This window comes from Rossellomorea sp. ABR4_004, from assembly GCF_056159585.1.
Genome location: NZ_JBSWVM010000004.1, coordinates 1 through 57,671, shown reverse-complemented (window position 1 = coordinate 57,671; position 57,671 = coordinate 1). Strand labels below are relative to the sequence as shown.

The following is a 57,671-nucleotide window of genomic DNA, read 5'->3' as shown; positions in this document are numbered from 1 at the left end:
TCAAAAAGCACCTTGCAGAAGTATTAATCAGATTAGAACAAGCGGGATATGAAACCTCCGTTCACGCAACTATTTGCGAAGGAGATGCCACAGAAGCGGCACGGATTGCTGTAGAACGTAAATACGATATCGTTGTCGCTGCTGGTGGAGATGGTACGTTAAATGAGGTAGTCAACGGATTAGCCGAACAGGATTACCGACCTAAGCTTGGAATCGTTCCAATGGGGACAACGAATGACTTCGCACGGGCGCTTCACATTCCAAAGGATATTGGATCAGCCATTGATGTCATCACAAAAGGTGAATCCATTCCTGTCGATATCGGACGCATGAATGAACGCTACTTCATTAACATCGCCGGTGGAGGAAGAATAACCGAATTAACTTATGAAGTGCCAAGCAAGCTAAAGACGATGATGGGGCAGCTTGCCTACTATTTAAAGGGAATTGAAATGCTTCCATCCATCAAGCCGACGGACGTTTCCATCGAGTATGATGGGAAGCTGTTTGAAGGGGAAGCAATGCTATTCCTGATCGGTTTAACCAACTCAGTTGGAGGATTTGAAAGGCTGGCTCCGGATGCCTCAATCAATGATGGCTTATTCTCGCTTTTAATTTTAAAGAAAACAAATTTAGCCGAGTTTATCCGCATTGCGACATTGGCCGTTCGTGGTGAGCATGTAAATGATCCCAACGTCATATACACACAGGCCAATCGAATCAAAATCAAAGCAAAAGAAAAGGTACAGCTGAATGTAGATGGTGAGCTGGGAGGAGTCCTTCCTGCAGAATTCGAAAACCTTTACCGCCATTTACAGGTATTTGTTCCTCTTGATAAGATCCGCCCGGAAGATAAAGCTGAATAATGATAAAAAGGAATGCCGTGGTGGCATTCCTTTTTTGTATAGTTGATTCTCTAGTTAACTAACAAAAACACACTAAAAGTCACTGGGAACCCAACGAGAAACCCCCATCCGATCTGTTGTTTATGACGGAAAGGAACTTTTCTCACAATCCAAGACAGAATGTGGGCCACAATCACAAATGTAAAGACCCAGATGAGTTGTCCCACCACAAACACAAATAAATAAGCAAGGATGGATTCTTTATTTAGTAAGAGAGAAATCCCAAAACCAAAGGTCAAGGTTAAAAAAGTGACTGCAATAAAGATGTAGGGTAGCCACCATCTTCTAGACTTGAGAGCGAATAGCACTCCAAGAAAAACATTTCCTACGAGGATAAGGTTTACTAAGAAGTCCGGGTTCATATTTATCTACCTTCTCTTTCTAGATTTGTTGCACATACCATTGTACCCTTTGTTCATCGTCTGAAACGAGGTAAGTTTTAACAACCCATCTATAATATGTACAATATTCATATAAATGGGTTGGGGAAAGGGTCGTTTAGAAAATAATGCAGGGAAGTAGCCCCCTGTTAAATTTTGTATTCCCCACCACTCCATGACTATGTTACAGTGGATAAAAAGCATGTCGGACAAACAGTGCCACTGGAAGGATGAATTCAATGTATATCGTACATTCAACATTTGTAGTTCCTGATGAGAAGGCTGATGAAGTGATTTCAATCTACCATTCCCGCTCAGGAATAGTCGACAAGGCGGAAGGGTTTCAACGATTCCTAATCTTACAAAATGAGAAAAAGCCGGGAGAAATCACGGTTCATATGGAATGGGATACGAAGGAACATTTTATGATGTGGGTGCAAAGTGAAGACTATAAACGGATTCACGAATTGGAGAAGAAGTACCCTGATCAGGAGCTTGCTTCGATCATTCCTTCCATTCATCGATTTAAGGTGGTGGCGTACTAATGGAAAATAAGTATAAGAGTGTCATAGCAGAAGCGGTGGCAAAGCTATACGAACGCTATCCTGAATTAGATGAAAAGTACGGTGAAGTCGGACGAAAGAAATGCTATGAAGATAATATTCACCATTTCAACTATCTGGAATCGGCATCTGATGTTGGTGACTCAAAGATTTTTTCTGACTATGCCCTTTGGCTCAACAGCGTGCTGGTGAGTAGAGGCATGAAATCTGATCATCTCATTGATAACTTCAATTGTATCAACGAATCTCTTAAAAAGTTCGATGTTGAAAAAGGAGAAGAATTCAAGCGTTATCTGAACGAAGCAGTAGAGTCCATTCAAGCGGCAGATCGCGAAAACATGTCATCAAATCAACCTAAACGATAAAAGCATCGAACCTCCGCGTTCGTTGCTTTTTTACATAGAGAGGGACGGACCTTCATCCATTTCATTCTCCACCTCCATTTATGGTACAATCAGTAGAGTCTTAAAAAGGAATTCGTAAAGGAAGATATACGTGAGTAAAAAAGCGCCAGTTCAAAAAAATGATTATATAGATGAAGCAGTATTTGAAAATCTGACCCATGACGGAAATGGAGTGACGAAGGTGGACGGATACCCACTTTTCGTTCCTAATGCCCTACCAGGTGAGGAAGGCAAGGTTAAAGTCGTGAAAACGAGTAAAGGCTATGGATTTGGGCGGCTGACAGAGCGCACCAAGGAAAGCCCGTTTCGCCAGGAGCCTCCATGTCCAATCTACAAAGAATGTGGCGGCTGCCAGATTCAGCACATGACCTATGAAGGACAGCTTCAAGCGAAAGAAAAAAATATCCGTGATGTGATGCAGCGCATCGGAAAGCTTGGAGACATTCACGTACATCCGGTACTGGGGATGGAAGAGCCGTGGCGTTATCGAAACAAAGCCCAAGTGCCTGTAGGGGAAAAGGACGGACGCTTTGTAGCCGGCTTCTATCAAAAACGAAGCCATGAAATCATCGATATGGACAAATGTATCATCCAGTATGAAAAAAATGATGAAGTGATTCAGCATGTGAAGGATATATGCGAGAAACTGGAGGTCCGTCCCTATGATGAGAAGAATCATAAGGGGACCCTCCGTCATATTATGACCCGGACGGCGTATACGACGGGAGAAGTGATGGTCGTATTGGTCACTCGTACGCCGGAGCTTCCTCATAAGAATGCAATCATCGAAGCGCTTGTCGAGAATATTGAAGGATTAAAATCGATTGTTCATAACGTAAATCCTAAAAAAACGAATGTGATCATGGGCGATTCTACACGCGTCCTGTGGGGGGAAGAAGTGATCCATGACTATATCGGGGACGTGAAGTTTGCGATCTCGGCAAGATCCTTCTATCAGGTTAATCCTGAGCAGACGAAGGTGCTTTATGAAAAAGCTTTGGAGTATGCCGATATTCAAGGAGAAGAAACGGTCATTGATGCGTATTGCGGGATTGGTACGATATCCTTATTCCTTGCCCAAAAGGCAAAGAAGGTGTATGGAGTTGAAATCGTCCCACAGGCGATTGAAGATGCGAAGAAGAATGCAGCGTTGAATGACATGACCAATGTAGAGTTTGAAGCAGGACCTGCAGAAGTCGTCATTCCCACATGGTATAAAGATGGAATCAGGGCCGACGTCCTGGTAGTGGATCCTCCACGAAAGGGCTGCGATGAAGCGCTCCTGAATACGATCCTCGCCATGAAGCCAAAGCGCGTGGTTTATGTATCCTGTAACCCTGCGACACTTGCCCGTGATCTTAGAATTTTAGAGGATGGCGGGTACAAGACAACCGAGGTCCAGCCTGTTGATATGTTTCCGCAAACGATGCACTGTGAAGCCGTTGCGAAGATTGAGTTAGTAGAATAAGCGAGGAAGAAAGCCGATGTATCTCACAATTAAAGAAACAGCCGAATATCTGTCTCTGCCGGAATCGTATATTGAAAGCCTCATTCAGCAAAATAAAATACGGGCGGTCCACGACGGAGATCAATATTTAATATACCGGGACCAATTCAATCAGCACCTGGAGCAAATGGAAAAAATGAAGCGTCAGCTTGCTGAATACTTAAGTGAACCGATTCCGGAAGATATCGATGTGAAGGATGAAGACTAGCCTTCCGGAAAACACCTAATGAAACGGGGAAATACAATGAGCGGACAACAACGATCCAATATCAAACAGGGTCTTGAAGTGGACATCGTCCTGAAAAAAGACCAAAGAACTAACAAGCTTACACGTGGGATTGTTAAAGATATTCTAACCAATTCACCGAATCATCCCCACGGCATCAAAGTCCGGTTAGAAGATGGACAAGTTGGGCGAGTGAAGAATATTATTCAGTAGTGTTGGGAGAGAGGCCATAAGTGGTCTCTTTTTTTATTTAGTTTGGTGTGGAGGTACTAATGGCGCATCCGCAATTTGAGTTAACAAAAAGACCTCGACCCAAAACGGATCGAGGCCCTTCTTTTACACTTAACTAAACAATTGTGGAATGCCTTTAATTAATGAGTATACACCCATGTAAGACATGGCCACGACAATCAACGCACCGAAAATGGTCATCCAAATCGGGTGCTTGTAATCACCGACGATTTTGGTTTGATGAGCGGCGATAAGCATAACTCCTAGTGCTATTGGCAAAATCAATCCATTAAGTGCCCCCACAAGGATTAAAATTGCAACAGGCTTACCTACAATGACGAATACTAGTGTTGAAACGGTAATGAACCCCACAATTAGCCACTTATGATATTTCTCCAATAGTAGGCTGAATGTTCGAATAAAGGAAACCGATGTATAGGCAGCACCAACGACGGATGATACAGCAGCTGACCACATGACGATCCCGAACATCTTGTACCCTATATCACCGGCAGCCAGTTGGAATACAGAGGCTGGCGGGTTGGAAGGGTCCAATTGCAGACCTTGTGACACAATTCCTAAAGCGGCAAGGAAAAGGAAGATACGCATGATGGATGCGATACCGATGGCGGATACTGAGCTTTTCGTGATCTCAGGAAGTGCCTGTTTCCCTGTTATTCCGGCTTCTAGTAACCGGTGACCACCGGCGAATGTGATATATCCACCAACGGTTCCACCTACGAGCGTAATGATGGCTAGAAAATCAATGGTGTCTGGTGCAAATGTTTTCGTAACAGCTTCTCCTACAGGAGGGTTTGCTGTAAACATCACGTACACTGTAAGGATAATCATGAGTAACCCGAGGATCTGGGCGAACTTGTCCATTAATCTACCGGCTTCTTTCACCAGGAAGATACCTACTGCGACAATTCCACTGAATAATGCGCCCATTTCCGGTGAAATACCAAACAGGACATTCGTACCTAAACCAGCCCCGGCAATATTTCCAATGTTAAAGGCCAAACCGCCCAGCACAATTAGGATGGCAAGGAAGTAGCCTAATCCCGGTAAGACATCGTTGGCAATATCCTGAGCCCTTTTTTCAGAAATGGCGATGATGCGCCATATATTAAGCTGGGCACCAATATCAATGAGGATTGAAACAAGGATGACGAAACCAAAGCTTGCCGCCAGGGTTTGAGTAAATACGGTTGTTTGAGTAAGGAAGCCTGGTCCAATGGCAGATGTAGCCATTAAGAACGCAGCCCCTAACAATACGCTGAAATTTGATTTTTTCTTCAAGAAATTCGCTCCTTTGCTGTCGTGTGAATGGCTGCTTAGTTGAATTTCAAGGCGATCCCCTGATTTAAATGCCTTAATTGCCTTTCGCGATCTATGTAGAGTTCCTGGGCTTTTTCATGAGAAATCATCGTAAAGGTCAACTCTTCTCCAGGCTTTGCCTGAGCAATCAAAGGAAGATCCACTGACGCAATCTGACCGATTCTTGGATAGCCTCCCGTCGTTTGCCGATCCGCTAACAGAACAATAGGCTTCCCATTTGAAGGAACCTGAATCGTCCCAAAGGCAACCGCTTCTGAAATCATATCAAAATCCTTCTCGAGATGGAGGGACGGACCTTCCAAACGGTAGCCCATTCGATCTGATTGAGCAGACACTTTAAAGGGTTCATTGAAAAAGTGTTCCCGGCTTTCTGCTGAAAATAAATCGTACTCGGTTCCGGTCATCACTCGAATCGTTTTCTTCTGTTGATAAGCCGAGATGAATTCAGAAGAAATCGACCAATCAATTTCCGTGAAATCATTGTTCTCTAAATAGGGAAGTAAATAGTCGATCATATTTTCAGATTCCTTCGAAAGCGTCCCAGCTTTCAAGTTGTCACCTTCTTTTAAAGAACGACCATTCAATCCTCCGATCCCCGCTCTTACGTAAGTTGACTTGCTGTTCATCACCGTTGCTACATTAAATCCACCTGCAATCGCAAGGTAACTGCGGCAGCCGCTCTTGCATGCCCCGAATTTAAGAATGCTTCCAGCTTTGATCAATAGTGATCTCCTTAAAGGAACCGGCTTCCCGTCTATGGTTGGAGATAAGTCTCCTCCGCAGATCGATATAAGGCTGGTTTCCTGGAACTCAAGCATTGGACCCATAAGTGTCATTTCAAGAGTGGCATCGTTTTCATCATTCCCTACCAGCAGGTTAGAGATTTTATGGGCAAGAGGATCCATACTTCCACTCACGATGACGCCATATTTTTGATAGCCATACCTTCCAAGGTCCTGAATCGTTGAAAGGAGGCCCTGTTTCATTACATTTATCATTGTTCCTCCTCCAATGCTTTATATTCTTCAAATGAAATCGGAGTGAAACGAATTCGATCTCCTGCTTTAAGTAAGCTTGGTGAGTCGTCGTTATTTGGTTTGAATAATTTTAAGGGGGTACGTCCAATCAGCTGCCACCCTCCAGGTGTTTCAATCGGATAAACGCCTGTTTGTTCTCCGGCAATTCCAACTGAGCCAGCCGGGATCTTGAGGCGGGGTGATTCTCTTCTTGGTGTCGCGATATCCGGGGACATGCCTCCGATATAAGGGAATCCCGGGGCGAATCCAATCATGTATACGAGGTAGTCACCATTGGAATGTTTCGCGATGACTTCATCAGTAGACATCTGATTGTGGTTCGCGACTTCTTCAAGGTCTGGTCCGAATTCTCCACCGTAGCAGACGGGAATGTCGACGATTCTGGAATCTGATTGTTCACCTAATGTAAGTTTGGAAAGCATGTGTTCAATTTCTGAACAGACAATTGTGTAGGGTAATGTATTCTGAAAAGGTTTGTGAGATTCTATGATTTTGATTGGATCGTAATAAAGTGTGACGGTTGTAAATGCCGGTATGTATTCAACAAGCCAGTCGATTGTCCGGGTTTCAAAAAAGGTGGTGACGGCTTTAACCTTTTCGTGTGTTTCTTGCTGAATTGAATTTCCTAATTGTATAACGACGGCATGATCGCCCAATGGTCGTAACGTATAATTCAAAGAACTACCTCCATTCGCAATTGTATGATTATAAAAAATATAAAATAATTATGTATGAGTAGGCGTGCAAATAAGATTATTCAGAAATTTGAGCCATGTTGTTATTATAGTATAATTCTTTGTCTTTTCAATAAAAGGTTGGGAATTAGATGGTTCTTCCAAGAATTATGATGTGTGTGGGTCTTATTATGTTGCATTCGTTTTTTTGGCTCATTCGAGTGAAACGTTCGTTTCACTCGCCTTTCAGCTTCCGCTGAAAGGCCGGGTAGAGAAGGAATGAGCCAAAAAAACAGGTAGTATTACTTTCCCTCTATTTATTGGAATCAATCATAATAATTACTCGAATGTCATTTTGCAATATTTGTAAAAAACTAGCATGTTTTCACGGGTTCTAAATCGTATCGCAATTTTGTTTTATGTGCTATTATTTAGTAATCCGAAATATTATCCTCCTGAATGTATTGGGAGGATTATTGATAGATGGTGAAAGGGGGTTTTCTTATGGAGAAGGTAAAGGATCCTTTATGGACGAGGTCTTTTATTATGTTGATGGTAGGAAACTTGTTTGTGTTTATGTCGTTTCAAATGCTTATACCGACGCTTCCGCCTTATATAAAGTCGATCGGGGCTTCAGGTTTGGAAATTGGATTAGTGACGACGTTATTTTCGATAGGTGCAGTGTTAAGCAGGCCGTTCATTGGGTTTATGCTTGAATACAGGGACAGGAAACCTCTTGTTTTAATAGGTGGGATCTCGTTATTATTGATCACGGTGATTTATCCATTGTCCAGTGTGGTATTCATCTTTCTTTTATTCAGGTTTGTACACGGATTGGCGTGGGGATGGTCTACAACGGTGAATGGGACGGCAGCCGTGGATGTGGTGCCGAAATCACGTTTAGGTGAAGGAATGGGATATTACGGATTGTCGATTACGATTGGAATGATTATAGCTCCAAGTCTCGGGATATATTTATTCCAGGTAACGACCTTCACAAACCTGATTATTACTTCCAGTGCACTTGGTGTTATCGCGGTTATCTTGTTAGGAGTCGTTCATTACCGTACACCTAAAGTTGTCAAAGAAACGAAAAAGGAAGACTTGAAGTTTTCCTATCTGGGTTCATTAGTTGAAAAATCCAGCTGGTTTCCAGCGTTCATTACGATCATGGTGACCTTTGGTTACGGGTCGATCGTTACCTTTATCGTCATCTTTGGGGAAGAACGTGGAATCCAGCATATCTTCTTATTCTATTTATGTAATGCGATCATGGCGTCCCTATCACGACCGATTGCCGGAAAATGGTTTGATGAACGCGGACCTAAGGGGCTTGTTCTCTTTTGTATCGTGATTACCTTTATCGGTATGTGGGTATTATCCTATGCTCATTCTGATTTCCTCATCATCGTATCAGGTATTTTGTTTGGTGTTGGATTTGGATCTCTTATTCCGACACTCCAATCCTGGACTTTGTCATTAACTCCTGACAATAGAAGGGGAGTAGCCAATGGGATGTTCTTCTCTTCCATTGATCTTGGAATCGGCTTAAGCGGCTTAGTATTCGGAGTGCTTGCACAATATGTTGAGACGGGTGTTTTATTCCAGATCTCAAGCTTATTCCTGCTCATTGCTTTAGTTGTAGCGATACTGGAAGGACGCAAACAAAAAAAGTTTGTTCACCAGACATCCGCCTAGTTTGATGGCTGAAAAATGGTGGTAAGTAAAAAGGACTATCTGTTTTTGAAGGCACATGCCGCCTTTAGTAACGGATAGTCCTTTCTTCTGTAATGGAAGTGATTCCTATGAATCATGGCAGAAAGTATCAATCGGAAATTGAAAAGGAAATGAAATTTTATCCCAAGGAAATTCTGTTAGAATGATAGAAATAGACTAGTCTGTGAGGTTCCTTGAACAGGGGGATCCACATATAACGGAGGACATTATGACAGAAGAAAAATTACTAATGGAAAAGTCATTCTATGGAACTTTTTTAGTAGACTATGACACGAACCGTCATCCAATTGAAGTGCTTGGTCAAGCTTTTGTAGAAGAGCAGCAAAATGAACCGTATGATTTAACGTTCATACGCTTTGCTCAGGGTGAGGTCTACTTTCATAGCAAGGACTATGAAGCGGCTATTTTCAAATGGGAAAGCATCCAGAACGAATTAGAACCTTGGGCAAAGAAGAATATCGCGGATTCTTACTATGAGCTTGGGTTGTTATCGTCAGCTGAGGATGTCTATACAGCTATCCAAACGGAAAGCACGATATTAACGCTGGAAGTATCCCTGCAGCTATTCTCTCTGTATATCGAACGAAACAAGATCCAGTCAGCTTATCGTACCATCGACAAAGCCTTGACAATCAATCCGGATTATCCCAATGTAACTGACCTCGCCCGGACTTTTTATGAAGAACAAGAGGACTGGAATAAAGCGGTGGAACTGGCAGTTCAAGAATCGATCCGGACCCAGGATCCTGCTTGGTTCATGATTCTGAGGGGATATGGTGATCAAGGTTACACAACATCCTTTGCGCCTACCTATTTCTACGATTTATTGATTGCGGTTTATGAAAAGGATCGTAAACAATTCAAGGATCTCGTGTCTTCTCTATGGACAAGTTACAGAAGCAATCCGGTTGCCCATATTGAATGGATGCTGACGGTCAATACAATCTTTGAATATGTGGAAATACTCCCGAACGAATCATGGGGGGACATCCTATCCCAATTCCAGGAAGCATACGTAGGATTCCTGGAAGGCAACTACTTAGTGAAAGACCTGGAAGGCTTTATGCCAAGCATGCTGAGCAATTGGCTCAAAGTGAGCAGGGATCATCAACCACTTTTCCCGGCTGCTGCCGTTTTAGCTTGGAACGATGTCTTTTCGTACAGCATTGAACAGATGGTGACGGATGAGGCGGAAATGATCCTGCTGGAAGGAGACTCCTATCAAGCCCGCTTTGAAGACATTATCCTGTTCTTAAATAAAATCATTGATTGGTCAGAACGAAATGATGCTGCTGTAGGGTATAAAACGAAATGGATTGCGGAGCAGTTAATGGATCTAAGTGAACACCACTTATTAATCGCAGGGAGTGGCTCAAGCGGAAAGTCTTCCTTCGTTCAATCCGTTTTAGGTGAGAGCGTCGGTGAGGCTGAGGGCTCCACCATCATTTATAGCTACCATGATCAGCAGGTAGAAGTGAAGGAGATTCACGAACATGGAGTTCACAAAGTAGAGAGCATCGCTGATTTTGAAGAGCTGATGCAAAGAGAAGCATTCGTAGAATATAAACTCCCATCTGAGTTTCTTAAGAAAAATAGAAGTGCCATCATTGACGTTCAAACCGGCCAAAGGCATCTGGATGATCTGACAGCCTTTTATCCTGTAGCTGATGGACTATTATATGTTTTGAATGCCGATTCCCCGTTTAATGCAGAGGACAGACAAACCTTAAGAAAGTTAACGGAAATTGGACAGCCTGTGAACGTACATTTCTTATTAAATAAGATGGACAAAGTATCTCACTCTGACCGTACAGAAGAGATCATTGAATCAGCACGAAACAAAGCCCGGGAATGGTTCCCGGACGCAGAGGTGCTACCGTATTCATCCCTGGAAGCCGTTCACCTGCAGCGGCAGGATGTTCAGTCCTTCCTAAAGAAACAGTATATGGTGAATGAAAACGTGCTCAAAGCGGAACGTGGAGCCAAATTATTTTATCTGGTCAGAAAAACATTAAGAGATCTTTACTCAAAACGTAAGAATCGTGAAAATGAACTGAAAGAGACGATCGAGAAGAATGAAGATATCCTGACACGTTTGAACGGCTTTGAAAACTACTTAAGTGACATGCAAAGCGATAAGGTATCAGTCATTAAGGATTCTTTCCATAAGAAGAAAGAAGCGATGAAGAAGGAAATCTCTGAGAAAATCCCCGGTATCCTTAGTGGCTGTTCTGATCTGATCAGTGAAGAAAGTGATTTCAAACAGATCCATATGGAGTTAAATGAGGCGATGAATACCCGAATTCAAGGGTATATCCAAGATGATCTCATGCCCCGTTATGTCAAATCCCTTGAGGAGTGGCTTGGCTTTTCAAAGCAGGAGCTTCAAGACAGTCAGAACTATTTAAATGAGATGAGTGAAACCTTCAACGGGTTATTCGGCAAGGATAAAGTCGTTTTACAATGTGATTTCCAAGTAATGGACGATTGGCGCCGGGATGTAAACCGAATGGGAACGAGAGCCCAGATTGATAAAGAGAATATTCTATTGCGCTTTAAACCTGCTCAGTTCCTATTAAAGAGTGCTGGAAAGCTGTTAGGTGTATTGCCTCAGAATAAGTCGTTACTCTACAATCAATACAAGCGCTACCTGGAGAACGAAGATTATCAGGATATCACGGCATCTGTCGTCAATAAATTTTTCCTTCAGTTTGATTTGTTCGAAAAATCACTGCAGCAGGATGTTCACTCCTTCTTCGCAGAGCCATTTAAACAATTGGACGTCACGATTAAAGATACAGAAACAGATATTGCAGGCGACAAAGAATTGTTAAAGAAAATGAAAGCAAATCCGGAGCGATATTTTGACCCGATCACTTTATTCGAAGTGAAACTGCTTCAACAGGAGTATATGGTGAAAGCGAGTTATAAAGCTTCTCATCATTATTCTTAATAAAAAAGACTGATTCTGAATGAGGGGGGGCTGCCCCTCTAGAATCAGTCTTTTTATTTTGTCTCCAGCTTCCTACACCTTCAAAAATTCGCTATTTTCCTGAATTACATCGGCAATGATTCTCTCGAGGGAATTTTCAGTATGGATATTGGAGAAATCCAATCCTAAATGGATGGCTGTCTGAGCTACTTCTGGACGAATGCCGGTGATGACGCTCTTCACTCCAAGTAGATTTAAGGCATCGATGAGGTGGAAGATTTGCTGAGCGACCATGGTATCAACCAATACCACACCTGATAAGTCGATGATCAACATGGATAAATGAGCATCGGCACTTTGTTGCAGGGTTGATTCTAATATCGTACGGGCACGTGTCGTATCAATATCTCCAATGATAGGCAAAAGTCCTACCTCTGAAGTTAAAGATATGACCGGTGTACTTAATTCCTTAATCAGGGTAGACTGTGCCTGGAGTCGATTCATTAATATGCTCAAGAACGTGGAAGTGAACGTTTCTAACACATAATCCAATGCGAAATTGATCTTTCGTTCCCACTCAAATACTTCTTTCAACTGGATGTTTACGTTCGAATCTTCCACAAACTTTTCGACATACGTCCAATACACTCTCCTGAACACACCTGAGTTACGAACAACCTCATCCAACGTCGTATTGGATTTACTGCGATGAGCAGCGGTTTCCCGGGTCCAGTTATAGATCAATTCCTTTGACTCTTCTTGAGAAAGTAACAGACACTTGGCGATGATCTTCACATAATTAGAGTTTTGTTCTTTTATTTTGTTGAGTACCTCTGGAGGAGAATCAGGCGAATAGTGTGATCCGGATTTAATATTCTGGAACTTCAACCAGTCTTCAGTGAAATCTAAGGCATGATCAACTAAGTATTCATATAAATCAGACGAATGTGTATCCATAAACTCTCCCTTTAAACTTGGCTTATATTCTTATTTTGAAACCTATGGATGAGACTGTCAATGTTAAGGTATTAATTGAGATAAAACAAAGATACATATACATCTTTTTATGCATGTTTAAAAACAAGGCTCTTTTCGTAAAGTTTGTTGCTATTGTAGAGGAGAAAGTAATAGTTGATTTCCGCTCCAGGATGCTCGCTTTCCGCGGGGCTGGCGGTGAGCCTCCTCGGCTGCGCCTCCGGGGTCTCACCTGTCCAGCTCCGACGGCTAGCCCCTCGAGGTCATAAGCTAAATGGTCCAAGAAGGCAAAGAGCGCCTTCTCGGCCCATTCATCTTATACTTGTCGGGGCTGATCAAGCCGCCTGCGCTTTTCGAACTGTCCAGCTATTCCCGCATGAGTCGAGCATCCTGCAGCGAGAATCAACTTTCTGAGCATGTATCCTTAATGGAAAACAATCTTATTTAAGGTAAATAGAGATTGATTTTCCTATTAAGGAAGAAGGATTATTTTTTTCTAGTTACATTGATTTCTTGCACACCTTGTAGCTCTGTCAAGAAAATTCTGATAAAGATGGTGAGGGGAACTGCGCAGACTCCTGCGGAAGTACGGGCGTGCCGAGACCCCGTTCGGCTAAGCTGAGGAGGCTCGGCCGAACGTCCGCGGAAAGCGGAGCAGTTCCCCTCACCATCCAGCATAAACCTGGTTGAACAGAGCCTTGCAGATTCTATGCTAGAAAACAACAATCTTTGTGAAAAGAGCCAAAAACAAAAATCCGTATCACTAAAATAGTAATTAGTCTGAAAACTAGTAATTTTCTAATAGTTATTGGTTTTCTAGTAAAAAAGTTGTATAATTATAATTATTAGAAAATACAAACTATTTTAGGGGGCCAATGATGAAGAAGAATGTAAGAGGATTATTTCTAGTATTAATGATTGGAATGGCAGCAATCATGACTGCCTGTGGAAGTGAAGAAGCAAGTGGAGATAAAAAAGAAAAGCTTGTAGTGGGAACCGATGCAGCCTTTGCTCCATTTGAATATATGGATAAAGGTGAAATCGTCGGGTTTGATATCGACTTTTTAGAGGCTGTCATGAAAGAAGCCGGCTATGAGTACGAAGTAAAGAACATTGGATGGGATCCGTTATTTGCAGCAGTTCAAGGCGGAAAGGAAGTCGATATGGGGATTTCCGGGATCACCATCAATGATGACCGTAAAGAAACGTTTGATTTTTCCAATCCTTACTTCGAATCCACTCACATGATCATGTTTGGTGAAGGTGTGGATATCAAAAGTGCAGAGGACCTGAAAGGGCTGAAGATCGGGGTTCAAAATGGAACGACCGGTCAGGCGGCAGCAGAGAAAATAGTTGGGCAGAACAGCCCTGATATTTCTAAATACGAGAATAATGTCGTTGCCATTACAGCATTGAAGCAAGGTCAGGTCGATGCCGTTGTAACGGATAATACGGTTGTAAATGAATATGTGAAAAATAATCCGGATGACAATTTCAATACAGTTGAAGATCCTGAAAACTTCGAATCTGAATTTTATGGCTTAATGTTCCCTAAAGACAGTGAGCTGAAAGCTGATTTCGATAAAGCGGTTAAAGAAGTGATTGAAAATGGTACTTATGCTGAGATTTACAAAGAATGGTTTGGTACAGAACCGAACACTGACGCTTTATTAGAGCAAGCAGAATAAGGAAACAAGGGGCGTAGTGAAAGTTTGGATGATCTTCTTTGTAGAATTTAAAGAGGATGGTTCATTCTTCACCTGCCCCTTTTATATGAGTCTGATTACTACTATAGAGAAGGGAGCGGCCTTCATGCCGTTACCGGGACAAAAGGAGTCATGATATGCTGGATTTCAGATGGGACATTATTGGGGAATACCTACCTTTTTTTCTAAAGGGAGCACTATTAACAATCGGTTTATCGGTGGGAGCCATCTTTTTAGGCTTAATCTTCGGACTGCTGATGGGGATATTCAGAATTTCCCCTTATCTTCTCGTTCGAACACCTTTCATTTGGTACATAAACTTTTTTAGAGGTACGCCATTATTCGTACAAATCCTACTCATTCACTTTGGTGTGATGCCAATGATTATGTCGGAGATAAATCCGGCTGTGTCCGCATTAGTGGCTCTATCGTTGAATGCCACTGCGTATATCGCCGAAATCTTCCGTGGGGGCATTCAATCCATTGACCGGGGTCAGATGGAAGCGGCCAGATCTTTGGGGATGACCAATATCCAGGCTATGAGGTACATCATCATCCCTCAAGCATTCAAGCGGATGATTCCACCACTTGGAAATGAATTTATCGTGTTATTGAAAGACTCTTCCCTGGCAGCGGTCATTGCCGCTCCGGAGTTAATGTACTGGGGTCGGGCCATGCAGGGGCAATATTATCGTGTATGGGAACCGTACCTGGCAGTCGCTATCATCTATTTAATCCTTACTCTATCTCTTACGTATCTACTAAACTATATTGAGCGGAGGATGGCAACCGAATGATTAAAGCAGTGAATCTTAAAAAGTCCTTTGGAGAATTAGAAGTATTGAAAGATATTAACGTCAATATCGAACCGCAAGAAGTAGTGGTAGTAATAGGGCCATCGGGTTCAGGGAAATCAACGTTTTTGCGTTGCTTGAACCTTTTAGAATCGATTACCGATGGTCATGTCTATATTAAAGACCGGGATATAACGGCCAAACAAACAGATATCAATAAAGTAAGAACGGATGTGGGAATGGTGTTTCAGCAATTTAACCTTTTCCCTCATAAAACCGTGATCCAGAACATTATGCTATCACCGATGAAGGTAAGAAAGTGGCAAAAGGATAAGGCAGAGAAGAAGGCATTGGAGTTGCTTGATAAGGTGGGGCTTGCAGAAAAAGCGTATGTGTACCCTGACTCCTTATCAGGCGGGCAGAAGCAGCGGGTCGCCATTGCAAGGGCACTTGCCATGGAGCCTGAAATCATGCTCTTCGATGAGCCGACTTCAGCCCTGGATCCCGAAATGGTGGGAGAGGTGCTGGAAGTAATGAAACAACTGGCGAAGGAAGGTATGACCATGGTGGTCGTGACACATGAAATGGGATTTGCCAGAGAAGTAGGGGACCGGGTCATCTTTATGGACGGCGGATATATCGTGGAAGAAAACAGACCGTCTGAGCTCTTTGGTCATCCAAAACATGAACGAACCCAGGCGTTTTTAAGTAAGGTACTATAATAGGTCATTGTAAGTTATATAGTCTTTCAATCCGCAACTGATCTTGTTTATTTCTATTACATGAACAACTAAAGGAGCCTCTTAAACAAGGCTCCTTTTCCTATGCGGTCTGTTTTGCATAAACGATCGAGTACAGCTGCTTTCTTGCCCGGTGAAAACGGGTTTTGACGGTGGAAGGAGAGAGATTCAGCTTTAAAGCAATCTCCCCATCACTAAGATCCAGTGTCACTTTCAATGACATGACTTCCTGCTGAGAAAGTGGAAGCCTCTTAATATTTTCCTGGATGCAGCTCTTAAGAAACTGAGCCTCAATTTCCATTTCCAGAGGGTTATCACCCTGTATGGAATGAACCTGTTCATCATCTTCCATGCAGACTTCATTACGTTTCGATTCTTTTCGGATAAAATCGATTGCTGTACATCTTGCAATTGAAGTGAGCCATGACTTCGTTTTCGCCACATCGAGTAAAGTATCCATCTTCTTGTAGGCCTTGAGAAAGGTTTCTTGAACGATATCCTGTGATAGATGAGCGTCCTTTGTAATCGTATAAGCGATATGATAGATCAGTTTATGAAATTGTTCATACATCTCCTCTAATGTGAGAGGAGATGATTGCATTTGTAATGCGTCCATATGGCTTCACCTCGACTTCCTATTATCAATTATCTGTTTTATTCCTCAGGAATGAAGGTGAATCTTCAGCTTTTAACCCTCGGACTTCGACATTTCCGTGGGTTTTATATTTGATGATCACCATATATTCATTGGTCATCTGATTGTATACGAGTTGATCCATGATGGCTTCAACGTGTTTGGAATCCGTTATTTCAATCCCTTTGTTTTCTTTCTTTAACTTCAGGGCTTCGGTATCTGGATCCATGACGTTGAACAGACGGTTACGGTAACGCTCTTGATCGATCACGTACATCCACTCAACGTCCGATGCAGTTACCCTTACATCTTCAAGGTATCCATTCTCCTGTAGCCAGGATTCGAATTTCTTATCGTTATTACCCACCCCGACATGGATCCATTGGTCCTCTGAAAGAAGTAATTCAACGTTATAGAGGTTCACTCTATCGCGATCTTTAAAGGTGTCATTATAGGTTTCTTCTTTTAAAATCCCAAGGGCTTCACTGATTTGTTCCGGGTCGACAATGCTTATACTCTGTCTATTTCCCATATCAGAATAAATTGATAGTTTGTCTACACTGTTTGAATCTACAGAGAAAATCTCTTCCGTTGTTTCTTTAAAACTTTTCATTTTATATAAAGCAGCATATTGGGATTCAATCTCTTCTATATTCATACGATAGTTCCTCACAAGCTTGCTTCCATCGTGCATTTTGTAATAAAGGAAGACTTGTTCACTATCCTCGTCCGTGACGGTGCGATCGTGATTGTTGATAATTTCCTTATGAAGGTTCAGGACGGCTTTAATGGTTTGAGGGTCGTCTATAAAGTGATCCTTGATAAGGCTATCTGGATTGTCTTCCAGGGAATAATAGCTGTTACTGACATGTACCATTTCTATACCCTTCATATCAGGAACCTTCTTTTCATATTGAAATAAATCAAGTTGGATGAACATCCCGATAAGAGAGATGGTAATGGCAAACCCTGCATATCCTTTCCAGTTCCGGAATACTCTCCAATGTTTTTGTAACACCATTTCGGCAATATAGTAGCCAATGAATGATCCAATAAAATATCCGAATATTGTCCAGGAGGCCTCCTGATAGATCTCATGGAAGTACATTCCCCCAACCAGCATGAAGCAGAAAGCGACTCCATATTTGAACAGGGGTCTGAGGACAGGAAATACAATGGCAAGTGACGCTGCTTCTACTTTTCTTGTTTTATACAATACATACGAGAAAACATAGAGTAGGAGGGTGAGAGCTATGAGCAGTGTCACATCTAATCCGGAAAAGATTTTATTCTCAAGATATACGGCCTTGATAACAGGGGAAAATTGTTCAATTTTGATATTGAAAAAATAATCCTCTGGAAATCCGAATAAAAGATTTTTCAGGCTAAAGCATACGAGCATAAACATTCCAGCCGGTAATAAGAGCAGGATGTAAGTCATAGCCCCCTGTACAGCTGTCAGTCCTGTTATCATGGCCACAAAGGTAGCGGCTGTGAACAGAAAGATGTTCATTAGGATTGTAATGCCGCACCAGATGAATATATCTTGAACATCAATAAATTGCTGAAGATCCGTAAATGAATAAAGGGAAAGTAAGATCGCTGTATTCAGTACAATGGGCACGATGAGAATGACGAATCCTGTAACGGTAAAATGATAAAATAATTTGCTGCGTGTCAGCGGTAGGCTATGCATGAAGTCTGCAGCCTGCTTTACATGTAAATACCGGAAAAGGAAAAGAGATAGAATGACTGGAACGAACAGCATCAAACCCATTTGGATCGGGTATTGCATTTTAAACAGGTTTTCGTAAATGGCAACCGGATAGGGCTGATTGTCGTTAGATAGTTTACCGATAACGTCAACCGGCAAAGAAAAGAGAAGTCCGATAAAGTAAACGATCCCTACCCAGCCAACATTCCGAAGGCTTTGAATGATGACTTCCTTATTGATCCATGATGTTTTGGATGGCATAACCGACGTCCTCCATTTCATAAATGAATATTTCCTCAAGGGTCAACGGTAACATATCGAAAATCACCGGATGATAAGGCTGGATCATGCTTCTAACATGTTGTTCGTCACCTCTTACGATGCAGAGGGATACGCTTCCCCTGGTCTCTTCGTGCAGAAGGTCAAGCTCAGTAAAGATCTTTTGAGGCATCTCGCCTTTGAAGGCCAACTGAATCTTATGAATCCCGGATTTCAAATCATCAAGCTCTTTCTCCAGTAAAAACCGTCCTTGATGCAAAATTCCGATATGATCACAAATATCTTCCACTTCACGCAGGTTGTGAGAGGAGATAAGTATAGTCATCTCCCGGTTTGCAACTTCTGTGATCAGCACGCTTTTTACCTTCTTACGAACGACAGGGTCTAATCCGTCAAGGGGTTCGTCCAGAATGAGCACATCCGGCTGAGTGGATAATGCAAGAATGAAAGCTGCTTGACGCTGGACGCCTTTCGAAAATTTATGCAGCTTTTTGTGAGGATCTACCCCAAATAGGCCGGTTAGAGATGCATATTGATGCTCATCCCAACGGCTATAGGAGTTTTGAAAAAATTTTGCCATTTGATGTAAGGTATAATGAGCGAAGAAAAACGGTTGATCAGGAATGAATACCAGGGTTTCTTTCGTTTGAACATTTTCAAAGACCGGTTGATCATTTAAATAAATGTCACCGCTTTCGGGCTTCAGAACCCCGGAAATGGATTTGAGTAGTGTCGTCTTTCCTGCACCATTCGATCCGAGCAGTCCATAGATCGATCCTTTTTGAACAGAGAAGGAAACGTCATGAATGATTTTCGTACCTTCAAAGGATTTACTTACTGATTTAATCTCTATCATCAGCGTGATTCCCTCCTACCGATGCCTCGATGTCAGCAATCATCTGCTTTAAATCTTCAGGCGTGATTCCTAAATACAGAGCTTCAGACAAAAGTTTAGACAACTCTTCTTTTACTTTCATGATTTTCTCCGCGTTTCGAATGTGACTTGATGGATTAACAAAGCTACCCCGTCCTTTCACAGAATAAATGTACCCTTGGGTTTCAAGTTCCCTATAAGCTTTTTGGATTGTGTTTGGATTTATGGTCAGTTGCTGAGCCAAGGCCCGAACGGAAGGCAATTGTTCGTCAGGCTTCAACACCTCATTAATGATTAACTCTTTTAATTTCTCGACTAATTGTTCATAAATGGGCTTTCGACTTCTTAAATCAAGCTCAAACATATCCACCCTCCCAACTGTATGCAGTGTACTATTAGTATTAATACAGTTAAAGTATATAACAAGTTCTGCCAGTTTGGGAAGGGGGGAAGGAAATATTTATGTAAGTAACGAATGATCAGGTCCTTGTGAATAAGGTCTCTATGGTTTGGAAGTATAAAGAATGATACAAACACAAACTTAGTACAAAAGTGAAAACATCGTAGTAAATAGGATATATGTCATTTCTTTTGACAAAGAAAGTTTCGTTGATGCAAGATGGTAGTATTTAAAATGTTTGATCAGAGGAGAGGATTGGTATGTTTGTAGATTGGTTAAGTGAATTTAATCCAACTGTGCAGGCGCTGTTTGGCGGTCTATTGACATGGGGGTTAACCGCACTCGGAGCTGCAACGGTTTTTTTCTTTACCAAAATAGAAAAGCATATATTAAATATGATGCTTGGATTTGCTGCAGGTGTCATGATAGCGGCATCGTTTTGGTCACTTCTGGCTCCTTCAATAGAGTTCAGTGAGCAAAATGGTCAGATTCCATGGCTTGCTCCAGCCATTGGTTTTTTACTTGGTGGCCTTTTTATTAGACTTTTAGATTTTGTAGTGCCTCATTTACATCTTGGAAATGAAAAGGAGAAGGCTGAGGGACCTCCTTCAAAATTTAAAAAATCAACCTTACTATTTCTTGCGATCACCCTTCATAACATTCCTGAAGGCTTAGCCATCGGTGTGGCTTTCGGGGCGGCGTCAATGGGACTTGGGGATGCAACATTGGTAGGGGCGATGGGGCTTGCAATCGGAATTGGCATACAGAACATGCCTGAAGGGGCGGCACTTTCCATTCCATTGCGCGGAGAAGGAATGTCACGCCTGAGATCCTTCAACTATGGTCAGCTTTCAGCCATCGTTGAACCCATTGCGGCCGTAATTGGTGCAGCTGCTGTCATATTAGTGCAGCCATTGCTTCCTTACGCACTGGCATTTGCTGCAGGTGCCATGATTTTCGTGGTAGTAGAAGAGTTGATCCCCGAGTCTCAATCTTCTGGAAGTACTGACTTGGCCACACTGGGACTCATGCTTGGATTTGTAGTGATGATGATTTTGGATGTATCGTTAGGTTAAAAAAGTAGCATGCGGCTTAGATCGCATGCTACTTTTATTTCCAAAAATAGTATAATGATAGTGGAGGGGGCGAAAGTGTGAAGATTGGTTTGGTCAGGCATTTTAAAGTAACAAGAGGATATCCTGATAGATTTGTGACATCCGAAGAATTAATGAAGTGGGTAGAAGAGTACGATAAGTCTGATGTAGAAGAGAATGAGGTAGATCTGCATGATATTGATTGGAAGAAATGCTACGCAAGTGACTTAACCAGGGCAGAAGTAACTGCTCGAAAAGTCTATGCCGGGGATATCGTATCATTGAAGGAATTGCGAGAAATCAGATTGTCTCCCTTATTCAGTTCAAGGAGAAAGCTTCCACTGTTTTTACATTTGTTTATGATCAGAGCAGCCTGGTGGTTTAATCATCGTTCTCAGCCTGAAAGTAAAAAAGAAATCCTAAAAAGAATCAACGGGATTGTTGATGCGATCATACAAGAGGGTGAGGACGTTCTCATTGTAGGCCATGGCGGGATTATGATATTTATGAGAAAAGAGATTATAAAACGTGGGTTTAGAGGCCCTAAATTTAGAAGACCTTCAAACGGGAAGCTATATGTATTTCAAGACAGAAAAGGATGATTCCCGGGAATCATCCTAAGTCATTTCTCTATCAGGTCAGTTCTTAACAATCAATAATATCTTTCCTTCATCGAGCTTTTCTTCGTACTGATCTGCTTCTTTGTGAGAAAATCCGACTTCCATCAACTTGTTTCGGAGTTCGTCACCTTTTTTCAGGATCATGTTCCCTACTGCAGTCCCTATGCCTGTTTCTTTTACACCAATTTCATTGGCGTCAGCGCGATCAGCTACTCTGTCCGTCCGGTCATCATCATGGGATAAAACATAAAGGTTATGTTTGTCGATACCTTGAGAAGAAAGCTTTTCAACTTCTGCAATTAATTCCTTATCGTCATAAAATTCCTTAACAGTCGGTTTCAATTCAGGTCTCCTCCCTCATTTAAATTGTACTTTCGTTTATCTTTTCCCGTGGGTTCCGGGTGGTAAACCTATGGGGATGTGGGTATACCTATTAGTAATGTGTAATCAAAGAAAGGAGATCTCAAGATATGGAAGAAGTCCATTCTCTGGAATCCATCAATGCTGCACTTGCTGCAGAAAAGCTGAGTTTACTATACATTTCAAGACCCAATTGCTCTGTGTGTCACGCTCTTTTGCCACAAGTGAAAGGAGTATTGGAAGAGTTTCAAGATGTGACGTCCATTCACGCGGATGCAGAAGAAATACCGGAAATAGCTGGTGAATTCTCCATCTTCACTGTCCCGGTCATTATCGTTTTTGTAGATGGAAAAGAAATGTTCAGGAAGGCCAGGTTCGTCCCAATTGACGAGTTACATAACCAGTTGTCCCGTTTGGTGAAGATGTTAGACAACTAAACAAACGTTTGATTAAAGAAGAAAGTGGTTGATCTGACAAGGTAGAAAGGGTTAAACGGTTGTTTAAGACTAAGAGAAATCTTTTCATATGAAGGGATTTTGAATAAAAGAGAATAATACATTCTATGACAAAAGAGCTGCTAAAAAAGTAGCTCTTTTGTCATGGTTCAGGGAATAGGTATATAATAGAGAGTATACGAGTATAGTATTGATGAAGAAATAAAAGGGGGCTTGATGAATGATCAGAGTGTCCAGGACAAAGAAAGTCATGTTACTTGGTTTAGCAATCATCCTCATAATAGTAGCCAACCGGATTTCCAGTGTACAACACCTGACCGCAAGAATCGCCGCCAACCTGTATGTTAGCCTTAAGTATCAGGATCTTGACCTCGAATACCAAAACGTCGAATTCTCACCTCAGTTTGGAGATTATTCTGTAGCGTATAAGGACAAGGATGGAAAAGTCTATGGTTTCATGGTTACCCCTAAGTCAATGCCCGTCATCATACTTCACGATCCTCTTCATGAGTCACCATAATCACATCTGAAAAAATAATCTTCTTATTTATATCTAAATCTCTCTTCTATGTAAAATAAAACATAAAAAGAATGAAAGTATGCACATAAAGATCAGAAGGGCGGAAACAAATCATGAAATGATTAGGACCCGTCTCCTATAAAGAGGCTGGTCTTTTTATCATGGGAAGAAAATACACCCCAGGTCTTAGAAGGAATTACTTCTACGGCTTCTGTTTGCATGGTGGCGATTTTTTTATACTTAAAGTATTCGTTTATATAGGAGTGACCTTGATGGAAGAAATCATGGCAAATTATTCGGCTGAGTGGGGGATATGGGGTGTATTGCTTTCTTTATTTATTGAAGGAAGTGCTTTTCCTTTTGTGGGCACTTTTTTTATCGTAACAATGGGATTTATTCTAGAATTAACGTGGATGGAGATAGGAGTCATTTCTTTGTTAGGAAGCATTCTTTATACAGCGGGGAGCTATATTCCTTATTTTATCAGCTTTAAATTAGGAGAGAAGCTTGAGGCAAAGCTCAACGCTGAAAAACGGAAGAAGCTTAAAGAAGCTCAGGAAAAGTTCAGCCGCTACGGAATCTGGAGCGTAGCGATCGCAAGCCCTCTTCACTTAGGAAACGTCATTCCCTTCATGGCAGGCATGGCAAAAATGAATCTGAAAGTGTACTCTCTCCTTACTATGCTGGGGATTGCTCCGTCTACCTTTTTATTCTTAAGTATAGGCAAGCTTTACGAGGGAGATAGAGAAGTGATCCTGGGGATGGTAGAAGAATATCAACTGTTGGTCCTGTCAGGGTTTGTGCTGGTCACTGTCTTGTACATTCTTTTGAAAAGGAAGAGAGAAAAGGGAAAAGGAGGATGATGAGTAAAGATTCAGAGACTGAAGATTTTTCGACAATTTGATCAAAAGTTCTACCCTAAAACCCTCTACACATATTAAATCCACGTAAAATCATCCCGTTCCTCATTGCTTACCCCCCTTCTTTCCTATACACTAGACCTATTCAAAAAATAGCACGTGTGGAGAGATTGTATGGAAGCAAAAATGATAAGAAGATATGACATTATGGAGGTCAGCTTGCTGGCGGGTAAGATCATGCTGCAAAGTGGTGCAGAGACGTATCGCGTCGAGGATACGATGATGCGCATAGCAGCTTCTTATGGGATATCAGAATCTCACAGTTATGTGACGCCTACCGGGATCATCTTTTCGATTGAAACGTCTGAACCAACGAAAACGAAGCTGATTCGAATCAACGAGCGATCGACTGATCTTGAAAAAGTAACACTCGTGAATAGTATTTCAAGGCAAATAAGCAAGGGGCATCTCACCCTTGAAGAAGCCTACAATGCCTTGGAGAAACTGGATCAATCAGATTTATCATACTCCTTTGTGATTCAGGTATTGGCTGCTTCGATTGCCAGTGGCTGCTTTCTCATCATGTTCCAGGGAATGTGGATGGACTTCATTCCGGCACTGATCACGGGCGGAGTAGGATTTACGAGCCTGATTTATTTTCATCGACTCGTTCCGATCAAATTCTTTGCTGAGTTTCTTGCTTCCTTTATTATTGGTATGCTTTCCTATGGATTCGTCCAGCTTGGAATCGGTCAGGAACTGGATAAGATTATCATTGGATCGGTGATGCCCCTGGTTCCCGGGCTCCTTATCACAAATGCCGTCCGGGATTTAATGGCAGGACATTTGGTGTCTGGTTTATCGAAGGGAGCGGAAGCCTTTTTAACGGCGTTTGCCATCGGGACGGGAATTGCCGTAGTTTTCACTCTGACATAGGGTGCATTTGATTAGTATCAAGAATAAAGATTGAGGTGAAAAGGGAATGCTCATCATCGAACAATTAGTGACCAGCTTCATATCCGCTGCTGCATTCGGGATTATCTTCAACGCTCCAAAACAGTCCCTTTTCAAATGCGGAATAGTTGGAATGCTAGGGTGGGTCATCTACATAGGAATGAGTTTAAATGACGCGGATGCGGTGCTTGCGACGTTACTTGCATCCTTTGTCGTTGCTGTGATTAGTCAGGTATTTGCGAAAATGTATAAAACCCCGGTCATCATCTTTTCTGTAGCGGGCATTATCCCTCTTGTACCTGGAGGGCTAGCGTACGATGCCATGAGAAACTTCGTGCAGAACGATTACAATGCTGCCATCAATCTTGCAGCAAAAGCCTTCATGATCTCAGGCTCCATTGCCATCGGACTCATCTTCTCTGAAGTCATCAACCAAGTCATCCGAAACGCACGGCTGAATGTAAGTGCAAGGCGAATGAGATAGAGGGACGGACCTTACTTTTGTGAGGTCTTTTTTTATTGTCTTTAGCAGAGCATAGAAACAAAGTTGGACGAAATGAATCCACCTTCAGACTCTGTGTATATGTAACATTTTCTTCCTTCCAACGTCTAATCAACAAATAGAACATAGAGGAGGGTCATAGTATGAGTATGAAATCTTATCTGCTCATTATTGCCGGGATTGTGTTGCTGGTGGCACTTGGAACGTTTGCGTATAGTCAAAGACCTGTCGTGAAGGCCGAGGGGAAGATGGAAGGTGATCTTCTCGTGATGGAGAATAACTCATGGAATCTGCAATTTTCAACGGCCCTGAATAAGGAAACGGTGACGCCCCAGAACATATATGTAGAAAACTCCAATGGAGAGAGGGTCAACGTCTCCATGAAGTTGGATGAAAGTCGAAAGACCCTGCAAATTCAAGCACCGCCAGAAGGATATCCTTCTGATCCACACAAGTATACACTTCATATTTCTCCTGAAGTGAAAACCAAATGGGGTTTTTCTTATGACGGAGATACAGAAATCCCTTTTTCTGTCACCTCTAAACTACCCAGTATTCAATCCAAGGAAGAACTAACGAACTATTTCAAACGAATTTTAAAGAAAAATAAGGAAGATACGGAGTTTTCTCTGTTCGGAAGAGAAGGAAATATGGAGTCCAAATCATCGGAAGATAGTGCAGCTGGAGAGTCAACTCATTCGGAATCCAATTTTTCTGAAACGAATAATCAGGTTCAAGGAGTTGACGAGGGGGATATAGTGAAGACCGATGGAAGCTATATTTATCAGTTAACAGACCGTAGTCTGCTGATTACAAAGGCGAATCCTGTGAAAGAAATGAAAGTGGTATCCTCTACCAGCCATAAAGAAAATATGCAGCCCCATCATCTATTTTTACAGAAGGATAAGCTGCTCGTCATCGGGAATAGATGGTCGCCTACCCATTTTCAAGAGAATAAACAAGAAATCGCTTCCACTATGCCTGTAGAAGGGACGACCGTTGCGATTTTGTATGATATCTCAGATAAAGCTCAACCATCTCTTCTAAGAAAGGTTGAGCTAGAAGGTCAATATGTAACGTCCAGGAAGATTGATTCCACTGTATATTTGATTTCAAATTTATATCCAAGCTACTGGATGCTTGAACAGGGGGGAAATCCCGATTTGAGACCCCGGGTGAAAGATAGTTTAACAGATGATGAAACGACACCACTTCCAATAGAAGATATTATGTATTTTCCACAATCCCAGTCCCCCAACTATACCTTATTGGCGGGAATGAATATGGAAGATCCCAAGGCTTCTCTAAACGTTCAATCCTATCTTGGAAGCGGCGATAAAGTGTATATGTCTAAAAACAATCTTTATGTGGCTGTAGAAAATTACAATGAAGATGCTATGAAAAGTTGGACCTCTTCAAACACGGAGATTTATAAATTTTCCGTAAGTGATGGAAAGGTTGAATATGCTTCATCAGGGCAGGTAGAAGGAAGAGCGTTAAATCAATTTTCCATGGATGAACATAAAGGTTACTTTCGGATCGCAACGACGAAAGGGGAGGTGTGGAACAGTGATTCCCCTTCAACCAATGCTCTCTATATTCTGGATGGGAACATGAAGAATGTTGGGGAAGTAACGGATTTAGCCAGGGGAGAACAAATCTATTCTGTCAGGTTTATGGGAGATAAGGCATATATGGTGACCTTTAAACAAGTCGATCCCCTTTTTGTCATCGATACGGCAGATCCGAAAGCTCCAAAGGTTTTGGGTGAGCTGAAGATTCCAGGTTTCAGCACCTATCTTCACCCTTTAGACGAACATCACCTTATCGGGTTTGGTTTTGATACCAAAGTGATGGGTGATGACAAAGCAACCAATGAGGAACCCAGAATCGTTCGACAGGGGATGAAGATTTCATTATTCGATATTACAGACTTTCAGCATCCAAAGGAAACGGACACAGAAATAATAGGCGGGCAGGGTACACACTCTTTTTTGTTAGACGATCACAAAGCACTGCTCCATGAGCCTTCAAGAAATCTATATGGCTTTCCCATTTCTGTTTATCATGAAAAAGAGGGAAGCCGGCATGAACTGGATTTTGACTATCAAGGTGCCCTCCTGTATGAAATCACACCTGAAAAAGGAATCGTTTTAAAGTCTCAGCTCACAGAAGAAGAAAACAACAACAAAGAATATTACGAACAGTGGGAAGACCAGATTCAAAGACTCCTATATATTGATGATCAGCTTTATACAGTATCACATAATAGAGTGACTGCTTACTCATTAGATGATTTTAAAAAAGAAAACGCAATTGATCTCCCATGATGAAAACCCTTAAGGTGCTTTGCCTTAAGGGTTTTCTATTACTTAAGACTCCCTGATGAATCATTTAGACTATCTTTTTTTGTCAGGTTTTGAAAAAAAATCTTTGGGTAGATAACTATTAGCTTTATACAATTTCCATAATTGAAGGGAGAGCATCGAATGAACAATGATATAACGCAAGAATGGTACGGGTACTTAGGGAAGCTTCCTGATCTGTTATTAGCTTTATTAGTGTTATTGATCGGGTGGATCATTGCAAAGGCTGTTGAAAAAGCCGTTTACGGAATTTTAAAACGGGTGAAGATCGATGATAACCTTTATTTTGGCAGCAGGAACGGAGAAAGGAAATGGACATCGGAGAAAGTCATTAGTAAAATTGTGTACTTTATCCTTCTTGTGTTCGTGTTTATTGCCTTCTTCAATATGCTTGACTTGAACTTTATTGCTTCACCTTTGGTCGGTATGTTGAGTACGATGGCAGCAGCGATTCCAAACGTATTAAAGGCAGCACTTATTCTATTATTTGCATGGATAGTTGCTTCTGTGCTGAAGGTATTGATAGAGAAACTGGGGACGAGACCTGCAGTTAAACACACGCTGGTAAGATCTAAATTAGCGAAAGATGAGAACGATGTACATCGCTATGTCTATACGGCTGCTAGAATTGTATTCTATCTCGTGCTTCTCATATTCTTACCTGGAGTGTTAGCGGCTCTTAATATCACAGGGGTTTCAGGGCCTTTCACGGAAATGCTTCAAAACTTCCTAGGGTTTATTCCTAAGTTGTTTGCCGCAGCTATCATTCTCCTTGTTGGCTGGTTTGTAGCCAAAATCGTCCGGGATATCGTCACGAACTTTTTACAGGCGATTGGAACAGAGAGAGTCGCTGAACGATTCGGCATTGGCAAGCTCTTTCAAGGAACAACGGTTTCATCGGTCATTGGTACGATTGTATTCGTACTCATCATGATTCCGGTTACCATTTCTGCATTGGATCAGCTGGACATTCGCGGGATTTCAGAACCGGCGATTAACATGCTCAATCAGGTCCTTGTGATGCTTCCGAATATTGCGATTGCGATTCTGCTTATTCTTGCAGGAATCTGGGTCGGTAAATGGGTTGGAGCCATGGTGGCGCGATTATTAAACCGGGTAGGATTCAATTCTCTATTACGTAATATGGGTATTGGACGGATGAATACTAATAAGAATCCGTATGAACCAACTGGCTCAACTTATATGAATCTATCGGGACTTGTAGGTAGAGTCGTTCAAATCATCATTGTTTTCCTCTTTGTAGTAGAGGCCCTGGAAATTGTACGATTGGAATTCCTGGTAGCACTGGCAACAGGTGTCCTTGCGTATTTACCACATGTATTGGCAGCCATCGTCATTCTTGGGGCAGGCTTATACTTAGGTAACTTAGTGAAGAGCATCATATCCAACGTATTGAGTGATCACTTCCAAGTACTATCGACCATCACGAAATATGCAATCATTGCCTTAAGTTTCTTTATGGCCTTGGATCAATTAAAAGTGGCTGATTCCATCGTCAATATTGCCTTCATGCTGATTCTGGGTGGACTGGCACTAGCCTTCGGTTTGGCCTTTGGCCTGGGTGGAAAGGATTTTGCTCAAAAATATCTTTCTAAACTGGATCGGAAAATTGAAGAAGAAAAGAACAGGCCAAATAATGGCGGAACGGATAATCCACCTTTTAATCAGTAATATAGAAAGAAAACCACATGGTCCTTATGGGTAACCCGTCGGTTGATAAGGAGAAAGATACAATTCACAACTAAAATAGAATGCTTATTAACAAATCAACTAACACAAAAAATAGCAGACCAAATGGTGAAACTTTTGGTCTGCTATTTTTGTTATGTAGTGTTTTTCAACAGAATATTTCGAAGATGCTGCCGCGAGGTTACTTGAAGAAGCTCATGATAAGATATAACTATATATCACAAGCAAGTATGTGAAAAAATTCACCTTTGAAATAGTAATCGGGAACAAGATACTAATTACAAACGATTATAGCGTTCCAAAAATTGAGGCTGAAATTGCACAATTATTGAAAAACTGTAAAAGAGAAGATCGGATGTGGCTATAAATTCTATTAGCAGATACGAAAGATGGGAAGATGAAGTGTGAGTAATCAGGGATAGAAAATAAGCGGAGATTTTACTGTTATATGGAGATTAGAAGTAGTTTTTGGGGAAATTAAGTGGAGTTTTTCCCTCTATACAAGGCAAAGCTACTTATTTTCACGTTTTTCGAGTCAAATAAGAGGATTTTTTCCCTTTATTTAAGCTGTTTTCAGTACTAGCTGCTAATTAAGGGAATTTTTTTCCTCTATAAACCTCATTTAGCAGCGAACCTGGTTTCATTGTTTAAGAATGCAAAAGTTTAACGGGAAACCTGATGTTCAACTATTCAGCGATCGTGGGCTTTCATGAAATACCAAAGGATCATCCAACTTGGATGGTCCTATTTTCATCTTCAGTATTATTTTCAACAATGGAATTCACAACCCTTTTAGCAGTCGTGAATAAATTTATTCATTACTGCTAAAAGGGTTGATAAAACCGATGTTAATTTGTATGCTAAAACACTCTTTTAAAGTTATAAACGTTGTCATATCAATAAAAAAAGGAGGAGCGAATGAACGTGCTAATTCCACCTCCAAAAGCAATGTTATTTTACGTTTTCTCCCGCTCAACCGAACGGGTTACCTTATGGGAGCGTGTGGTTTTTTTCTTATTCGTCGATGATGAGCCACCAGCTTTATAAGTTCCTCAACAATCTCTTCGCAATCAGTTCATAATCATCCTTCGAGATACCGGGTGCAAATTCTTCCGGCAGGTCATCCAGGTTAGGGATCGGGGCTCCTTCAGGTGTGCCTTCGATAACCCTTAGTGGCTGCCCGTTCTCAGGATTTGTTCCCTTCCAGATTTGTGCGATATCCTTGTAGTCGTTGTCACTCCATGTATAAAGAACGTTATTAATCCCTTTTTCTTCGAATTTCACAGCTGTATCAAATTTGGAATTATCAAGGTCAGGGATGGGAAGCATCTTGGTAAGATCTACACCTGTTGCTATTTCCAAGGCCTTTGCATAGGCCAATACATGGGTGCCGCCCCGAACTAGTAAGTACCCGATCATTTCTCTGGCAGTAGGATGGTCGGTCATCTCGTATACCCGCATTTTATGGGTTCTGGCTCCCACTTCCAAGAAGAAATTATGAAGCAGATCCAATACTAAATTTCCAGAACTGAACACATTATCTCCCGTCCATGCCCTTCCCATTGAATCACCGGCTAAAGCCGTTTGGGCAGTGGCAATGTATTGGTACGTGTTTCTGGCATCCAGTCCATTTTGGAGTGTGGCTATATTAGGGTCGCCGGGGAAGGTGTTCCCAACAGAGAGCAGGTTAATTGTATTGGTTACAAGCTCCACATGACCGAATTCTTCTGCGGTAATACTGGCTACAATATCATAAAAGGGTTTGAGCTTCTTTTTCTGGCGAAAATTAAAGGACTGAAACATATAATTGTTTAAAGTAGACATTTCTCCAAATTTTCCACCAAGTAATTCCTGAACGGCAGCTGCGGCATTTTTATCACCGTGTTCAGGGATGGGGAGTTCAATGAGCAGCTTGTTGATTCGTTTAAACATGTCTTACCCTCCTCTTTTCATTCTATCGTCCAGTATCTTCAAAACTGGGGAAGAACCATACGATTTGTTGAGATCGAACATAGAATGGCGTTCCGCTCACTTCAACGACAATGTGGTCAGGTAAAACACTTGCAAGCTTACCCCTTACAGAGCCTTCGATCGTCTGTACCACGAGAAATTCATCCATCATACTCATCAATGCTTGATACAAATATGGATCGGTTAAAGTAGACATTTGAATATCCATCACGTCAACTCCTTATCTTTCGACTAATCATCCACGTCAGTATATGAAAGGGGCTTGGGCATGGTTAATCGTCCAGATGGCAGAGGGTGACGCATATGATGCTTCCAACTACCACCCGGCATAAAAAAACGTTATGATGATACATATATATACATAATGGAAGTTTTATGTAAGAGGGGTGTTCATTTGAAGGTGATGCGTTTCTTAAAGCCTTACCGTGTTGCCATGGCGGTAGCCTGGAGTTTAATGCTGGTAGAGCTTGCTGTAGAACTATTAAATCCGTTGTTTATGGCACGGATTATTGATGAAGGTATTATGAATGGAGACTTGGATGTGGTGATGAAATGGGGCTTCATTATGGTGGGGATGTCTCTCCTCGCGTTTATTTCAGGAGTGACCAATTCATTTTTTGCCGCTCATACAAGTCAGGGATTTGGTTATGATGTGCGGGAAAGCTTATATAAAAAGGTTCAGTCTTTTTCCTTTGCAAGCTTTCACAAACTCCCGACATCATCATTGATCACCAGGATGACCAATGACGTAAGGCAGCTGCAGAATACAATCTTCATGAGCTTGCGCATTATGCTAAGAGCCCCCCTGCTTGTTGTCGGGTCAACAATCATGGCACTTATCGTGAATGTTCGTCTGGCCCTTGTTTTATTAATCGTGATTCCAGTATTATGGATGTTCTTGTTATGGGTCCTGAAACGTGGATGGAGCCTTTTTGAAAGAGTTCAATCCCGTCTGGACAAAGTAAACGATGTCATGAAGGAAAACCTCTCCGGGATGAGGTTAATCAAGGCCTATACTCGAAGCAAGTATGAAGAAGGCCGATTTCATGGAGCAAATGAAGATTTGAAGGATCGGACTGTCCGTGCTCTTCGTTTTATGGAAATCATCATGCCACTTCTGATGCTCGTGATGAATCTGGCCCTCCTATCCGTTTTGTGGTTCGGGAGTATAGATGTTGCCTCAGGAGGAGCAAAGGTAGGAGAAGTCGTAGCGATCGTCACATATGTTACGAGAATCTCTTCTGTTTTTTCAATTTTCTCATTTATCATTACGAGCTTTTCAAGAGCAAGAGCTTCCGCCGGGAGGGTAGAAGAAGTTCTCCAAACAGAGGTAGATCTAAAAGACGGAGAAGAAGCCCGGCAGGAAAACACAGTGGTGAACGGAGAGATTGCATTCAAAGATGTTTCGTTTCAATACCCTTCAACCCGTGGGAAGGTGCTGGAAGGTGTTTCGTTTAAAGTGGAGGCAGGCGAAACGGTTTCCATCCTGGGAGCAACCGGGTCTGGCAAAACATCGTTGTTCCAGCTCATTCCCCGCCTGTATGATGCGACGAAAGGATCGGTTGAACTGGACGGTCAAAGCATACGGTCCATACCTTTGAATCATGTAAGGAAAAATATTGGGTACGTGCCCCAGGAAGCGGTCCTGTTTTCCGGGTCAGTATCAGAAAACCTCCTTTGGGGAAAAGAAGATGCCACCAGGGAAGAGATGATCCAGGCAGCAAAGGATGCCCAAATCCATGGAACCATTATGAATCTTTCCAATGGATATGATACAGTACTCGGTCAAAAAGGTGTCAATCTTTCAGGAGGACAGAAGCAGCGCCTGTCAATTGCGAGAGCACTCATTCGAAAACCCAAGATTTTATTACTGGACGATAGCACGAGTGCTTTGGATTTAAAAACAGAATCGAAATTGCTCCAAGCTCTGAAGAAATACGAATGTACCACGATGATCATTACACAAAAAATAAGTACCGCCATGGAATCGGATACGATTCTGCTCCTTGAAGATGGAGTGTTAATCGGAGAAGGGACACATACATCTCTATTAGAAGATTCCTCCCTCTATCAGGCGATTTTCCAATCTCAATTCGGAGAGGAGGAAATACATCATGTCTAGGCATGTGCGAAAGAAACTGGGGAAAAACGATAAAGCGAAAGATGCAAGAGGGACGCTGCGTCGGCTATGGAACTATCTTTCCGAAATGAAGGTGATCCTGTATCTCGTCATTCTAATGGTGTTCATCAGTTCGGCAGCTTCTTTACTGGGACCTTTCCTAGTGGGAAAAGCGATTGATGAATACATTGTAACGAAAGAGACTTCCGGATTGATTGGGCTTGTTTTAGGTTTAATAGCCGTGTACATCTTCCATTCCCTGTCCGTATGGTGCCAAAATTATTGGATGATCGGTGTGGCTCAGGATACGGTCTATCGCTTGCGGAAGGACCTTTTTCATCAATTGCATCGGCTTTCGATCCCTTTCTTTGATAAGCGAAAGCATGGGGAGTTAATGAGCAGGGTCACAAATGATATCGATAATGTAAGTGCCACGTTGAATAGCTCGTTCATTCAAATCATATCCAGTGTCCTGACGTTAGTAGGGACCATCACGATCATGCTCTGGCTAAGTCCGTTGCTTACCTTGATCACATTGACCATCGTACCTCTCATGGCTCTCGGTATGAAGTGGATAACGAATCGGACAGGACGTTTGTTTAAACAATATCAACAAAATATCGGAGAGCTAAACGGCTATATTGAAGAGACGATTTCGGGGCATAGCATCATCAAAACCTTCTCCCGTGAGGATACTGCCATAAAGGATTTTGGAGAAAAAAATCAACGATTGCGAACGGCCGCTTATTGGGCGGATACCTATTCCGGGTTTATCCCGAAACTTATGAATGTGCTGAACAATTTGAGTTTTGCCGTCATTGCCGGAGTCGGAGGGATCTTCGCATTAAATGGCATGATCACCATTGGAGTCATTGTGATATTTGCTGAGTATGCCCGTCAATTCACCCGTCCGTTGAATGAACTCGCAAATCAATATAACACGTTATTATCTGCCATTGCCGGTGCTGAGCGTGTCTTTCAAATTTTAGATGAAGAGGAAGAAGCGAAGGATGAGGAGGATGCCGTGGAAATCGATTCCGTTGAAGGGAAAGTGGAATTCCGTCATGTATCTTTTTCCTATGAAAAAGGGGATCAAACGCTTCGGGATGTATCCTTCACGATTACACCGGGTGAGACCGTTGCATTGGTCGGACCGACAGGAGCAGGTAAAACGACGATTACCAATCTGCTCTCTCGTTTCTATGAACTGAATGAAGGCACCATTGAGATTGATGATCAGAATATACAAACCATCAAACGAAAGAGTCTTCGCCAGAAAATGGGATTTGTCCTGCAGGATAGCTTCCTGTTTCAAGGAACGATTGCAGACAATATCTGTTACGGCAGACTCGATGCGGACGATGAAGAAGTAAGGGAAGCGGCGAAGTTGGCCAATGCCCATTCTTTCATAGAGAAAATGCCTGAGGGCTACGATACTTTATTAAGGCATGATGGCAGTGGGATCAGCCAGGGACAGAAACAATTATTATCCATAGCACGAGCGATCCTTTCAAATCCGTCCATCCTTATTCTTGATGAAGCTACGAGCAGCATCGATACGATTACAGAGCTGAAGATTCAGGAAGCCCTCAAACGATTGATGAAGGGGAGGACAAGTGTAGTGGTGGCCCACCGTCTTAACACCATCCGTCAGGCCGATCAAATACTGGTCCTTGATCAAGGAAAGATCATTGAACGGGGATCTCATGATGAGCTTTTGAAGCAGAAAGGGTTTTATCATGGGTTGTATCATAGTCAGTTGAGGGAAAGCGGCTGATAGGTTGTGTGAATCTGCGCGGGAATTCCGGTTTTGAAAATAAAACCTGAGATTTTGAAAATAAAATGGGAATTGACTGCGAAACAGAGGGAAATACGAGCTCCATTCATTCAGAACATAAAAAAACACCTCAAAAGTCAGCACTTTTGAGGTGTTTTTGTGTTTAAGGGGCTAATCATCCCGTTAGCGATCCCTCTGGTGTTGCCTTAATCGGATAAAGACAACTCTGTAACTTGCAACATCACAAGTAATATATTTATATCTTGAACGTTGTTTGCAGATAATAAACAGCCGCGGGCAATTCCTTGAGTCGTTTGATATACCTAAACGACGTAAGCCCTACCTCTCTTACATCCTAACGGCTCCGAAGCCGATCCAGTGTGAATAAGTTGTTAAATCAAAACAGAATAGAATTACGAATTATCTTCTCTATCGTTTCAATGTATGTTACAAGATTACAATAACTAAATATAACATCAATATTAAATCGTGTCAAGGGAATTTGAATTATAATTCAAGTGACTGCGGCGTATCCTCATCGTCATTCATTAATCGGATGCTGACAGGTTGAATTTTAAAGACGATGTAATTCGGATCGTCTGGACCTTCAAACCATCTTTTCATATGGTCATTCCATAGTTTTTGCTTATAATGAGTAGACTCTTCAATGGAAGCGCGACCTTCGATTTCGACGAAGGTATCTCCATACCCCTCTCCTTCGTAACCAAGAAGGATATGTACATTAGGATTGTCCTCAATTTCATCTGTCTTATGGGTTTCCTTGTTTGTTGGCGTATATAGAGTCAGCTCATCATGTGAGAACGTCATATACCGGGAATGAGGTTTATTATTTTTAACCGTTGCCAGTGTCCCTACTTTGCTTTCATCGAGCACTTTTAAGATTTGTTGTTTCAGTTCAGCTTGTGACATACAATCCATCTCCTTTAAAGGTTCATTTATATCCATACTATTCCTTTTATTAAGGTGAAATAAACATGAGAATGTGTATTTGGGGTGCTGTCCGGGAATAACGGGAATAACGGAAATAACAACGAAACAAAGGATGATGAGCGTGATACCGGATGAATTAGTCGAGATCTGTAAGAAAAGGATGGAGCCATATCCCTGTGAGGGGTTTGTATACGGACGCGGCCCCGAGCAGCCGACGATCATGATTGTCGGGGAAGCCCCGGGTGAAACCGAGATTCGTAATGGAATTCCGTTTAGTGGGCGGGCAGGAAAAGTATTGGATGAGTTCTTTCAGTATCTGGAGGTTCCAAGGGAAGACATTTATTTTACCTCATCGGTCAGAAGCAGACCCTATAAAATTGTCCCTAAGAAAGTAGGGGACAATGAGATCGTGGAGAAGAAGTATAACAGGGCACCGAATCGGAAAGAACAGCTGGCCCATGCTCCCATTCTGGATTATGAGCTGCAGCATATTAAGCCAAAACAGCTTGTAACCTTGGGGAATATCGGGTTACAAAGACTATTGGGGAATCAATACACAATATCACAGGTGCATGGTGAGCTGATTCACGCTAAAGTCAGGCGGTTAAAAGATCTTAATTCAAATGAATGGATCATGAGCGATGAAAGCTACTCCATTTTTCCCACCTATCATCCTGCATCGATTTTCTACAATCGCTCATTAGAAAAAGAAATCTATAAAGACCTGGATAAGTTGAAAGAATTCCTCAGGGGGAAATAACATAAAGAAGGCTGGCATTTATTTAAATGTCAGCCTTCTTTATGTTATTGTTTGTTTAAATTTTCCTGAGCCATTCTCACAAGCTCCTTCACCATGTTACCGCCGATTCTTCCGCCAACTTTTCCCGCTTGCTCAGACGTTAATTTTCCATTATAACCTCTTTGAAGAGGAATACCTTGTTCTTTGGCGATCTCATATTTCGCTTCTTTGGGATCTGGTGTACCAGAAACTTTCGCTTTTAATTGATCCATCGCAGCCCGGGCTTCAGGTACAAGAAGTTTTCTTCTCGACATATTTTCACCCCTTTTTTAGATTGCCCAAATATTTTTTTATGAGTATAGAGTCTTGGCATATAAGGGTTTTTCCACGTTTAAGAAAATTTCGTCATAAAAAAAAGATTGTCTAATTTGTGTCAAATAAAATATAATTCTTAATAGTTAGATTATTTTTACAAAGAAAAGGGGGAAATGCCGTGGAAGAATTAGTTGGCAAGTTGGTAGGAATCCTTTGGTCTCCGGTCATGATTTACTTCTGTTTGGGTGTAGGATTATTATTTTCTATTTTAACGAAGTTTTTACAAGTCCGGTTGATTAAAGATATGGTGGTTCAAATGTTTAAGGGGGGTAGCTCCAAAGCAGGTGTATCTTCATTCCAGGCCTTGGCGCTGTCGTTATCGGGACGTGTCGGGACGGGTAACATCGCCGGTACAGCAACGGCCATCGCTTTCGGTGGTCCAGGAGCGGTTTTCTGGATGTGGACGATTGCTTTTATCGGTGCAAGCAGTGCCTTCATCGAATCCACACTTGCTCAAATTTACAAAGTGAAGCAGGATGGGGAATACCGTGGAGGACCAGCCTACTATATTGAAAAAGGGATCGGTTGGAAATGGTATGCCGTACTATTTTCACTTGCTACATTGCTTGCAATGAGTATTTTAATGCCTGGAATTCAATCGAATTCCATTGCATTAGGTCTTGAAAATGCATTTGGGCTTAGTACTACGGTAACTGGTATTGGTCTTGTCGTGTTAATCGGAGTCATCATTTTCGGTGGGGTCAAACGTATTGCTGGGGTAGCTTCTTACGTAGTCCCATTTATGGCGATTGCCTATATTCTTCTATCTCTTATCATTGTAGGAATGAATATCACTGAAATTCCGGCAGTTTTTGCTCTTATCTTCAAAAGTGCATTCGGGTTTGATTCTGCATTCGGTGGGATCATCGGGATGGCCGTATCTTGGGGAGTGAAACGAGGAATCTATTCCAATGAAGCAGGACAAGGTACAGGACCACATGCTGCAGCGGCAGCTGAAGTGTCCCACCCTGCTAAACAAGGGCTGGTTCAAGCGTTCTCCGTTTACATCGATACTCTTCTGGTTTGTTCGGCTACAGCATTCATGATCTTGTTTACTGGATCCTTCAACACAGAAGCTCCTGATGGAACAATGCTTGCGAACAATTTAGAAGGTATTGAAGCGGGACCTGGTTATACACAGGCAGCGATTGAATCAGTCATCCCTGGATTCGGAGCATCATTCGTCGCGATCGCCTTATTCTTCTTTGCTTTTACAACTATTATGGCTTACTACTACATGGCGGAAACAAATGTTGCCTACCTATTGAGAGGTAAGAATTCAAAAGTGGCGATGACCATCTTAAAGTTTGTTCTGCTTGCTGCTACATTCTACGGAGCAGTGAGAGAAGCCGCTTTAGCATGGGCGTTAGGTGATATCGGTCTTGGAATCATGGTATGGCTGAACTTAATCGCCATCCTTATCCTGGCTAAACCTGCATTAAAAGCGCTCAAGGATTACGAAGAGCAGAAGAAGCAAGGTCTTGATCCAGTCTTCAACTCTACAAAGCTCGGCATCAAAAATGCAGAATTCTGGGAGCAGGAATATAAAGTAGAAGACAAGGAAAATGCATCTTAACCTATAAAAGAAACCTGTTGCCTTTATGGGCAGCAGGTTTCTTTCATTTTTTCTAATACTCTTTTCGTACGTAAGATGGTTGTCTAATGACTCTAATTGAGTGCTGTCGCCCTGTTCAATTAGCATACAGGCAGATTGGAGGGGGATTTGCTCCCTTTCCGCGGACGAACGGTCAAGCCTCCTCACTTCGTTCCGGGATCTTGCCTCGCTCGTTTTCTGAAGGAGACTCGCAAGCCCCTCCTTTATGCCAATTGAGCCGTCACAATCACCTTGACTATAATATGAGTTTTTTTGTTTATTTTTCCATATAATTAGGCCGTAAGAATGTAGTAGCACAGAGTGGATTGTAGCGGAAGGCACTTGACTCCTGCGGGTAGTAGAGGAAAGGTCGAGACCCCGCAGGGCAAAGCCCGAGGAGGCTTGACTTCCTCCCCGCGGAAAGCAAGTGCCTGGAGCGGAAAGGAACGGTCCCTGTTATCACAATCACATCACCACTCATCAAAAAATCACAAACCTTACAAAAAAAACCTGGAATAAAGCCGATCACCGATATACTTCTGAAACGCATACATAAGTAATGATTTTACAAAAAACAGGAGTGATAGCTGATACTGCTTTAAGCGGATAAGCTTCCACACACCGAGTTTTTTGAAAAGGGAGTAGAAAGGGTATGTAAAGAACGTATCGACAAAGAAATTGACCAATACATAAAGATAAAAATTTTTATAGGTGAATTTGAGGATCCAAACAGAACCGCTCAAAAATACTCCAATCACAAAAGGCATAATGCCATTCACTTTCGGGAAAAGCCTGGTTGTGATGGTCCACCATTTCACTCTTTCTGCGAAAACATTTTCTGAATAAACGAGTAATGACATAAACATAGAGGCAGGTAAATACTTTTTTAAGCTCTCTTTTCCTGCTAGTAAGAGGAATACCCAAGAAACGAGCATCAGAATGAGTATGTAAAGTTTATTTCTTTTATGCATCACGGTAATTCCCTCCTAAAAGGATGACGAGATATCTTACTCTTAGATTGGTTTATTGAAAATGGATTTATACGGATTATAGTAAATATTTAATTCCGATCAGTTTAGTAAACAATATCTTTGAGTTAGGCATGTGAATTGATTATGATGAATAGAAGAAGTAAATCGTGATATTTATCAGGAGGTGCTGTTTTAATGGACTTATATGAACCGTATATACAGAATGACCGCCAAAGAAATCTGGTTGATTTAGCTGGTGAGCTTGCTGATGCTTTTTCTGAACGTGGGGAAGCGTATGACAGGGAAGATGAATTTCCTTATGAGAATTTCAACGACCTGAAGAAAAAGGGATATGGAACATTATCTCTTCCTAAAGAGTACGGCGGGGAAGAAATCAGCTTATATGAGCTCGTGATGATTCAAGAAAGGCTTGCGACAGGGGACGCGGCAACGGCTTTGTCCATTGGCTGGCATCTCGGGGGATTGATGGAATTGACGGAAACACGGGCGTGGGATGAAGGAGTCTTCAAGGAACTTTGTGAGGAGATTGTAGCAAACAATGCTCTCATTAACCGGGCAGCATCCGAACCGGCAACGGGGAGTCCCACTCGTGGAGGACTTCCAGAAACCAAAGCAGTGAAAACGGAAGAGGGATGGAAAGTAAGCGGCAGGAAATCCTTTACTTCTATGGCGGGAATTCTGGATTATTCACTAGTATCAGCAACAATCGGAGACACGGAAGAGAAAGGATTCTTCTTGGTGAATCATGACCTGGAAGGAGTAAGCATTGAAGAAACGTGGGATACGATTTCCATGAAAGGAACGGGCAGTGATGATCTCGTTCTCACGGATGTTCATCTCCCATCTTCTGCCCTGGTGGAACGAGATAGTGTAAATCCGAGAGGGAAGAATGATCTTCCTAAAGCATGGCTCCTGCACATACCTGCCTGCTACATAGGTGTTGCGATTGCCGCACGCAACTATGCCATCCAATTTGCGAAGGACTATTCACCAAACAGTCTGCCGGGACCGATCAAGGATGTTCCTGAAGTTCAACGGAAAATTGGTGAAATTGAATTGGAGCTGTTCAAGGCGAGGCAAATTCTTTATTCGGTGGCAGAGAAGTGGGTGAGGGAGCCTGAAAAAAGGAAGGACATGGCTTCAGAGCTTGCAGCTGTGAAACATGTTGTCACAAACAGTGCCTTTCGCATCGTCGATATTGCCATGAGGATCGTTGGAGCAAGAAGTCTTTTCCGCTCGAATCCAATGCAACGTTATTATCGTGATGTAAGGGCAGGACTTCACAATCCGCCGATGGATGATATGGTGATAGCAATGCTAGCTGATAAAGCTTTGAAATGAGATTTCAATAGAAAAGGTATAGACAGGGTTTTGTCTATACCTTTATGAATGTCTATGGGTGTAACGTTTTCTCCAGGACGGTTTGATGCTGGGCTTCTAACACATGTATTTCACTGAGCTCTTCTAATAGGTCGTGAATGGATAGTAATTCGTAAAGCATGACCGTTTCACAGGAAAAGTGATGCTTCACGGATTGAAAGGGTTTTGTATGAAGTCCTTCATGGTCGTCCCAGAATTCCTCGAGTAAATCTTTCATTAGAGTGAAATGTTGTTCAGGTATGTGAAACGATGGATGATGCATGATCCCTTTCAACGATTGAGTCGCATGTAAGATACGATCTTTCTCTTCCTCACTGAATGAATACTGAACAGGTAAGTATATTAAGTTCCCAATATGAAAAAGGATCTGCCTTAAAAGGTTAAGTTTCTTGTATTCATAATGGAAATAACGCAATTCCTCACGACTGGAGCGGTGAAGCTTCCATTCTTCCTTTTGATATTCGCAAAGGGTGTCCGTCGATTCTATGTCTCTTAATAGATCATTGAAGATCAATTTTGTATCCCGGTGAAGAGAGTGATTCTGAAGGACTTCAGAGCTTCTCTTTTCTAATAAATTGCCCGTTTTGAAATAGAGATTATGAATCTTGGTCGTAATCGTTTTCGAGTATTTTGGTGGAAGGATCCACAAGTTCACTAATGTAGACACAATCAGCCCGATGGTGGTCGTGCCGAGGCGAATGAAAAAGGTAGCTACATAGTGATCGTGTATGGTGGGGATCATGGCAATCCCTGTTAATGTAGCGACCAGGATGCCTGCCCCTAAATGAAGCTTGTGGCAGGTGATGATGGTGAGCAGCGCGACCAACGCATAAGTGATGGGGTGATCGCCGAACGTGGAAGCAATGATCACCGCAAATAGTGCTCCAATCGCAGAAGCGGGAAAGCGAATGAATGCTTTCTTAATTGAATTGGCGGCTGTGGGCTCGATGGTGACGATGGCTGTAATGACGGCAAAAGTCGCCGGCCAATCTAAAAGCTCACACACAAGAGCCGTTAGAAAAACGGCAATACCGGTTTTGGCTATTCTGCCTCCGACAAATTGAATTTTTTTCAGAAACTCCATAATTTAACCCTCTTTTTTAAATGGCTGTCGCCTTCATTATAAAGTAAGAAAAACCCAATTGAAATGAATGGACAAAAAAAGAACTGTTCCGGGAACAGTTCTTTTTTATATGATAACTCATCTTAGAGGTAAAGGTCGTAACAAAATCTTGATTGATTTAGGCATCTTGTGTTCACTCTGAGCCTCTTTTAAATACTTGAACATTTGTTTGCCAGCAACAGAATTGGCGGAATGAATGGTGATGCGTTCTGCAAATAGCTGCTTTTCTACCATATAGTGTACGAGCATTAATCCATTGCGGGTCTTGCTTTCTAAGTCATGATCCAATGAAAGATGAGCGATAGAAAAATTCAGAAGCAGGTCAATACATTCATCGATGTCTTTCGCGAGAATGTACCCTTGGGGACAGTGGCGGTAATCGTCTAAAAATACATTAACTGTCATATAAATTCTTCTTTCGTCATTTGACTTAATTTAAGCCTAACAGACATTGACAAATACTTATATAGGTAAATAGTATGATTATTACAAATATAATTGTAATTTTTTTGTTGTATTATGGGGGTAAATCTTTATGGAATGGCTAAACGATGGAGGGAGATGACGATTTTCAGGAAAGGGGTTTTTCCACCTTTTATCTAGAAATTACTTCTTAAGGTAAAAAAATTACGTTTCGATGATAAAACTATTGCTTTTAGGAGTAAAGTATATTACCTTATAAAGTAAGGGGGATATTTACCATGAAAGAGAATTTAAGGTTGAATGTTTCATTGCTGCGGCGACGTGTACCCAATTTAACATCAGCTGCCAAGACAGTAGGGTTAAGACCTGCAACAGTATCCAATCTATGTACCGGCAAAATTTCTGTAGGACGTGCCGAAGTGAAGACAATCGTCACATTAGCAAATCTGGCTAACTGCACGCTGGATGAATTAATTATTCAAGGAGGGAAATTAACGATGATTGAAACGGGAATCAAACCACTCGATTTGTTTGCCCCTATTGTCCATGGTGGAACGAATGGGTTCGTGGCGAGAGCACAGGTTGGTCAATTTGTTGTTTTAGCGGAAATGACGAAAGTATTGAAAGAAAAAGGATATCAATCGATCTTGTTGACGCCGGATAAAACCTATCCTGGATTGAGTGATCTTGAAGGGTTTGTTGATGCGAAATGCCACTCGATTGATGAAGCCTTTGCAGAAGTCAGCCTAATAGAGGATAAAGACAGAATTCTCCTGTATGTTGACCGATCCTATATTGTGTCAGGTGAATTATATGAATTGAGAGAACGATTCGAAGGAGAGAGCTATCCGGAAATCACTACTGTTTTATTTGATCCCACCGGTGAAGCAGTGGATGAAGAGGACCCGTTCGGTCCACTCGATACTTTATGTTACTTCGATATCGATCTCTCTACCCGGGGGATGTACCCGGCCATTCACCCAGTGCAGTCTACATCGATTTTACTTGAAGACGACGCCCTGGACTCAAGTCACACGACTATCCACAAGAAAGCGAAGAAGCTGCTAAGGCGCTACAAAGAAATTCGTGTCCTCATGAATACAATCGGTAAGAATAAAATACCTGAAGCGGATCTCGATCTATTCCAGATAGGAGAGCGACTGGAAGCCTACTTGAGCCAGCCATTCTACGTGGCAGAAGAATTCACCAAGATAAAAGGGCAAACCGTCACAATCCAACAGACCATCCAAGACATTCAACAAATACTCCAAGGACAATACAACCACCTGGAACCAAAAGACCTCACCTACAAAGGTAAACTGATTTAGAATTTCACTTAAGGGACGGACCTCGCAAGCAACGCTTGAGGTCCGTCCCTTTTCTGTTACTTTTTTCTTAATTTTGTGGGAGATGAAAGAGGAATTACGAGAATTTTGTCGTATGTGTAAAGTAATGACTATTTTTTATGGGAGACAATTCGATGATTATCGAGAAATTATTATTACATGTATTGATTATATTGGCTCCTGTTCTCATTCAAACGTCACTCCTTGATAACCATAGGCTCGGAAAATCACCTGTTTTCATCGGTGTATTACATGGGGTTGCCGCGTTTATGTGTTTAATTTTCGCTTATGAAAGTTTCGGGTTGTATTGGGATTTCCGCTATATACCATTGGTTCTTTCAATGCTTTATGGAGGAAGAAAAGCCGGGGTCATTGTTCTGGTATTTATTTTAACCGCCCGGATCATCAACGGCGGTGATGCCATCATTTTCGGATTTGTAAGTGCGTTTCTTGCAGGAACTCTTCCGTTCCTGATTTCAAATCGATTCTGGACATTTCCACCAAAGAAACGGGTAACGTTTGCCGTGTTACTTGGATTTTGGCCTGCGTTAGTGATGCTTGGGATTCTTCTTTCATTCGCGTTCATAGCGGGAGTTCCAGTTTCAGGTAATAAAGAAATGGGGATCTACGTCTTGATATTCGGGGGCATCCAGGTGTTGGGGGTCGGTGTAGCTGCACAACTCAATGAGTGGATGATTGAGAAGCGTTTGCTTCGTGAAGAGATCCTGAAATCTGAAAAACTTAATACACTGGGAGAGCTTGCTGCTTCCATTGCTCATGAAGTGCGGAACCCTTTAACTGTCGTCAAGGGATTTCTTCAATTAATGAAAAAGCAAGTAACGGGGACTCATGAGGAATATTTGAAAATCGTATTGAGTGAGTTAGGAAGGGCAGAGGAAATCATTAATGATTATTTGAATTTTGCCAAGCCCGAGTTCGAAAAAATAGAGAAAATCAATGTGAAAGAGGTTCTCTCGGATGTCACAGTCCTCCTTAATGCATATGCCCTCAAAGAGGGGGTTTACCTTGAAGCGAGCCTCAAAGAAGATGGATTTCTTTTGACAGACCGAAATAAGTTGAAGCAAGCCTTCGTCAATATTATCAAGAATGCCATTGAAGCGACCCCTCCTCAAGGAAAAGTAAGCGTGAATTTAGAAGTCACCCATACACAAGCCATCGTCACGGTAGAAGACACAGGAAAAGGGATGACCAAAGATCAAATCGCACGACTTGGGACATTGTTTTTTACAACAAAGGTCCAAGGTACTGGATTAGGTACTTCGGTGTCCTTGCGCATCATTGAAGCCATGGGTGGTCATATCCATTATTCAAGCATTGTTAATAAAGGAACAGTCGTTACAATCGATCTTCCGTTGAATAAAGATAAGGTTGTAAAATTTGATTCCAATCTCCCCAATACATATATGAACAACCAAAACGCTTAGGAATCACTAAGTGTTTTTTTATGGGCAATAAGACATAATAAAAAGTCAATCAACTCCATTTCCCGTACATACGTTCCATGATAGGATAGAAGATATGAATAATAAATCCAAGCGTACAGGCGACTATCACCGTTCCGACGCCAACTGCTCCATGAAACACCATGGCTAACGTAATGGCAATCGCCTCGTTCAATAAACGGGAATTTCGTAAATTTAAACCGAACCGTCTATGAATCGCCACCATGAATGTATCCATGGGGCTTGAAGGCAGCTTGGCTTGAAGATAAATGGAGATCCCGATGCCGAGTAGCAATATACCAGCCAGCACAAGAGACAACTGTTGAATAAATCCGATCGGTTGAAGCGTTTCAAGACCGATCGTGATCCAATAATCAACCATCATCCCGATGACGAAGATGGAGAGAGCAGCTAACCATTGGATGGCCTCCTTTAATAAAAGAGCGTTTATACAGATGAGAATACATCCATTGATGAAGATGCATGTCCCGATTGAAAGGTTGAACAGAGTAGATTCACCAACGGCCAGTGCATCCCATGGAGCCGCCCCCAAATCACCTTTAATAATAAGAGAAACACCTAATGATAATGCGAGTAATCCTATACAATAAAAAATGAATCTAGCCTTCATTCCCCGAATCCTCCGTTCGAAAAAGCTTGTCTAATATATATGTTCACTGAAAAAAATTAGAATGATAATTTGTGTGGGAAAGAAAGAGGTGAGACGTAACATGAAGAAATCGGTCAAGATTTCGATCAGGGAATTAGTAGAGTTCGTTTATAAAGAAGGAAGCATAGATGTCAGGTTTCAAGCCCGCTCTTCCATGACCATCGGAACAAAACTTCATCAAAAATTACAGAAAGAATACAAAGAAGGTGATGAGAAAGAAGTCTTCCTAAAAGGAGAAAGATCGGTGGAGGATATTGTCTATCAACTGGAAGGCCGCTGTGATGGGATCCATTATGAAAACGGGGAAGTAATCGTAGAAGAAATTAAATCAACGGCAAGGCCTGTAGCACAAATCGAAGAAGGTGCCAGGGTCCACTGGGCTCAAGGTGAATGCTACGCATACTTATTGGCAAAAGAAAAGCAGCTGAAGAAAATGGGGGTGCAGCTCACATACATTGAGGTAGAATCTGAAAAAACGAAGTCTTTCACCCGTATTTATACGATGGAAGAGCTCCAACACATCGTTGATGAGACACTGCTTGCCTATACTCCATTTGCTTCCCTTTTACTCACCAACCAGGAAAACCGGATAAACAGTATTCCAGACCTTGGATTTCCTTATCCAACTTATCGAAAAGGGCAGAAAAAGCTTGCTGGTGCCGTTTATAAGACGGTCGCCGAATCCAGGTCTTTGTACGCGAATGCCCCGACGGGAACAGGGAAAACCATTTCAACCTTATTTCCTGCGATCAAAGCGATGGATGGGAAATGGTTTTATGTGACAGCCAAGACGATTACCCGGACTGTCGCAGAGGAGGCGCTGCTTCTTTTAGAACGGGAAGGATTGTCACACAGGGCGATTACCATTACGGCAAAAGACAAAATCTGCTTTCAGGAAGAAACGATCTGTCAGAAAGAGTATTGTGAATTTGCGAATGGCTATTATGATCGGATTAACGGCGCGCTCATTGATATTTTAACACACGAAACCATCATCACCCGCCCAATTGTTGAAACATACGCCAGGAAGCACCGGGTATGCCCGTTTGAATTTTCAATAGACCTCTCCTATTTAGTCGACGGTGTCATCTGTGATTATAACTACATCTTCGACCCAAAAGTTTCATTAAACAGAATGAGTGATGAAGGAAAGAAGAAGACGACTCTACTTATTGATGAAGCACATAACCTTGTTGGCAGGGGCCGGGAAATGTATTCAGCCACCCTGAGGAAGTCCGATTTTTTAGAAATCAAAAGAAATTATCCGGAATATGAGGCTTTGAAGCAAAGCATAGTCGCGGTTAATAAGCAATTTCTCCGTTTGAAAAAAGAACAAGGGGACGATGTGGGTAATGAGATGGATGCAGAATTCGTTGATGAGGTGGAAAGATTTGTTGAGATAGCAGAAAAACATTTGGGAGAAGTGGAAGGAGATTGCTCTCAGGAGTTTCTTCAATTGTACTTTGCTGCATTAAATTTTGTGAGGATCACAAACCTTTTTTCTGATGAACATCGCTTTGTAATCGATCAAACGCCTGAAGATGCAGAAGTGAAACTATTTTGCATTGATCCTTCAAAGCTTATTAAACAAATAACGAGGTCGTTTCGATCATCAGTGTTTTTCTCAGCTACGCTTCACCCCTTTTCGTACTATTTTCAGCAACTGGGTGGGTGTGAAGAGGATTATCGATTTCTGATTCCTTCGCCATTTGAAAGAGAACAATGGCAGGTTGGGATCCATTCGATTTCAACCCGGTTTAAGGACAGAGAAAGGACCCTTTCTTCGATTACACGTTCCATTACAGAAGCTTTCAATGAGTATAAAGGAAATTATCTGGTCTTTTTTTCATCTTATGCCTATATGAGGGAAGCCTTCGAGGAAATGAATAAGGATGCAATGGATGCAGAATTCATCATACAGGAGCCTAATATGAAAGAAGTAGACAGAGAGAAATTTTTAAGGGAGTATCAAAGCGACAGAGATCGTCCGATTATTGGATTTGCCGTATTGGGAGGCATCTTCTCAGAGGGTATCGATCTGAAAGGAGATCGATTAAAGGGTGTAATTGTTGTTGGAGTTGGGCTACCTCAGCCAAGTAGGGATCATGAAATCATTAAGGACTATTTTAATGAACGGGGATTAAATGGATTCAATCATGCCTATGTCTACCCGGGATTAAATAAAGTATTTCAATCCGGGGGGAGGCTCATCCGTTCAGAGGAGGATACGGGAGTCCTCAGACTGATCGACGATCGTTATCTGTCATCGAAATATCAGTCATTACTGCTTGAAGAATGGAAGGATTATCGAATCATCACATGAAAAAAAGACCGCTGATATAGCGGTCTTTTCTCGTATATTAGTTAAAAGAGGGATCCTTTAGTAAGCGATCGAATTCCTCAAGGTGATGGGTTTCATCCGCAATCATGTCATCTAGCTTAATGCTAAGCTCGACCAGACCCAATTCCTCAGCTTGCTCTTTACGTATTTTATAACGCTCGATTGTATCCGCTTCAGCTTTACGGCCTTCCTCTAACATTTCCTTTACGTTATCTGTTTGTTTCACGGCAGCCGGAGTAGTCGTTGGATCTCCGCCCAATGTTTTAATTTTTTCGGCTAAATATAAAGCATGCCCCTGTTCATCAGGGATTTCCTCTTCGAAGAAAGGCTTTAAGATTTGACGATATAAGCCGCTCACGACAGCAGCGTAGTTTGTGTAAAGTATAACTGCAGCATATTCATTGGCTAAATCTTCATTTAATCCATCGATTAATTCTTTTAATTTTGCTTCATCCATTTGAATACCACCCTTTTATTTATTGTTATATAGGGTATTTACCCGGCATAGTGAAAAATAAACATGCTGAAAGTAATCGAAGGCCCTTCAAATATTTTGCCTTGAAATGGGGATTCTAATTCTATAAAAGTCAGAGGAGGGATGAGAATGTCTAAACAGGGAAAGAAGAGTATGGACCAAACATCAGAACAGTTGGCAAAGCAAAAGGCTAAGAATGATGTGGAATTCGGATCTGATATTCAGGTGGGGAATTCAAAAGGCCAAAGCCAGAAAAAAAGTGGCAAACAAGTAAATAAAAAATAAATGACGAATATCTTTTTCCCCGAAAGAAAAACCTATATGTAGAAACAGGAGGTGTAAAGGCATGAGAATTGGTGTTGAACAATCCTTACAAAACGTCGTGCAAGCCTTACGTGAAAAGGGGCATGACGTCGTTGAATTAAAACAGGAAACAGACGCAAACGGCTGTGACTGCTGCGTAGTGACAGGGATGGATTCCAATGTAATGGGGATTCAAAACGTAGCTACTCAAGGGTCCGTTATTGAAGCAAGCGGGCTAAGTGCTGATGAAGTATGTCAGCAAGTTGAGAGCAGATTACAATAGTAGAAAACCAGTGTAGCGCAAAAAGAACAGTCTATGATGGCTGTTCTTTTTCAGTAGCATAGTAATAAGAAGGGTGAGTGCACGATTTTTGGCTCATTCGAGTGAAACGGACGTTTCACTCGCCTTTCAGCATAGCTGAAAGGTCGCCTGAATGAAAAGAACCCCCGGCATAAATGCATTTAAGCCGGGGGTTCTTTTCAATCAGGTGGAAATGAGCCAAAAATCAACTAGTTCCGTCATCCAATCTGTGCAAGTGGCTGGTTTCTCAAGTGCTCCCTCAGTAGGTCAGGTGCTGTAATAAACAACAGCCCATTTCCTTCCAAAGTTTTTGGGAATCCGAGTGGAACGGTGCGTTTAATGAGTTGTGCATACACTTCGGTTTCGGAAAGTTTACGGTCAAACGATACTTGCTCGAATTCTTTGATGAGGGCTAATGCTCCGGACACATGTGGAGCCGACATGGAGGTACCGCTGAGCTTAGCGTATTTTTCACCGGGGATGGTAGATAAAATTTGTTCACCCGGTGCCACCAAGTCGACTTCATTATTTGAATTCGTAAAGTAAGAAGATTTTCTTTGAAGGTCGATGGCTCCTACAGAAATCACTTCATTGTAACAAGCGGGATAAGAAAACTCATCGGTGCTGCTATTCGAGTCACCTTCGTTACCTGCTGCACAAACAACGGAAATATTTGCATCCACCGCTTTTTGGATCGCTTCGTGCAGAGGCTTGTAGTCAGTGGGGCCTCCCAATGACATGGAGATGATGTCCACCTTTTGTTCGATGGCATACAGAATCCCGTTCACAATCCAATCGTATTTGCCACTCCCACGGCTGCCTGCCAGTACTTTAATAACCAATAAATCGGCCAGTGGCGCAACCCCGATAACCCCATCACCATTTTCACTTGCAGCAATCGTACCCGCTACATGAGTGCCGTGTCCGCTATAATCAGTAACGTTATCTTCAGCACCGTTATCATCGTCGGTGAAATTGCGGAATCCTTTCACTTTCCCTGCCAGATCAGGATGGTTCATATCGCAGCCTGTATCCAGGACAGCGATTGTCATTCCTTTTCCTTTGTACCCATTCTTCCACATACTAGGAGATTGGATTAAATCAACGCCTTTAGGAATTTCATTTGCATCAACAATCATTTCGTCCATGAAATATGGAATTAACCTAATTTCACCTTGCATATCAATCCCTCCTATAATGGTACTGCATAATAAAAATCTGAAGTTTCTGAAAATATAACATTTTTTGGACAAAATGAAAAGGGATAATAGTAATAGGAAAATAAAACCAATCATATTTTCGCCTATTTAAGCATAGGGGAGGGGCTTTAGTATATTCCACAGGTAGTATTCAATGGAAGAATGGGTGAGAACCTCCGGGGTAGGGATCAATGTGTCGATCTCCATGTTGAAAATTTAAACAAACGTTTGAATGAGAGGAAGGACCATTGAGTAGACAAGGTTTTCAGAGGTTAAACAAACGTTTGGATAAAAAGTGAAGTTCTGGTTTTTTCATCATGTCACCCAGACTTTCAACATAAAATGTCTTGAAGGAAGGTGAACCAATGATGAATTATTATCAATATGGCCATCCTGGTTATTCTTATTATCGAAACGCTCCAGACATGGCCTTCGCTCAAATACAGGGAGGTCCATTAGCACCAGGATTGCAAGGGTATGTTTTTTTTCGGGAAGTGCAAAATGGGGTGGAAGTATATGCAGAGATAACAGGTTTACCATCATATAAGGAAGGAAAAGGTGATCAAAATCCGATCGGTCCTCATGGATTTCACTTACATGAAAAGGGAGTCTGTGAAGTAGGCGATCCAAAGGAACCTTTCTCTTCTGCCGGGGGACATTGGAATCCGACGAATCAGCCTCATGGTAATCATGCAGGTGATTTTCCTGTGCTGTTCTCAAACGACGGATACGCTAAAATGTCCTTTTTTACGAATAAATTCAAAGTGAAAGACGTCATAGGCAAAGGGGTCATCATCCATCAAAGCCCGGATGACTACAGGTCCCAGCCCTCAGGTGATGCGGGGAAACGGCTCGCATGCGGAGTCGTTATGGGGTATGGGGTCTAATGAAAAAGGGTCGACCTTATTAGACAGGTCAACCCTTTTTTTAACATCTATTAGAATAGGCCCAATACATCAAGCATGACAATAACGATTAGCAACGGAGCCACATAACGGATCAGGAAGAACCAGGTTTCGAATAATCCCCTCTTCAATCCGTTTCCATGCTTCAATTCTTCGTAAAGTGCTGTTTTCTTCATTTTCATAGGTACGAACAATGCAATAAGCAGTGCTCCAACCGGAAGCAGTACATTGCTGACAGCGAAATCAGCCAAGTCAAAGATGGTCTTACCGAATAGCGTGATATCCCCAAGTATCCCAAATGATAATGCCGATGGAATACCGAAAACAAAGATGGCAAGTCCGATGATCCAAGACCATTTTTTACGCTTTTCAGGTTCTCCTTTTGAAATGACCGAAACAATGATTTCGAGCATGGAGAACGCGGAAGTTAATGCAGCGAACAAGAACAGGACAAGGAAAGCAATGAAGAAGAACATTCCAAAAGGAAGTTGACTGAACACGGTCGGTAAAACATTAAACAGTAGTACCGGGCCCGCCCCAGGTTCTAAATCAAAGGCAAAGACTGCCGGGAAAATGGCCAAGCCGGCTAACAGAACGATGAAGATATTCATAGCGACTATGGATAGGGCTGATCTTGGCAGGCTCTGTGTTTTCGGCAGATAAGAACTATATGTCACCATCACCGATACACCCACACTTAGCGTGAAGAACGATTGTCCCATTGCTTCTAATATCGTTTGTGATGTCACCTTTGAAAAATCAGGTTGCAACAAGAATGTGATTCCATCCATTGCGTTATCAAGGGTTACAGCACGAATGACCAAAAGAATAAATAAAATAAATAATGCCGGCATCATGATTTTACTTGCCAGTTCAATCCCTTTTTGAACCCCTTTAGCAACCACGATGATGGTCATCAGGATGAAAAGAAATTGAACGAACACACTTGTTACAGGATTCGAGATCGTTGCACCAAATACTTCTGCGTATTGATCCGAGGAAAGATTGTTCAATTGACCCGTAATGGCTTTAAATAAATAAACAACAATCCATCCCCCGATCACGCTGTAGAAGGAAAGTAAGATAAAGGATGTGATCATCCCAAGAATCCCGACCCAGTGCCAGCGCGTACCGGGGGCGATTTTTCGATACGAATCAACGGCATTGCTCCCGGCAGTACGTCCGATGGAGAACTCAGCCAGTAATAATGGAAGTCCGAGTAATAAAGTAAATAGAATGAAGATCAGGAAGAATGCTCCACCTCCATTTTGACCGGCGATGTAAGGGAATTTCCAAATTGCCCCCAATCCAATCGCAGACCCTGCTGCCGCTAATATAAAGCCAATCTTTGATGACCATTGTTCGCGTTGACTCATTCTCATTCTCCTTTCTGTTTTCTGTTCATTATTGACGTGTGTTGGGACGCTTTCAAACAATAAAAAAATCGCCCCTACATATCGTAGGGACGATTTGGATATCGCGGTACCACCCTAGTTATGAGAAAACATTTCTCATCACTCTTCACACATAACGGCCTTAACCGTCTTTTGATCTCGTCAAAAGAAGCTCAGGAATCGAAATTCACTAATCATCTTTGTACCGGTTCACACCAACCACCGGCTCTCTTTAACAGGGAAATGTTCGCTACTTGTTTCCATCAAAGCTTATTCAATATTAGGTTATACAATTTTTATCATGAATCAAAACAACTTGTCAATCTATTTTGAAAAAAGTAGTGAGAATTGTCTGGAATTGTTGGTGTTATTTGGGGTTGTCGTGAAGTTGGTTGTACCAGGTACAAATAGGTCAAATTGTACCTGGTACAACAAAACCGCACCCTCATTGAGTTCCCCCATCTTCTCAAGTAAAATAAAGAAAAAACGTAATGAAAAGGTGTATTAAATGAAATCATATATTGTTGTCGGAGCTGGAATTCTTGGGGCATCTACGGCTTACCATCTTGCTAAGGCCGGAGCACACGTGACAGTAGTTGACCGTCAAGACCCTGGACAAGCAACCGATGCCGCAGCGGGAATTGTCTGTCCGTGGCTTTCCCAACGTCGGAATAAAGTGTGGTATCGACTGGCCAAAGGTGGGGCGAAATATTATCCGGCCATCATTCAGCAGCTGGAAGCAGATGGAGAAACTGAAACAGGGTATAAGCGTGTAGGGGCGATCAGCCTTCATACCGATGAAAATAAACTTCGGAAAATGGTGGAGAGAGCGGAAAAACGCAGGGAGGATGCACCTGAAATCGGTGAACTCACTCTTCTTACGGCTGAGGAAACACGTCAATATTTCCCGCTTTTATCTGAGGAATATCAAGCTGTTCATGTAAGTGGGGCTGCACGAGTTGACGGAAGAGCAATGCGGCAGGCGCTTATAAACGGAGCCAAAAAGAATGGGGCGATATTCCGGCAAGGGGATGCCAAGCTTCTGAAAGATCATAACAGGATCACAGGCGTCACCATGGATGAAGAAAAGCTTGAAGCAGATGAAGTGATTGTCACAGCAGGTGTTTGGGCGAAGGCACTTTTTGAACCGGTGGGAATAAACTTTTTAGTATCTTCGCAAAAAGCGCAAATTCTTCATTTAGAGGTAAAGGGGGAAGAAACGAGTGGATGGCCTGTCGTCATGCCGCCAAATGACCAATACCTTCTTGCTTTTCCTGAGGGAAGAGTCGTAGCAGGAGCCACACATGAAAATGAGATGGGGTTCGACCGACGGGTGACAGCAGGTGGGTTACATGAAGTTCTTCACAAAGCGATGGAAGTGGCACCCGGCATCCATAACAGTACAGTGATTGAAACAAGGGTGGGGTTTCGACCATTCACTCCCGGTTTTCTCCCCGTTTTCGGAGCGATGTCGGGACTTCCTGGGGTGTTGGTAGCGAATGGGCTTGGAGCATCCGGTCTGACGGTGGGACCGTATCTTGGTTCGGAGCTTGCGAAGCTTGCACTCGGTGAACCTACTGAACTGGATCCTGCTGACTATGATGTAGCAGGGGCCATCGAGTAAAGAAAAAAACACCAGCTTATTTCCCTCTATCTTCTAAGCGTAATGACCCTTATAATAAAGGGAGCGAATTTTAGTATATAAAGAAAAGGTGTTTACAATATGAGTTTATTATCAGTTCAAAATTTGACTCACGGTTTCGGTGACCGTGCGATTTTTAATGACGTTTCTTTCCGTTTGTTAAAGGGTGAGCATATCGGCTTGATCGGTGCCAATGGAGAAGGAAAGTCTACATTTATGAATATCATTACAGGAAAGCTTGAGCCCGATGAAGGAAAAGTGGAATGGGCGAAGCGGATCCGTATCGGTTACTTAGATCAGCATGCGCAGCTGAAGCAGGGAATGACAATCCGGGATGTGTTGAAAACAGCCTTTCAATATCTGTTTGACATGGAAACAGAAATGAATGAGTTATTTGCCAAAATGGGAGAAGCCACTCCAGAAGAGCTGGAAGGATTGCTGGAAGAAACCGGGACACTTCAAGATGCCCTTACGAATAATGATTTTTATATCATTGACGCAAAGGTGGAAGAAATCGGACGGGGTCTGGGATTAGATGATATCGGTCTGGATAAGGATGTTCACGATTTAAGTGGAGGACAAAGAACGAAAGTCTTACTGGCGAAGCTTTTACTGGAAAAACCGGAAATTCTATTACTCGATGAGCCGACCAACTATCTTGATGAACAACATATCAATTGGTTGAGACGCTACCTGCAGGAATATGAAAATGCGTTTATCCTGATCTCACATGATATTCCATTCTTAAATAGTGTCATTAATCTTATTTATCATATGGAAAATCAAGAGCTGAATCGTTATGCTGGAGATTACCATGAATTCAAACGCGTCCATGAAATGAAGAAGCAGCAGCTTGAGTCAGCTTTCAAGAGACAACAACAGGAAATTTCAGAGCTGAAGGATTTCGTAGCCCGCAATAAAGCACGTGTATCTACTCGTAACATGGCGATGTCCCGTCAGAAGAAGCTGGATAAGATGGATATGATTGAACTGGCTGCCGAAAAGCCGAAGCCAGAGTTTCATTTCAAACAAGCGCGAACCGCTGGCAGGGTCATTTTTGAAACGAAAGACCTTGTAATTGGATATGATGAACCATTGTCGAAGCCGCTGAATCTTAAGATGGAGCGCGGTCAGAAGATTGCTCTATCTGGAGCCAACGGTATCGGGAAGACGACTCTACTAAGAAGTATATTGGGAGAAATCAAACCCATTTCAGGCTCAGTGGAGCTGGGAGACTATCTTCATATCGGTTATTTTGAACAGGAAATCAAAACAAAAAATAATAACACCTGTATTGAAGAGGTGTGGAATGAGTTCCCATCCTTCAATCAAGCGGAAGTGCGAGCTGCCCTGGCGAAATGTGGCCTGACGACAAAGCATATCGAAAGCAAGGTAGAAGTGCTGAGTGGTGGAGAAAAAGCGAAGGTCCGCCTGTGTAAATTGATGAACAAAGAATCGAACGTCCTGGTATTCGACGAACCGACCAACCACTTGGACGTTGAGGCAAAAGAAGAATTGAAAAGGGCCCTTAAAGAATACAAAGGCACCGTTCTCTTAATCAGTCACGAACCTGAATTCTATCAGGATGTGGCGACAGAAGTTTGGAACTGTGAAAACTGGACAACGAAATTATTCTAAATGTAAAAGCCGATTCCCACGCAAAGACAAGGTGGGCACCGGCTTTTTTTCGTACATTAATCTTCTAAAACAGACTCAAGTGAGGAATACCCATTATCATCCAGTCTCAAATCATCAAAACTATGCTTCATATGAAGATCGATCAGTTCCAACAGTGTTTGCTGATCTTTGTTTTCAATCGCCTTCACCATTTCTTCATGTTCTCGGAAACGCACGTTCTCACCCGGTTCCACATGGTAAAACACATCAAATAAAAACAGATAGACGTTAGATTGGGTAAGCATTTCATCCATATAGCGTATCAGGAATTTATTCCCGCTCACTTCTGCAAGGAATAAATGAAACTGTTTATTGAGCTCGACATATTTTAACAGATCCTTTTGTTTGTAGGTTTCCTGTTCATCTTCAAGAAACGCATAAAGCTTTGACATATGTGCTTTTTTTACCTTTGGGAGGCCATATTTAACCGTAAGGAATTCTAGTTCTTTCCTTAATTCAAAGAAGGATATAATCTCTTCTTTTGTAGGATGGACGACAAATGCGCCTCGATTCGGAATGATCTGAACCAGTCCTTCGGCTTCCAGTCGTTTCAACGCATGCCGGATGGGGGTTCTGCTCACATCCATCTTCAGAGAGATGATTTGTTCCACAAGCTGGGTACCGGGAGCGATCTTTCTGGCAAGTAAGGCATCCTTCAGTTGCCCATACACTCTAAACTCTGCGGTTTGTCTCTTTTTCACGTTCATCATCCATTCAGGTCTATTATTTCATAATGTCTATCATATACGAAAAAGAGGCTGATCCAAAATCAGGTGTCTCCGAATTTCTAAAAGGACACCTGATCAGATCAGCCTTTTAAGCAAATGATTTAAAATTCTGTCCCCAAATTTCGTTCATGCTGTGTATGGTGATAAATGCCTTTTCATCGGTTGATTGAATATATGATTTCAATTTGGAGAATTCTTTACGACCAAGGATCGTTGTGATGACTTCTTTTTGATCATCAGAAAAAGCCCCTTTTGCTGAGTGGTGAACTATACCCCATAATTCGGACAG

The 57,671-nt window shown here is 42.1% G+C and carries 56 protein-coding genes and 1 other annotated feature (1 of these 57 running past the window's edge); of the genes, 34 read left to right on the top strand and 22 right to left on the bottom strand.

Annotation, left to right across the window (positions count from 1 at the left end; translation table 11 throughout):
* From ACXAF2_RS20365 to ACXAF2_RS20340, 6 genes are all read left to right on the top strand, one after another.
* On the top strand, window positions 1-866 hold the 3' portion of the coding sequence (locus ACXAF2_RS20365; protein ID WP_148967225.1) for a diacylglycerol kinase. Its footprint begins 49 nt before the window's first position; only the last 866 of its 915 coding nucleotides appear in the window; the start codon falls outside the window, past its left edge; its stop codon occupies window positions 864-866.
* A 658-nt stretch (window positions 867-1,524) separates the two neighbouring features.
* A complete protein-coding gene (locus ACXAF2_RS20360) occupies window positions 1,525-1,830 on the top strand; it encodes an antibiotic biosynthesis monooxygenase family protein (RefSeq protein ID WP_475141395.1) in 306 nt (101 codons plus the stop codon).
* A complete protein-coding gene (locus ACXAF2_RS20355; protein WP_475141393.1) occupies window positions 1,830-2,213 on the top strand; it encodes a globin family protein in 384 nt (127 codons plus the stop codon). The genes ACXAF2_RS20360 and ACXAF2_RS20355 overlap by 1 nt, the downstream gene beginning before the upstream one ends.
* A gap of 130 nt (window positions 2,214-2,343) precedes the next feature.
* Complete coding sequence (gene rlmD / locus ACXAF2_RS20350) at window positions 2,344-3,720, top strand: 23S rRNA (uracil(1939)-C(5))-methyltransferase RlmD (RefSeq protein WP_475141391.1); 1,377 nt, start codon at window positions 2,344-2,346, stop codon at window positions 3,718-3,720.
* 16 nt (window positions 3,721-3,736) lie between these two features.
* Window positions 3,737-3,967, top strand: a complete 231-nt coding sequence (locus ACXAF2_RS20345; protein ID WP_475141389.1) for a helix-turn-helix domain-containing protein — start codon at window positions 3,737-3,739, stop codon at window positions 3,965-3,967.
* Between the two features lie 36 nt (window positions 3,968-4,003).
* The gene (locus ACXAF2_RS20340; RefSeq protein ID WP_044339059.1) at window positions 4,004-4,198 is read left to right on the top strand and encodes a YwbE family protein; all 195 of its coding nucleotides are present in this window, start codon (window positions 4,004-4,006) and stop codon (window positions 4,196-4,198) included.
* Between the two features lie 129 nt (window positions 4,199-4,327).
* Here the strand turns inward: ACXAF2_RS20340 and ACXAF2_RS20335 are convergent, their stop codons facing one another.
* The 3 genes from ACXAF2_RS20335 to pxpB are packed head-to-tail and all read right to left on the bottom strand — an operon-like array spanning window position 4,328 to window position 7,271.
* The gene (locus tag ACXAF2_RS20335) at window positions 4,328-5,518 is read right to left on the bottom strand and encodes an NRAMP family divalent metal transporter (RefSeq protein WP_475141387.1); all 1,191 of its coding nucleotides are present in this window, start codon (window positions 5,516-5,518) and stop codon (window positions 4,328-4,330) included.
* Window positions 5,519-5,553: 35 nt separating this feature from the next.
* Window positions 5,554-6,555: a 5-oxoprolinase subunit C family protein gene (locus ACXAF2_RS20330; RefSeq protein ID WP_475141385.1), complete on the bottom strand. Its 1,002-nt coding sequence runs from the start codon at window positions 6,553-6,555 to the stop codon at window positions 5,554-5,556.
* A complete protein-coding gene (gene pxpB, locus ACXAF2_RS20325) occupies window positions 6,552-7,271 on the bottom strand; it encodes a 5-oxoprolinase subunit PxpB (protein WP_475141383.1) in 720 nt (239 codons plus the stop codon). The genes ACXAF2_RS20330 and pxpB overlap by 4 nt, the downstream gene beginning before the upstream one ends.
* Before the next feature lie 501 nt (window positions 7,272-7,772).
* Here pxpB and ACXAF2_RS20320 point away from each other — a divergent pair.
* Both ACXAF2_RS20320 and ACXAF2_RS20315 read left to right on the top strand, forming a co-directional pair.
* A complete protein-coding gene (locus tag ACXAF2_RS20320) occupies window positions 7,773-8,966 on the top strand; it encodes an MFS transporter (RefSeq protein ID WP_475141381.1) in 1,194 nt (397 codons plus the stop codon).
* Between the two features lie 247 nt (window positions 8,967-9,213).
* A complete protein-coding gene (locus tag ACXAF2_RS20315) occupies window positions 9,214-11,958 on the top strand; it encodes a GTP-binding protein (protein WP_475141379.1) in 2,745 nt (914 codons plus the stop codon).
* Between the two features lie 72 nt (window positions 11,959-12,030).
* On the opposite strand, the gene ACXAF2_RS20310 is transcribed toward ACXAF2_RS20315, so the two are convergent.
* Window positions 12,031-12,894: an STAS domain-containing protein gene (locus ACXAF2_RS20310; protein ID WP_475141377.1), complete on the bottom strand. Its 864-nt coding sequence runs from the start codon at window positions 12,892-12,894 to the stop codon at window positions 12,031-12,033.
* An 896-nt stretch (window positions 12,895-13,790) separates the two neighbouring features.
* Between ACXAF2_RS20310 and ACXAF2_RS20305 the strand changes: the two genes are divergently transcribed.
* The 3 genes from ACXAF2_RS20305 (at window position 13,791) to ACXAF2_RS20295 (ending at window position 16,134) form a co-directional block, all read left to right on the top strand.
* The gene (locus ACXAF2_RS20305; RefSeq protein ID WP_475141375.1) at window positions 13,791-14,600 is read left to right on the top strand and encodes a basic amino acid ABC transporter substrate-binding protein; all 810 of its coding nucleotides are present in this window, start codon (window positions 13,791-13,793) and stop codon (window positions 14,598-14,600) included.
* A 158-nt stretch (window positions 14,601-14,758) separates the two neighbouring features.
* Window positions 14,759-15,415 carry an amino acid ABC transporter permease gene (locus tag ACXAF2_RS20300; RefSeq protein WP_148968133.1) on the top strand — a complete coding sequence of 219 codons (657 nt, stop codon included), beginning with the start codon at window positions 14,759-14,761 and terminating at the stop codon, window positions 15,413-15,415.
* The gene (locus ACXAF2_RS20295) at window positions 15,412-16,134 is read left to right on the top strand and encodes an amino acid ABC transporter ATP-binding protein (protein ID WP_475141373.1); all 723 of its coding nucleotides are present in this window, start codon (window positions 15,412-15,414) and stop codon (window positions 16,132-16,134) included. Before ACXAF2_RS20300 ends, ACXAF2_RS20295 begins: the two co-directional genes overlap by 4 nt.
* Window positions 16,135-16,234: 100 nt before the next feature.
* Here ACXAF2_RS20295 and ACXAF2_RS20290 read toward each other — a convergent pair whose 3' ends face one another.
* Genes ACXAF2_RS20290 through ACXAF2_RS20275 form a run of 4 tightly spaced genes read right to left on the bottom strand, consistent with a single transcriptional unit; the run spans window position 16,235 to window position 20,017 of the window.
* The gene (locus ACXAF2_RS20290; protein ID WP_475141371.1) at window positions 16,235-16,768 is read right to left on the bottom strand and encodes an RNA polymerase sigma factor; all 534 of its coding nucleotides are present in this window, start codon (window positions 16,766-16,768) and stop codon (window positions 16,235-16,237) included.
* Between the two features lie 25 nt (window positions 16,769-16,793).
* On the bottom strand, window positions 16,794-18,761 hold the full coding sequence (locus ACXAF2_RS20285; RefSeq protein WP_475141370.1) for a hypothetical protein: 1,968 nt from the start codon (window positions 18,759-18,761) through the stop codon (window positions 16,794-16,796).
* Window positions 18,733-19,635 carry an ABC transporter ATP-binding protein gene (locus ACXAF2_RS20280; RefSeq protein WP_475141368.1) on the bottom strand — a complete coding sequence of 301 codons (903 nt, stop codon included), beginning with the start codon at window positions 19,633-19,635 and terminating at the stop codon, window positions 18,733-18,735. The genes ACXAF2_RS20285 and ACXAF2_RS20280 overlap by 29 nt, the downstream gene beginning before the upstream one ends.
* Window positions 19,622-20,017, bottom strand: coding sequence for a GntR family transcriptional regulator (locus tag ACXAF2_RS20275; protein ID WP_475141367.1), 396 nt, complete (start codon window positions 20,015-20,017; stop codon window positions 19,622-19,624). Before ACXAF2_RS20275 ends, ACXAF2_RS20280 begins: the two co-directional genes overlap by 14 nt.
* Before the next feature lie 296 nt (window positions 20,018-20,313).
* Between ACXAF2_RS20275 and ACXAF2_RS20270 the strand changes: the two genes are divergently transcribed.
* Window positions 20,314-21,129, top strand: a complete 816-nt coding sequence (locus tag ACXAF2_RS20270; RefSeq protein ID WP_475141365.1) for a ZIP family metal transporter — start codon at window positions 20,314-20,316, stop codon at window positions 21,127-21,129.
* 77 nt (window positions 21,130-21,206) lie between these two features.
* Entirely contained in the window at window positions 21,207-21,749 is a 543-nt protein-coding gene (locus ACXAF2_RS20265; RefSeq protein WP_475141363.1) for a histidine phosphatase family protein, read from the top strand.
* A gap of 36 nt (window positions 21,750-21,785) precedes the next feature.
* Here ACXAF2_RS20265 and ACXAF2_RS20260 read toward each other — a convergent pair whose 3' ends face one another.
* Window positions 21,786-22,109: a YflT domain-containing protein gene (locus ACXAF2_RS20260; protein ID WP_475141361.1), complete on the bottom strand. Its 324-nt coding sequence runs from the start codon at window positions 22,107-22,109 to the stop codon at window positions 21,786-21,788.
* 128 nt (window positions 22,110-22,237) lie between these two features.
* Between ACXAF2_RS20260 and ACXAF2_RS20255 the strand changes: the two genes are divergently transcribed.
* The 8 genes from ACXAF2_RS20255 to ACXAF2_RS20220 all read left to right on the top strand — a co-directional run bounded on the left by ACXAF2_RS20255 (window position 22,238) and on the right by ACXAF2_RS20220 (window position 30,541).
* Window positions 22,238-22,564, top strand: coding sequence for a thioredoxin family protein (locus ACXAF2_RS20255; RefSeq protein ID WP_475141360.1), 327 nt, complete (start codon window positions 22,238-22,240; stop codon window positions 22,562-22,564).
* Window positions 22,565-22,802: 238 nt separating this feature from the next.
* Window positions 22,803-23,102, top strand: a complete 300-nt coding sequence (locus ACXAF2_RS20250; protein WP_475141358.1) for a hypothetical protein — start codon at window positions 22,803-22,805, stop codon at window positions 23,100-23,102.
* A 272-nt stretch (window positions 23,103-23,374) separates the two neighbouring features.
* Entirely contained in the window at window positions 23,375-23,965 is a 591-nt protein-coding gene (locus ACXAF2_RS20245) for a DedA family protein (RefSeq protein ID WP_475141357.1), read from the top strand.
* Window positions 23,966-24,136: 171 nt separating this feature from the next.
* Window positions 24,137-24,898, top strand: a complete 762-nt coding sequence (locus tag ACXAF2_RS20240; RefSeq protein WP_475141355.1) for a threonine/serine exporter family protein — start codon at window positions 24,137-24,139, stop codon at window positions 24,896-24,898.
* A 46-nt stretch (window positions 24,899-24,944) separates the two neighbouring features.
* Window positions 24,945-25,400: a threonine/serine exporter family protein gene (locus ACXAF2_RS20235; RefSeq protein WP_475141353.1), complete on the top strand. Its 456-nt coding sequence runs from the start codon at window positions 24,945-24,947 to the stop codon at window positions 25,398-25,400.
* Between the two features lie 161 nt (window positions 25,401-25,561).
* On the top strand, window positions 25,562-27,748 hold the full coding sequence (locus tag ACXAF2_RS20230; protein WP_475141352.1) for a beta-propeller domain-containing protein: 2,187 nt from the start codon (window positions 25,562-25,564) through the stop codon (window positions 27,746-27,748).
* Between the two features lie 159 nt (window positions 27,749-27,907).
* Window positions 27,908-29,476, top strand: a complete 1,569-nt coding sequence (locus ACXAF2_RS20225) for a mechanosensitive ion channel (protein ID WP_475141350.1) — start codon at window positions 27,908-27,910, stop codon at window positions 29,474-29,476.
* Window positions 29,477-30,412: 936 nt separating this feature from the next.
* A complete protein-coding gene (locus ACXAF2_RS20220; RefSeq protein WP_475141348.1) occupies window positions 30,413-30,541 on the top strand; it encodes a hypothetical protein in 129 nt (42 codons plus the stop codon).
* On the opposite strand, the gene ACXAF2_RS20215 is transcribed toward ACXAF2_RS20220, so the two are convergent.
* Together ACXAF2_RS20215 and ACXAF2_RS20210 are read right to left on the bottom strand one after the other, a co-directional pair.
* Complete coding sequence (locus ACXAF2_RS20215) at window positions 30,536-31,426, bottom strand: manganese catalase family protein (RefSeq protein ID WP_475141346.1); 891 nt, start codon at window positions 31,424-31,426, stop codon at window positions 30,536-30,538. The genes ACXAF2_RS20220 and ACXAF2_RS20215 overlap by 6 nt on opposite strands.
* A gap of 22 nt (window positions 31,427-31,448) precedes the next feature.
* Complete coding sequence (locus ACXAF2_RS20210; RefSeq protein WP_475141344.1) at window positions 31,449-31,673, bottom strand: YuzF family protein; 225 nt, start codon at window positions 31,671-31,673, stop codon at window positions 31,449-31,451.
* 195 nt (window positions 31,674-31,868) lie between these two features.
* Here ACXAF2_RS20210 and ACXAF2_RS20205 point away from each other — a divergent pair, with 195 nt between their 5' ends.
* Window positions 31,869-33,587 carry an ABC transporter ATP-binding protein gene (locus tag ACXAF2_RS20205; RefSeq protein ID WP_475141504.1) on the top strand — a complete coding sequence of 573 codons (1,719 nt, stop codon included), beginning with the start codon at window positions 31,869-31,871 and terminating at the stop codon, window positions 33,585-33,587.
* On the top strand, window positions 33,580-35,361 hold the full coding sequence (locus tag ACXAF2_RS20200) for an ABC transporter ATP-binding protein (RefSeq protein ID WP_475141342.1): 1,782 nt from the start codon (window positions 33,580-33,582) through the stop codon (window positions 35,359-35,361). The genes ACXAF2_RS20205 and ACXAF2_RS20200 overlap by 8 nt, the downstream gene beginning before the upstream one ends.
* Before the next feature lie 507 nt (window positions 35,362-35,868).
* On the opposite strand, the gene ACXAF2_RS20195 is transcribed toward ACXAF2_RS20200, so the two are convergent.
* On the bottom strand, window positions 35,869-36,291 hold the full coding sequence (locus tag ACXAF2_RS20195; protein ID WP_475141340.1) for a pyridoxamine 5'-phosphate oxidase family protein: 423 nt from the start codon (window positions 36,289-36,291) through the stop codon (window positions 35,869-35,871).
* A gap of 136 nt (window positions 36,292-36,427) precedes the next feature.
* Between ACXAF2_RS20195 and ACXAF2_RS20190 the strand changes: the two genes are divergently transcribed.
* Window positions 36,428-37,072 (top strand): uracil-DNA glycosylase, encoded by a 645-nt coding sequence (locus ACXAF2_RS20190; RefSeq protein ID WP_475141338.1) that lies wholly within the window; start codon window positions 36,428-36,430, stop codon window positions 37,070-37,072.
* Window positions 37,073-37,116: 44 nt separating this feature from the next.
* Here ACXAF2_RS20190 and ACXAF2_RS20185 read toward each other — a convergent pair whose 3' ends face one another.
* Window positions 37,117-37,365: a small, acid-soluble spore protein, alpha/beta type gene (locus tag ACXAF2_RS20185; RefSeq protein ID WP_475141336.1), complete on the bottom strand. Its 249-nt coding sequence runs from the start codon at window positions 37,363-37,365 to the stop codon at window positions 37,117-37,119.
* Between the two features lie 227 nt (window positions 37,366-37,592).
* Between ACXAF2_RS20185 and ACXAF2_RS20180 the strand changes: the two genes are divergently transcribed.
* Window positions 37,593-39,002: an alanine/glycine:cation symporter family protein gene (locus tag ACXAF2_RS20180; protein WP_299742618.1), complete on the top strand. Its 1,410-nt coding sequence runs from the start codon at window positions 37,593-37,595 to the stop codon at window positions 39,000-39,002.
* Window positions 39,003-39,517: 515 nt separating this feature from the next.
* Here ACXAF2_RS20180 and ACXAF2_RS20175 read toward each other — a convergent pair.
* Window positions 39,518-39,991, bottom strand: a complete 474-nt coding sequence (locus ACXAF2_RS20175) for a hypothetical protein (protein ID WP_475141334.1) — start codon at window positions 39,989-39,991, stop codon at window positions 39,518-39,520.
* A 195-nt stretch (window positions 39,992-40,186) separates the two neighbouring features.
* On the opposite strand from ACXAF2_RS20175, the gene ACXAF2_RS20170 reads away from it, so the two are divergent.
* A complete protein-coding gene (locus ACXAF2_RS20170; protein WP_475141332.1) occupies window positions 40,187-41,353 on the top strand; it encodes an acyl-CoA dehydrogenase family protein in 1,167 nt (388 codons plus the stop codon).
* 52 nt (window positions 41,354-41,405) lie between these two features.
* Here ACXAF2_RS20170 and ACXAF2_RS20165 read toward each other — a convergent pair whose 3' ends face one another.
* Entirely contained in the window at window positions 41,406-42,476 is a 1,071-nt protein-coding gene (locus ACXAF2_RS20165; protein ID WP_475141330.1) for an aromatic acid exporter family protein, read from the bottom strand.
* Between the two features lie 117 nt (window positions 42,477-42,593).
* Window positions 42,594-42,920, bottom strand: a complete 327-nt coding sequence (locus ACXAF2_RS20160; RefSeq protein ID WP_113968552.1) for a cyclic-phosphate processing receiver domain-containing protein — start codon at window positions 42,918-42,920, stop codon at window positions 42,594-42,596.
* A gap of 296 nt (window positions 42,921-43,216) precedes the next feature.
* Here ACXAF2_RS20160 and ACXAF2_RS20155 point away from each other — a divergent pair, with 296 nt between their 5' ends.
* Together ACXAF2_RS20155 and ACXAF2_RS20150 are read left to right on the top strand one after the other, a co-directional pair.
* On the top strand, window positions 43,217-44,266 hold the full coding sequence (locus ACXAF2_RS20155; RefSeq protein ID WP_475141329.1) for an ATP synthase beta subunit C-terminal domain-containing protein: 1,050 nt from the start codon (window positions 43,217-43,219) through the stop codon (window positions 44,264-44,266).
* Window positions 44,267-44,472: 206 nt separating this feature from the next.
* Entirely contained in the window at window positions 44,473-45,729 is a 1,257-nt protein-coding gene (locus tag ACXAF2_RS20150; RefSeq protein ID WP_475141503.1) for an ATP-binding protein, read from the top strand.
* A gap of 49 nt (window positions 45,730-45,778) precedes the next feature.
* Here the strand turns inward: ACXAF2_RS20150 and ACXAF2_RS20145 are convergent, their stop codons facing one another.
* Complete coding sequence (locus ACXAF2_RS20145) at window positions 45,779-46,378, bottom strand: YczE/YyaS/YitT family protein (RefSeq protein WP_475141327.1); 600 nt, start codon at window positions 46,376-46,378, stop codon at window positions 45,779-45,781.
* A gap of 100 nt (window positions 46,379-46,478) precedes the next feature.
* On the opposite strand from ACXAF2_RS20145, the gene ACXAF2_RS20140 reads away from it, so the two are divergent.
* On the top strand, window positions 46,479-48,740 hold the full coding sequence (locus ACXAF2_RS20140; protein WP_475141325.1) for a helicase C-terminal domain-containing protein: 2,262 nt from the start codon (window positions 46,479-46,481) through the stop codon (window positions 48,738-48,740).
* A 37-nt stretch (window positions 48,741-48,777) separates the two neighbouring features.
* Here ACXAF2_RS20140 and ACXAF2_RS20135 read toward each other — a convergent pair whose 3' ends face one another.
* Window positions 48,778-49,215 (bottom strand): ferritin-like domain-containing protein, encoded by a 438-nt coding sequence (locus tag ACXAF2_RS20135; RefSeq protein ID WP_475141324.1) that lies wholly within the window; start codon window positions 49,213-49,215, stop codon window positions 48,778-48,780.
* A 147-nt stretch (window positions 49,216-49,362) separates the two neighbouring features.
* Here ACXAF2_RS20135 and ACXAF2_RS20130 point away from each other — a divergent pair, with 147 nt between their 5' ends.
* Both ACXAF2_RS20130 and ACXAF2_RS20125 read left to right on the top strand, forming a co-directional pair.
* Window positions 49,363-49,518, top strand: coding sequence for a hypothetical protein (locus tag ACXAF2_RS20130; protein WP_187443187.1), 156 nt, complete (start codon window positions 49,363-49,365; stop codon window positions 49,516-49,518).
* Window positions 49,519-49,579: 61 nt separating this feature from the next.
* On the top strand, window positions 49,580-49,819 hold the full coding sequence (locus ACXAF2_RS20125; RefSeq protein ID WP_113968558.1) for a YkuS family protein: 240 nt from the start codon (window positions 49,580-49,582) through the stop codon (window positions 49,817-49,819).
* A 236-nt stretch (window positions 49,820-50,055) separates the two neighbouring features.
* Here ACXAF2_RS20125 and ACXAF2_RS20120 read toward each other — a convergent pair whose 3' ends face one another.
* Window positions 50,056-51,018, bottom strand: a complete 963-nt coding sequence (locus ACXAF2_RS20120) for a S8 family peptidase (protein WP_475141322.1) — start codon at window positions 51,016-51,018, stop codon at window positions 50,056-50,058.
* Window positions 51,019-51,404: 386 nt separating this feature from the next.
* Here ACXAF2_RS20120 and ACXAF2_RS20115 point away from each other — a divergent pair, with 386 nt between their 5' ends.
* A complete protein-coding gene (locus tag ACXAF2_RS20115; protein WP_475141320.1) occupies window positions 51,405-51,923 on the top strand; it encodes a superoxide dismutase family protein in 519 nt (172 codons plus the stop codon).
* A 50-nt stretch (window positions 51,924-51,973) separates the two neighbouring features.
* Here the strand turns inward: ACXAF2_RS20115 and ACXAF2_RS20110 are convergent, their stop codons facing one another.
* The gene (locus ACXAF2_RS20110) at window positions 51,974-53,317 is read right to left on the bottom strand and encodes a sodium-dependent transporter (RefSeq protein ID WP_475141318.1); all 1,344 of its coding nucleotides are present in this window, start codon (window positions 53,315-53,317) and stop codon (window positions 51,974-51,976) included.
* An 82-nt stretch (window positions 53,318-53,399) separates the two neighbouring features.
* Window positions 53,400-53,611: a binding site (T-box leader), on the bottom strand.
* 232 nt (window positions 53,612-53,843) lie between these two features.
* Between ACXAF2_RS20110 and ACXAF2_RS20105 the strand changes: the two genes are divergently transcribed.
* Window positions 53,844-54,959: an NAD(P)/FAD-dependent oxidoreductase gene (locus ACXAF2_RS20105; RefSeq protein WP_475141316.1), complete on the top strand. Its 1,116-nt coding sequence runs from the start codon at window positions 53,844-53,846 to the stop codon at window positions 54,957-54,959.
* Between the two features lie 99 nt (window positions 54,960-55,058).
* Window positions 55,059-56,615: an ABC-F family ATP-binding cassette domain-containing protein gene (locus tag ACXAF2_RS20100; RefSeq protein WP_148995064.1), complete on the top strand. Its 1,557-nt coding sequence runs from the start codon at window positions 55,059-55,061 to the stop codon at window positions 56,613-56,615.
* Window positions 56,616-56,671: 56 nt separating this feature from the next.
* Here ACXAF2_RS20100 and ACXAF2_RS20095 read toward each other — a convergent pair whose 3' ends face one another.
* The gene (locus ACXAF2_RS20095; protein WP_475141314.1) at window positions 56,672-57,355 is read right to left on the bottom strand and encodes a GntR family transcriptional regulator; all 684 of its coding nucleotides are present in this window, start codon (window positions 57,353-57,355) and stop codon (window positions 56,672-56,674) included.
* A gap of 115 nt (window positions 57,356-57,470) precedes the next feature.
* A partial coding sequence (locus tag ACXAF2_RS20090; protein ID WP_475141312.1) for a DUF2179 domain-containing protein occupies window positions 57,471-57,671 on the bottom strand: 201 nt, incomplete at its 5' end.

Bases quoted from the DNA above. Each gene is read 5' to 3' on its own strand.
- ACXAF2_RS20360 (WP_475141395.1), top strand. From the start codon at position 1,525: ATGTATATCGTACATTCAACATTTGTAGTTCCTGATGAGAAGGCTGAT.
- ACXAF2_RS20355 (WP_475141393.1), top strand. From the start codon at position 1,830: ATGGAAAATAAGTATAAGAGTGTCATAGCAGAAGCGGTGGCAAAGCTA.
- ACXAF2_RS20345 (WP_475141389.1), top strand. From the start codon at position 3,737: ATGTATCTCACAATTAAAGAAACAGCCGAATATCTGTCTCTGCCGGAA.
- ACXAF2_RS20340 (WP_044339059.1), top strand. From the start codon at position 4,004: ATGAGCGGACAACAACGATCCAATATCAAACAGGGTCTTGAAGTGGAC.
- ACXAF2_RS20330 (WP_475141385.1), bottom strand. From the start codon at position 6,555: ATGATAAATGTAATGAAACAGGGCCTCCTTTCAACGATTCAGGACCTT.
- ACXAF2_RS20320 (WP_475141381.1), top strand. From the start codon at position 7,773: ATGGAGAAGGTAAAGGATCCTTTATGGACGAGGTCTTTTATTATGTTG.
- ACXAF2_RS20315 (WP_475141379.1), top strand. From the start codon at position 9,214: ATGACAGAAGAAAAATTACTAATGGAAAAGTCATTCTATGGAACTTTT.
- ACXAF2_RS20310 (WP_475141377.1), bottom strand. From the start codon at position 12,894: ATGGATACACATTCGTCTGATTTATATGAATACTTAGTTGATCATGCC.
- ACXAF2_RS20305 (WP_475141375.1), top strand. From the start codon at position 13,791: ATGAAGAAGAATGTAAGAGGATTATTTCTAGTATTAATGATTGGAATG.
- ACXAF2_RS20295 (WP_475141373.1), top strand. From the start codon at position 15,412: ATGATTAAAGCAGTGAATCTTAAAAAGTCCTTTGGAGAATTAGAAGTA.
- ACXAF2_RS20290 (WP_475141371.1), bottom strand. From the start codon at position 16,768: ATGGACGCATTACAAATGCAATCATCTCCTCTCACATTAGAGGAGATG.
- ACXAF2_RS20285 (WP_475141370.1), bottom strand. From the start codon at position 18,761: ATGCCATCCAAAACATCATGGATCAATAAGGAAGTCATCATTCAAAGC.
- ACXAF2_RS20280 (WP_475141368.1), bottom strand. From the start codon at position 19,635: ATGATAGAGATTAAATCAGTAAGTAAATCCTTTGAAGGTACGAAAATC.
- ACXAF2_RS20275 (WP_475141367.1), bottom strand. From the start codon at position 20,017: ATGTTTGAGCTTGATTTAAGAAGTCGAAAGCCCATTTATGAACAATTA.
- ACXAF2_RS20270 (WP_475141365.1), top strand. From the start codon at position 20,314: ATGTTTGTAGATTGGTTAAGTGAATTTAATCCAACTGTGCAGGCGCTG.
- ACXAF2_RS20255 (WP_475141360.1), top strand. From the start codon at position 22,238: ATGGAAGAAGTCCATTCTCTGGAATCCATCAATGCTGCACTTGCTGCA.
- ACXAF2_RS20250 (WP_475141358.1), top strand. From the start codon at position 22,803: ATGATCAGAGTGTCCAGGACAAAGAAAGTCATGTTACTTGGTTTAGCA.
- ACXAF2_RS20245 (WP_475141357.1), top strand. From the start codon at position 23,375: ATGGAAGAAATCATGGCAAATTATTCGGCTGAGTGGGGGATATGGGGT.
- ACXAF2_RS20240 (WP_475141355.1), top strand. From the start codon at position 24,137: ATGGAAGCAAAAATGATAAGAAGATATGACATTATGGAGGTCAGCTTG.
- ACXAF2_RS20235 (WP_475141353.1), top strand. From the start codon at position 24,945: ATGCTCATCATCGAACAATTAGTGACCAGCTTCATATCCGCTGCTGCA.
- ACXAF2_RS20230 (WP_475141352.1), top strand. From the start codon at position 25,562: ATGAGTATGAAATCTTATCTGCTCATTATTGCCGGGATTGTGTTGCTG.
- ACXAF2_RS20225 (WP_475141350.1), top strand. From the start codon at position 27,908: ATGAACAATGATATAACGCAAGAATGGTACGGGTACTTAGGGAAGCTT.
- ACXAF2_RS20220 (WP_475141348.1), top strand. From the start codon at position 30,413: ATGAACGTGCTAATTCCACCTCCAAAAGCAATGTTATTTTACGTTTTC.
- ACXAF2_RS20215 (WP_475141346.1), bottom strand. From the start codon at position 31,426: ATGTTTAAACGAATCAACAAGCTGCTCATTGAACTCCCCATCCCTGAA.
- ACXAF2_RS20210 (WP_475141344.1), bottom strand. From the start codon at position 31,673: ATGGATATTCAAATGTCTACTTTAACCGATCCATATTTGTATCAAGCA.
- ACXAF2_RS20205 (WP_475141504.1), top strand. From the start codon at position 31,869: ATGCGTTTCTTAAAGCCTTACCGTGTTGCCATGGCGGTAGCCTGGAGT.
- ACXAF2_RS20200 (WP_475141342.1), top strand. From the start codon at position 33,580: ATGTCTAGGCATGTGCGAAAGAAACTGGGGAAAAACGATAAAGCGAAA.
- ACXAF2_RS20195 (WP_475141340.1), bottom strand. From the start codon at position 36,291: ATGTCACAAGCTGAACTGAAACAACAAATCTTAAAAGTGCTCGATGAA.
- ACXAF2_RS20190 (WP_475141338.1), top strand. From the start codon at position 36,428: ATGAGCGTGATACCGGATGAATTAGTCGAGATCTGTAAGAAAAGGATG.
- ACXAF2_RS20185 (WP_475141336.1), bottom strand. From the start codon at position 37,365: ATGTCGAGAAGAAAACTTCTTGTACCTGAAGCCCGGGCTGCGATGGAT.
- ACXAF2_RS20180 (WP_299742618.1), top strand. From the start codon at position 37,593: ATGATTTACTTCTGTTTGGGTGTAGGATTATTATTTTCTATTTTAACG.
- ACXAF2_RS20175 (WP_475141334.1), bottom strand. From the start codon at position 39,991: ATGCATAAAAGAAATAAACTTTACATACTCATTCTGATGCTCGTTTCT.
- ACXAF2_RS20170 (WP_475141332.1), top strand. From the start codon at position 40,187: ATGGACTTATATGAACCGTATATACAGAATGACCGCCAAAGAAATCTG.
- ACXAF2_RS20165 (WP_475141330.1), bottom strand. From the start codon at position 42,476: ATGGAGTTTCTGAAAAAAATTCAATTTGTCGGAGGCAGAATAGCCAAA.
- ACXAF2_RS20160 (WP_113968552.1), bottom strand. From the start codon at position 42,920: ATGACAGTTAATGTATTTTTAGACGATTACCGCCACTGTCCCCAAGGG.
- ACXAF2_RS20155 (WP_475141329.1), top strand. From the start codon at position 43,217: ATGAAAGAGAATTTAAGGTTGAATGTTTCATTGCTGCGGCGACGTGTA.
- ACXAF2_RS20145 (WP_475141327.1), bottom strand. From the start codon at position 46,378: ATGAAGGCTAGATTCATTTTTTATTGTATAGGATTACTCGCATTATCA.
- ACXAF2_RS20140 (WP_475141325.1), top strand. From the start codon at position 46,479: ATGAAGAAATCGGTCAAGATTTCGATCAGGGAATTAGTAGAGTTCGTT.
- ACXAF2_RS20135 (WP_475141324.1), bottom strand. From the start codon at position 49,215: ATGGATGAAGCAAAATTAAAAGAATTAATCGATGGATTAAATGAAGAT.
- ACXAF2_RS20130 (WP_187443187.1), top strand. From the start codon at position 49,363: ATGTCTAAACAGGGAAAGAAGAGTATGGACCAAACATCAGAACAGTTG.
- ACXAF2_RS20125 (WP_113968558.1), top strand. From the start codon at position 49,580: ATGAGAATTGGTGTTGAACAATCCTTACAAAACGTCGTGCAAGCCTTA.
- ACXAF2_RS20120 (WP_475141322.1), bottom strand. From the start codon at position 51,018: ATGCAAGGTGAAATTAGGTTAATTCCATATTTCATGGACGAAATGATT.
- ACXAF2_RS20115 (WP_475141320.1), top strand. From the start codon at position 51,405: ATGAATTATTATCAATATGGCCATCCTGGTTATTCTTATTATCGAAAC.
- ACXAF2_RS20110 (WP_475141318.1), bottom strand. From the start codon at position 53,317: ATGAGTCAACGCGAACAATGGTCATCAAAGATTGGCTTTATATTAGCG.
- ACXAF2_RS20105 (WP_475141316.1), top strand. From the start codon at position 53,844: ATGAAATCATATATTGTTGTCGGAGCTGGAATTCTTGGGGCATCTACG.
- ACXAF2_RS20100 (WP_148995064.1), top strand. From the start codon at position 55,059: ATGAGTTTATTATCAGTTCAAAATTTGACTCACGGTTTCGGTGACCGT.